At 64.9% G+C, this 55,927-nt stretch carries 56 protein-coding genes and 1 tRNA gene (2 of these 57 only partly in view); 44 read left to right on the top strand and 13 right to left on the bottom strand.

Annotation, left to right across the window (positions count from 1 at the left end; all coding sequences use genetic code 11):
• On the bottom strand, positions 1-671 hold the 5' portion of the coding sequence (locus Q5Z10_RS13405) for an MFS transporter (RefSeq protein ID WP_303635916.1). The gene continues 541 nt to the left of window position 1, outside the view; the window shows 671 of its 1,212 coding nt (coding positions 1-671); its start codon is at positions 669-671; the stop codon falls past the left edge of the window.
• Positions 672-963: 292 nt separating this feature from the next.
• Between Q5Z10_RS13405 and Q5Z10_RS13400 the strand changes: the two genes are divergently transcribed.
• From Q5Z10_RS13400 to Q5Z10_RS13290, 24 genes are all read left to right on the top strand, one after another.
• Positions 964-1,221, top strand: a complete 258-nt coding sequence (locus tag Q5Z10_RS13400; protein ID WP_303635915.1) for a hypothetical protein — start codon at positions 964-966, stop codon at positions 1,219-1,221.
• A 36-nt stretch (positions 1,222-1,257) separates the two neighbouring features.
• Positions 1,258-2,937: a type IV secretory system conjugative DNA transfer family protein gene (locus Q5Z10_RS13395; RefSeq protein WP_303635914.1), complete on the top strand. Its 1,680-nt coding sequence runs from the start codon at positions 1,258-1,260 to the stop codon at positions 2,935-2,937.
• 417 nt (positions 2,938-3,354) lie between these two features.
• A complete protein-coding gene (locus Q5Z10_RS13390) occupies positions 3,355-3,801 on the top strand; it encodes a hypothetical protein (RefSeq protein WP_303635913.1) in 447 nt (148 codons plus the stop codon).
• An 89-nt stretch (positions 3,802-3,890) separates the two neighbouring features.
• Positions 3,891-4,958 (top strand): VirB8 family type IV secretion system protein, encoded by a 1,068-nt coding sequence (locus Q5Z10_RS13385; RefSeq protein WP_303635912.1) that lies wholly within the window; start codon positions 3,891-3,893, stop codon positions 4,956-4,958.
• Positions 4,955-5,734, top strand: coding sequence for a TrbG/VirB9 family P-type conjugative transfer protein (locus Q5Z10_RS13380; RefSeq protein WP_303635911.1), 780 nt, complete (start codon positions 4,955-4,957; stop codon positions 5,732-5,734). Before Q5Z10_RS13385 ends, Q5Z10_RS13380 begins: the two co-directional genes overlap by 4 nt.
• Complete coding sequence (locus Q5Z10_RS13375) at positions 5,731-7,002, top strand: TrbI/VirB10 family protein (RefSeq protein WP_303635910.1); 1,272 nt, start codon at positions 5,731-5,733, stop codon at positions 7,000-7,002. Before Q5Z10_RS13380 ends, Q5Z10_RS13375 begins: the two co-directional genes overlap by 4 nt.
• 14 nt (positions 7,003-7,016) lie before the next feature.
• The gene (gene virB11 / locus Q5Z10_RS13370) at positions 7,017-8,060 is read left to right on the top strand and encodes a P-type DNA transfer ATPase VirB11 (RefSeq protein ID WP_303635909.1); all 1,044 of its coding nucleotides are present in this window, start codon (positions 7,017-7,019) and stop codon (positions 8,058-8,060) included.
• A gap of 3 nt (positions 8,061-8,063) precedes the next feature.
• On the top strand, positions 8,064-9,005 hold the full coding sequence (locus Q5Z10_RS13365; protein WP_303635908.1) for a lytic transglycosylase domain-containing protein: 942 nt from the start codon (positions 8,064-8,066) through the stop codon (positions 9,003-9,005).
• A 73-nt stretch (positions 9,006-9,078) separates the two neighbouring features.
• On the top strand, positions 9,079-9,474 hold the full coding sequence (locus tag Q5Z10_RS13360; RefSeq protein ID WP_303635907.1) for a TrbC/VirB2 family protein: 396 nt from the start codon (positions 9,079-9,081) through the stop codon (positions 9,472-9,474).
• Positions 9,467-9,775 carry a VirB3 family type IV secretion system protein gene (locus tag Q5Z10_RS13355; RefSeq protein ID WP_080353840.1) on the top strand — a complete coding sequence of 103 codons (309 nt, stop codon included), beginning with the start codon at positions 9,467-9,469 and terminating at the stop codon, positions 9,773-9,775. Before Q5Z10_RS13360 ends, Q5Z10_RS13355 begins: the two co-directional genes overlap by 8 nt.
• A gap of 77 nt (positions 9,776-9,852) precedes the next feature.
• The gene (locus Q5Z10_RS13350) at positions 9,853-12,300 is read left to right on the top strand and encodes a VirB4 family type IV secretion/conjugal transfer ATPase (protein ID WP_303635906.1); all 2,448 of its coding nucleotides are present in this window, start codon (positions 9,853-9,855) and stop codon (positions 12,298-12,300) included.
• Positions 12,297-13,121 (top strand): hypothetical protein, encoded by an 825-nt coding sequence (locus tag Q5Z10_RS13345; RefSeq protein WP_303635905.1) that lies wholly within the window; start codon positions 12,297-12,299, stop codon positions 13,119-13,121. The genes Q5Z10_RS13350 and Q5Z10_RS13345 overlap by 4 nt, the downstream gene beginning before the upstream one ends.
• Positions 13,122-13,173: 52 nt before the next feature.
• Positions 13,174-14,322 carry a TrbL/VirB6 family protein gene (locus Q5Z10_RS13340; protein ID WP_442758914.1) on the top strand — a complete coding sequence of 383 codons (1,149 nt, stop codon included), beginning with the start codon at positions 13,174-13,176 and terminating at the stop codon, positions 14,320-14,322.
• Positions 14,323-14,330: 8 nt separating this feature from the next.
• Positions 14,331-14,876: a DUF4189 domain-containing protein gene (locus Q5Z10_RS21440; RefSeq protein WP_080148517.1), complete on the top strand. Its 546-nt coding sequence runs from the start codon at positions 14,331-14,333 to the stop codon at positions 14,874-14,876.
• 799 nt (positions 14,877-15,675) lie between these two features.
• Positions 15,676-16,245 (top strand): DUF4189 domain-containing protein, encoded by a 570-nt coding sequence (locus tag Q5Z10_RS21435; protein WP_442758913.1) that lies wholly within the window; start codon positions 15,676-15,678, stop codon positions 16,243-16,245.
• Between the two features lie 167 nt (positions 16,246-16,412).
• Complete coding sequence (locus Q5Z10_RS13330) at positions 16,413-16,961, top strand: DUF4189 domain-containing protein (protein ID WP_345783967.1); 549 nt, start codon at positions 16,413-16,415, stop codon at positions 16,959-16,961.
• A gap of 573 nt (positions 16,962-17,534) precedes the next feature.
• Complete coding sequence (locus Q5Z10_RS13325) at positions 17,535-18,074, top strand: DUF4189 domain-containing protein (RefSeq protein WP_303635904.1); 540 nt, start codon at positions 17,535-17,537, stop codon at positions 18,072-18,074.
• A 228-nt stretch (positions 18,075-18,302) separates the two neighbouring features.
• Complete coding sequence (locus Q5Z10_RS13320) at positions 18,303-18,626, top strand: type IV secretion system protein (protein ID WP_345783966.1); 324 nt, start codon at positions 18,303-18,305, stop codon at positions 18,624-18,626.
• Positions 18,627-18,720: 94 nt separating this feature from the next.
• Complete coding sequence (locus tag Q5Z10_RS13315) at positions 18,721-19,263, top strand: DUF4189 domain-containing protein (RefSeq protein WP_303635903.1); 543 nt, start codon at positions 18,721-18,723, stop codon at positions 19,261-19,263.
• 415 nt (positions 19,264-19,678) lie between these two features.
• On the top strand, positions 19,679-20,215 hold the full coding sequence (locus Q5Z10_RS13310; RefSeq protein WP_303635902.1) for a DUF4189 domain-containing protein: 537 nt from the start codon (positions 19,679-19,681) through the stop codon (positions 20,213-20,215).
• A gap of 396 nt (positions 20,216-20,611) precedes the next feature.
• Entirely contained in the window at positions 20,612-21,160 is a 549-nt protein-coding gene (locus tag Q5Z10_RS13305) for a DUF4189 domain-containing protein (protein ID WP_303635901.1), read from the top strand.
• 436 nt (positions 21,161-21,596) lie between these two features.
• Positions 21,597-22,133, top strand: coding sequence for a hypothetical protein (locus tag Q5Z10_RS13300; RefSeq protein ID WP_345783995.1), 537 nt, complete (start codon positions 21,597-21,599; stop codon positions 22,131-22,133).
• 57 nt (positions 22,134-22,190) lie between these two features.
• Positions 22,191-23,207, top strand: coding sequence for an XVIPCD domain-containing protein (locus Q5Z10_RS13295; protein ID WP_303635899.1), 1,017 nt, complete (start codon positions 22,191-22,193; stop codon positions 23,205-23,207).
• Between the two features lie 585 nt (positions 23,208-23,792).
• A complete protein-coding gene (locus Q5Z10_RS13290; protein WP_303635898.1) occupies positions 23,793-24,743 on the top strand; it encodes a hypothetical protein in 951 nt (316 codons plus the stop codon).
• 52 nt (positions 24,744-24,795) lie between these two features.
• Here the strand turns inward: Q5Z10_RS13290 and Q5Z10_RS13285 are convergent, their stop codons facing one another.
• Positions 24,796-26,121 carry an XVIPCD domain-containing protein gene (locus tag Q5Z10_RS13285; RefSeq protein WP_303635897.1) on the bottom strand — a complete coding sequence of 442 codons (1,326 nt, stop codon included), beginning with the start codon at positions 26,119-26,121 and terminating at the stop codon, positions 24,796-24,798.
• Positions 26,118-26,774: a hypothetical protein gene (locus tag Q5Z10_RS13280; RefSeq protein ID WP_303635896.1), complete on the bottom strand. Its 657-nt coding sequence runs from the start codon at positions 26,772-26,774 to the stop codon at positions 26,118-26,120. The genes Q5Z10_RS13285 and Q5Z10_RS13280 overlap by 4 nt, the downstream gene beginning before the upstream one ends.
• A 453-nt stretch (positions 26,775-27,227) precedes the next feature.
• On the opposite strand from Q5Z10_RS13280, the gene Q5Z10_RS13275 reads away from it, so the two are divergent.
• A complete protein-coding gene (locus Q5Z10_RS13275) occupies positions 27,228-27,734 on the top strand; it encodes a GNAT family N-acetyltransferase (protein ID WP_303635895.1) in 507 nt (168 codons plus the stop codon).
• A gap of 23 nt (positions 27,735-27,757) precedes the next feature.
• On the opposite strand, the gene Q5Z10_RS13270 is transcribed toward Q5Z10_RS13275, so the two are convergent.
• Together Q5Z10_RS13270 and Q5Z10_RS13265 are read right to left on the bottom strand one after the other, a co-directional pair.
• Positions 27,758-28,195, bottom strand: coding sequence for an acetyltransferase (locus tag Q5Z10_RS13270; RefSeq protein WP_303635894.1), 438 nt, complete (start codon positions 28,193-28,195; stop codon positions 27,758-27,760).
• Positions 28,196-28,300: 105 nt separating this feature from the next.
• Positions 28,301-29,014: an OB-fold protein gene (locus Q5Z10_RS13265; RefSeq protein WP_303635893.1), complete on the bottom strand. Its 714-nt coding sequence runs from the start codon at positions 29,012-29,014 to the stop codon at positions 28,301-28,303.
• Positions 29,015-29,228: 214 nt separating this feature from the next.
• Between Q5Z10_RS13265 and tadA the strand changes: the two genes are divergently transcribed.
• The 4 genes from tadA (at position 29,229) to Q5Z10_RS13245 (ending at position 32,643) form a co-directional block, all read left to right on the top strand.
• Positions 29,229-29,753 (top strand): tRNA adenosine(34) deaminase TadA, encoded by a 525-nt coding sequence (tadA, locus tag Q5Z10_RS13260; protein ID WP_303635892.1) that lies wholly within the window; start codon positions 29,229-29,231, stop codon positions 29,751-29,753.
• 76 nt (positions 29,754-29,829) lie between these two features.
• Positions 29,830-30,402 carry an oligoribonuclease gene (gene orn, locus Q5Z10_RS13255; RefSeq protein WP_303635891.1) on the top strand — a complete coding sequence of 191 codons (573 nt, stop codon included), beginning with the start codon at positions 29,830-29,832 and terminating at the stop codon, positions 30,400-30,402.
• Between the two features lie 112 nt (positions 30,403-30,514).
• Complete coding sequence (locus Q5Z10_RS13250) at positions 30,515-31,387, top strand: EcsC family protein (protein WP_303635890.1); 873 nt, start codon at positions 30,515-30,517, stop codon at positions 31,385-31,387.
• A gap of 140 nt (positions 31,388-31,527) precedes the next feature.
• Positions 31,528-32,643: an alkene reductase gene (locus tag Q5Z10_RS13245; protein WP_303635889.1), complete on the top strand. Its 1,116-nt coding sequence runs from the start codon at positions 31,528-31,530 to the stop codon at positions 32,641-32,643.
• 333 nt (positions 32,644-32,976) lie between these two features.
• Here the strand turns inward: Q5Z10_RS13245 and Q5Z10_RS13240 are convergent, their stop codons facing one another.
• The 3 genes from Q5Z10_RS13240 to ppsA form a co-directional block, all read right to left on the bottom strand.
• Positions 32,977-33,873, bottom strand: coding sequence for a mechanosensitive ion channel family protein (locus Q5Z10_RS13240; protein ID WP_303635888.1), 897 nt, complete (start codon positions 33,871-33,873; stop codon positions 32,977-32,979).
• A gap of 115 nt (positions 33,874-33,988) precedes the next feature.
• Positions 33,989-34,762 carry a hypothetical protein gene (locus Q5Z10_RS13235; protein ID WP_303635887.1) on the bottom strand — a complete coding sequence of 258 codons (774 nt, stop codon included), beginning with the start codon at positions 34,760-34,762 and terminating at the stop codon, positions 33,989-33,991.
• Between the two features lie 159 nt (positions 34,763-34,921).
• Positions 34,922-37,300, bottom strand: a complete 2,379-nt coding sequence (ppsA, locus tag Q5Z10_RS13230; RefSeq protein WP_303635886.1) for a phosphoenolpyruvate synthase — start codon at positions 37,298-37,300, stop codon at positions 34,922-34,924.
• Positions 37,301-37,444: 144 nt separating this feature from the next.
• On the opposite strand from ppsA, the gene ppsR reads away from it, so the two are divergent.
• From ppsR to Q5Z10_RS13215, 3 genes are all read left to right on the top strand, one after another.
• Positions 37,445-38,266, top strand: coding sequence for a posphoenolpyruvate synthetase regulatory kinase/phosphorylase PpsR (gene ppsR / locus Q5Z10_RS13225; RefSeq protein ID WP_303635885.1), 822 nt, complete (start codon positions 37,445-37,447; stop codon positions 38,264-38,266).
• A 133-nt stretch (positions 38,267-38,399) separates the two neighbouring features.
• Positions 38,400-38,918 (top strand): DUF1249 domain-containing protein, encoded by a 519-nt coding sequence (locus Q5Z10_RS13220; RefSeq protein ID WP_303635884.1) that lies wholly within the window; start codon positions 38,400-38,402, stop codon positions 38,916-38,918.
• 40 nt (positions 38,919-38,958) lie between these two features.
• Positions 38,959-39,447, top strand: a complete 489-nt coding sequence (locus Q5Z10_RS13215; protein WP_303635883.1) for an NUDIX hydrolase — start codon at positions 38,959-38,961, stop codon at positions 39,445-39,447.
• A 24-nt stretch (positions 39,448-39,471) separates the two neighbouring features.
• On the opposite strand, the gene Q5Z10_RS13210 is transcribed toward Q5Z10_RS13215, so the two are convergent.
• A complete protein-coding gene (locus tag Q5Z10_RS13210; protein ID WP_303635882.1) occupies positions 39,472-40,122 on the bottom strand; it encodes a class I SAM-dependent methyltransferase in 651 nt (216 codons plus the stop codon).
• A 345-nt stretch (positions 40,123-40,467) separates the two neighbouring features.
• Between Q5Z10_RS13210 and Q5Z10_RS13205 the strand changes: the two genes are divergently transcribed.
• From Q5Z10_RS13205 to Q5Z10_RS13160, 10 genes are all read left to right on the top strand, one after another.
• Positions 40,468-41,082: a CDP-alcohol phosphatidyltransferase family protein gene (locus Q5Z10_RS13205; protein WP_303635881.1), complete on the top strand. Its 615-nt coding sequence runs from the start codon at positions 40,468-40,470 to the stop codon at positions 41,080-41,082.
• Positions 41,083-41,104: 22 nt separating this feature from the next.
• Positions 41,105-42,190, top strand: coding sequence for a class III poly(R)-hydroxyalkanoic acid synthase subunit PhaE (gene phaE, locus Q5Z10_RS13200; RefSeq protein ID WP_303635880.1), 1,086 nt, complete (start codon positions 41,105-41,107; stop codon positions 42,188-42,190).
• Between the two features lie 3 nt (positions 42,191-42,193).
• Positions 42,194-43,261: a class III poly(R)-hydroxyalkanoic acid synthase subunit PhaC gene (locus Q5Z10_RS13195; protein WP_303635879.1), complete on the top strand. Its 1,068-nt coding sequence runs from the start codon at positions 42,194-42,196 to the stop codon at positions 43,259-43,261.
• Between the two features lie 52 nt (positions 43,262-43,313).
• The gene (locus Q5Z10_RS13190; protein ID WP_303635878.1) at positions 43,314-43,685 is read left to right on the top strand and encodes a YfeK family protein; all 372 of its coding nucleotides are present in this window, start codon (positions 43,314-43,316) and stop codon (positions 43,683-43,685) included.
• Positions 43,686-43,735: 50 nt separating this feature from the next.
• The gene (locus Q5Z10_RS13185) at positions 43,736-43,939 is read left to right on the top strand and encodes a PspC domain-containing protein (RefSeq protein WP_303635877.1); all 204 of its coding nucleotides are present in this window, start codon (positions 43,736-43,738) and stop codon (positions 43,937-43,939) included.
• Entirely contained in the window at positions 43,936-44,388 is a 453-nt protein-coding gene (locus Q5Z10_RS13180) for a hypothetical protein (RefSeq protein ID WP_303635876.1), read from the top strand. The genes Q5Z10_RS13185 and Q5Z10_RS13180 overlap by 4 nt, the downstream gene beginning before the upstream one ends.
• A 790-nt stretch (positions 44,389-45,178) precedes the next feature.
• Positions 45,179-45,394, top strand: coding sequence for a hypothetical protein (locus Q5Z10_RS13175; protein WP_025879252.1), 216 nt, complete (start codon positions 45,179-45,181; stop codon positions 45,392-45,394).
• Between the two features lie 204 nt (positions 45,395-45,598).
• Positions 45,599-47,995 carry a Tex family protein gene (locus tag Q5Z10_RS13170; RefSeq protein ID WP_303635875.1) on the top strand — a complete coding sequence of 799 codons (2,397 nt, stop codon included), beginning with the start codon at positions 45,599-45,601 and terminating at the stop codon, positions 47,993-47,995.
• 209 nt (positions 47,996-48,204) lie between these two features.
• Positions 48,205-50,406 carry a PAS domain S-box protein gene (locus tag Q5Z10_RS13165; RefSeq protein ID WP_303635874.1) on the top strand — a complete coding sequence of 734 codons (2,202 nt, stop codon included), beginning with the start codon at positions 48,205-48,207 and terminating at the stop codon, positions 50,404-50,406.
• Between the two features lie 60 nt (positions 50,407-50,466).
• Positions 50,467-50,736, top strand: a complete 270-nt coding sequence (locus tag Q5Z10_RS13160) for a hypothetical protein (protein WP_303635873.1) — start codon at positions 50,467-50,469, stop codon at positions 50,734-50,736.
• Here Q5Z10_RS13160 and Q5Z10_RS13155 read toward each other — a convergent pair.
• Together Q5Z10_RS13155 and Q5Z10_RS13150 are read right to left on the bottom strand one after the other, a co-directional pair.
• On the bottom strand, positions 50,733-51,023 hold the full coding sequence (locus tag Q5Z10_RS13155) for a putative quinol monooxygenase (RefSeq protein ID WP_303635872.1): 291 nt from the start codon (positions 51,021-51,023) through the stop codon (positions 50,733-50,735). The genes Q5Z10_RS13160 and Q5Z10_RS13155 overlap by 4 nt on opposite strands.
• A gap of 37 nt (positions 51,024-51,060) precedes the next feature.
• Positions 51,061-52,149 carry a DUF5694 domain-containing protein gene (locus tag Q5Z10_RS13150; protein ID WP_303635871.1) on the bottom strand — a complete coding sequence of 363 codons (1,089 nt, stop codon included), beginning with the start codon at positions 52,147-52,149 and terminating at the stop codon, positions 51,061-51,063.
• A gap of 426 nt (positions 52,150-52,575) precedes the next feature.
• Between Q5Z10_RS13150 and Q5Z10_RS13145 the strand changes: the two genes are divergently transcribed.
• Positions 52,576-54,417: a methyl-accepting chemotaxis protein gene (locus tag Q5Z10_RS13145; protein ID WP_303635870.1), complete on the top strand. Its 1,842-nt coding sequence runs from the start codon at positions 52,576-52,578 to the stop codon at positions 54,415-54,417.
• A gap of 109 nt (positions 54,418-54,526) precedes the next feature.
• On the opposite strand, the gene Q5Z10_RS13140 is transcribed toward Q5Z10_RS13145, so the two are convergent.
• Positions 54,527-54,612 (bottom strand) — tRNA-Leu (locus Q5Z10_RS13140).
• Positions 54,613-54,748: 136 nt separating this feature from the next.
• Here Q5Z10_RS13140 and Q5Z10_RS13135 point away from each other — a divergent pair.
• On the top strand, positions 54,749-55,132 hold the full coding sequence (locus tag Q5Z10_RS13135; protein WP_303635869.1) for a response regulator: 384 nt from the start codon (positions 54,749-54,751) through the stop codon (positions 55,130-55,132).
• A gap of 65 nt (positions 55,133-55,197) precedes the next feature.
• Here Q5Z10_RS13135 and Q5Z10_RS13130 read toward each other — a convergent pair whose 3' ends face one another.
• A protein-coding gene (locus Q5Z10_RS13130; RefSeq protein ID WP_303635868.1) for an SOS response-associated peptidase family protein crosses the window boundary here: on the bottom strand, positions 55,198-55,927 show its 3' portion. It continues 227 nt past the right edge of the window; the window shows 730 of its 957 coding nt (coding positions 228-957); its start codon lies off the right edge, out of view — the gene reads right to left on this strand; its stop codon occupies positions 55,198-55,200.

Raw genomic sequence — 55,927 nt, 5'->3', positions numbered from 1 at the left:
GCGCCGATCGACAGCGCCAGCCATACCTGCGAGGTGTTGAACGCGCGCAGCTCGCGCATCGGCGAGGTCCGCACTTCGTCCGGGTCGGGCAACAGGAAGCGCGCGATCATCACCACGGTGGCGATGGCCAGCAGGCTGACCAGGGCGAAGGCGGTACGCCAGCTCAACTGCTGGCCCAGCCAGGTGGTCAGCGGGTTGCCGATCAGGATCGCCACCGACAGGCCCAGCAGCACGCGCGACATCGCCTGTCCGCGCTGGCCGGCCGGGCTGATCGCGGCCGCCACCAGCATCGCCACGCCGAAGTAGGCGCCGTGCGGCAGTCCGGCGACGAAACGTGCCACCAGCATCGTGCCGTAGTTGGGCGCCAGCGCACTGGCCAGGTTGCCGATGGCGTAGAAGCCCATCAGTGCCAGCAGCAGCCTGCGGCGCGGAAAGCTGGCACCGACGAAGGCCAGGATCGGCGCCCCGACCACGACGCCGATGGCGTAGGCGCTGATCAGGTGGCCGACCTGGGTCTCGCTGATCGACAGCCCGCGGCTGATTTCGAGCATCAGGCCCATGCTGGCGAACTCGCTGGTGCCGATGGCGAAGCCACCGAGTGACAGGGCGAGGATGATCAGGGTGCGCTGGCGCGGTGTCAGCCGCGCGGCCAGGGGGGAATTGGGGCTCATGCGGGGGCGCAAAGGGGCGAAGGAAGCGCGACATTGTACTGCTGCACCGCAGCAGGGATCAGCCGCATCAGGGGTAAATCAGTGTTTGACAGGTGGTGCTGCCAGGGACAGGTGTCCTGTCTGACCCGCCTGGGGCGCGGTGGCCCGTACGCGTGCAGCTGCGGCCAAGCCATTGCAGTGTCCCCGGTGCAAGCGTGTATTGTCACGGTGGCCTGCATGTGACCACCACGCCCGTGCAGGCACCATCCACTGCTGCAGGAATGGCGCACGGGGTCCACCACGGAGGTGAAGGATGCAGGAATACACCCATCAACTTGAGTTACGCGGCCGCTTCCGTCTGGTAGCGGTGACCCACGAGCCGGTGTACGCTCCCGGCGATGTGGTCGGCCATGCGGTCATTGTCGACGATGGGGAGCGTCTGACCGACCTGATGTCGCTGGCCGAAGCGCGCCGGTACCTCGAGGAACTGGTGCGGGAAGAGGGCATCGAGCCCGGGCTGGAGAATGAAGTCAACCTGCGGAGGAAGGCGTCGCAGCGACGCCGCCGCTAAGCCGTCGCGCCCACGGGCGCATCATGGAGGATTCGGGTGTTGCCCAGTAAGAAGTATCTGCTCATCGCCATCATCACGCTGGCGACCCTGCTGCTCGGGTTCGTGCTTTCCGGTTACCTGACGCTGCTGTTGCTTGGCCTGGACACCAAGCTGTTCACCTGGAACACGTACTACCAGTATGTGCACGCCATCGGCCAGCCGCAGGTCGCCCCGTTCGTGGGCAAGATCAAATGGGCTGGCTACCTGGGCTTCGGGCTGCCGCTGCTGGTGCTGGTCATTGTCGGCCTGGCGCTGCTGCTGAAGAAGGACAAGCGTTCGCTGCATGGCGACGCGCGCTTTGCCACCAGTGCGGACCTGGCCAAGCACGGCATGTTCAAGAAGAGTGGCCAGAGCATCGTGGTCGGCAGCCACGGCGGCAAGCTGGTGCGCCTGGACGGCCAGCAGTTCGTGATCCTGGCCGCGCCGACCCGCTCCGGCAAGGGTGTTGGCGTGGTCATCCCGAACCTGCTGGAGTACGGCGAATCGCTGGTGGTGCTGGACATCAAGCAGGAAAACTTCGATCTGACCAGTGGTTGGCGCGCCAGCCAGGGGCAGGAGATCTACCTGTTCAACCCCTTCGCCGAAGATCGCCGCACCCATCGCTGGAACCCGCTCAGCTACGTGTCCGACGACCCGGCGTTCCGTGTCTCGGACCTGATGAGCATCGGCGCGATGCTGTATCCCGATGGCTCGGAAGACCAGAAGTTCTGGATCAGCCAGGCGCGCAATGCCTTCATCGCCTTCACCCTGTACCTGTTCGAGAACTGGGATGACGAGCGCAGCAGTGGCTTTCCGGGCGGGCAGGGCACGCCGACCCTGGGCGCGGTGTACCGCCTGTCCTCCGGTGATGGCAGCGACCTGAAGAAGTTCCTGAAGGGGCTGTCGGAGCGTCCGTTCCTCAGCAGCAACGCACGCTCGGCGTTCGCCAACATGCTGTCACAGGCCGACGAGACCTTCGCCTCGATCCTGGGTACGTTCAAGGAACCGCTGAACCCCTGGATCAACCCGGTGCTGGACAAGGCCACCAGCACCAACGACTTCCTGCTCACCGACGTGCGCAAGAAGAAGATGACCATCTACATCGGCATCCAGCCCAACAAGCTGGCCGAAAGCCGGTTGATCATCAATCTGTTCTTCAGCCAGCTGATCAACCTCAACACCAAGGAACTGCCCAAGTCCAATCCGGACCTGAAGTACCAGTGCCTGCTGCTGATGGACGAGTTCACCTCGATCGGCAAGGTCGAGATCATCGCCTCGGCGGTGTCCTACATGGCCGGTTACAACGTGCGCCTGCTGCCGATCATCCAGAGCATGTCCCAGCTCGATGCCACCTACGGCCGCGAGGTGTCGCGCACGATCATCACCAACCACGCGCTGCAGATCCTGTACGCCCCGCGCGAGCAGCAGGACGCGAACGACTACTCGGACATGCTGGGCTACACCACCATCCGCAAGAAGAACGTGACCCACGCGCGCGAGAAGACCCACAGCTTCACCGAGGAGCGTCGCGCGCTGATGTTGCCGCAGGAACTGAAGGCGATGGGGCCGGACAAGGAGGTGTTCCTCTACGAAGGCATTCCGCATCCAGTCAAATGCGACAAGATTCGCTATTACAAGGACCGCTATTTCACGTCACGTCTACTTCCGAAAGTTGACGTGCCGATGCTGGATGTCTAACTTGCAGACTTGAAAGTGTGACGAATGCACGCATTCACAGAAGTGAATTAGTGAATTGCGTCAAAGAAGCGCCATACGTTGGTCGAAATTCAGACTTGTCTGACATCGAATTGACGCGGAGTTGTGCGACTCTATGTGTGGCGTGCGGATCTGTGTGGTTCGTCATGCTTTCAAGAGTGGCCAGGAGTTTCAGCCATGGGAACAGGGATGGTTCCGACGTTGGTGAGGGTGTGTGCGAGGGGCCTCGGATGAGGTTGCTCCATGCGACTTGGTTGGCAGCCTCAGGGCTGCAGGGGAACCGTTCCCATGTGCTGTTAAGCAGTGCATTTGCGACGTTTCCGGCGTGCATCGCGCAGCGCCGGACGACCAAGGGACCAACATCGGGACTGCTTTTTCGTACGTCAAAGTGAAGCCCGTATGAATCAGGCGTTTATCGCAAAAATGTCCATCGCCGCAGTGGCGGCGTTGATGGTGGCCGGTTGTGCCACCAAGCCCGCACCCGACTTCGGGGGACGCTGGAAGCCGGTCAACCGTTTTGCGACGGCGCCGACCGAGATTCCGCTGTACACCAGTTACGTCTATCAGGCTTCGCCGATGGATCGCACGCTGAAGGCCATGCTCGAGCGGTGGGCCAAGGATTCCGGCCGCACGCTGGACTATCGCCTCAGTTCGGATTTCACCCTGTACGGTGCGGTGTCCGATATCGATACCACCAATGCACAGCAGGCGGTGATCGATCTCACGGCAGCCTACGCAGCGCAGGGCGTTTCCGTCTCCATCGTCGGCAACCAGATCGTCGTGCAGAGCGCTGGATCGACGCCGACCGCGTCGGCCCAGGATCCCGAAGCCAGCAGCGGCAGCTGAGACCGCGTCGAAATCATCGAACGTGCCGCACCCCGCGCCTGGCGCAGGGGCGCCACGCCCATTGATGTTTCAGCAGTACGGAAGAACCCATGTTCCGCAAGAAGGATGCAGGCAACAGCCCCAAGGTCGAACAGTCGGTCGCCAAGGCGGTCAGCTATGAGATCACCGTGGCCGACATGGCCCGGCGCAGCGAGCGTCGCGCCTGGTGGGTCGCCACCGGCTCGTTGCTGATGTCGCTGGCGCTGGCCGGCGGCTACTACTACATGCTGCCGCTGAAGGAGAAGGTGCCGTTCCTGGTGATGGCTGACGCTTACACCGGTACCGCCACGGTGGCGCGCCTGCGCGGCAATTTCGAAGGGCAGTCGATTACCGCGAGCGATGCCATCAATCGAAGCAACGTGGCCCAGTATGTGATGGCTCGCGAGTCCTACGATTTTGCCGTCATGGGACTGCGCGACTGGGCATTGGTGCACGTCATGTCGGACACACGCACGAGCGCTGCCATCCGGGCCTTCTATTCCCCGAACAACCCCCAGAGTCCGGTCACTCTGTATGGCAAGGATCGTGCCATCCGGGTGAAGATTCTCAGCATTACGCCGTTGGAGGCGCAGGTTAACGGTGGTTTCCGCGGAGCGTCGGTGAGAATCCAGCGCAGCGTCTACGACAAGAACAAGGCGACGACGTCCTACCTGGACAATCAGTTGATCACGTTGCGCTTCCGCTATGACTCAAATCTGGCACTGAACGAGCAACAGCGCATTCTCAATCCCTTGGGTATGCAGGTCTTTGAGTATCGCCGCGACAATGATTACTCGCGCGGTGTGCCCGGTCCGGATGATGCGCAGTTGCAGCAGCAGGCCGAACAGCAGGCCACGCAGGCACAAGGCGTGTACGACCCGAACAACCCGGCAGCGGCCGCCATGATCGATCCGGCGACGGGTCAGCCACTGGCCGTGCCAGGCGATGTCCAGATCGCCCCGCCGACATCCGGCCAGTCGACGCAGGGGCAACCCATGCAGGGGCAGCCCATGCAGCAGCCCATGCAGCAGCCGATGCAGGGGCAAGCAGCGCCTGGGCAGGCCATGCCAGGCCAGCCGGCCATGAGGCCGGTACAGAACAATTCCACCGGAAATGCTGATGGAGCAAGCAACCGATGAGTAGTCGAAAAGTCAGGGGGAGCGCATTGGCGCTGCTGTCGTTGCTGTCGCTGGTGTTTTCCACCGCGGCGACGGCACAGGCGGTAGACCATTACGAGTATGAGAAGGATCGCATCTATCCGGTTCGCACCGGCCTGGGCCTGACCACCCAGATCGAGTTGAGCCCGAACGAGAAAATCCTCGACTACAGCACCGGTTTCAGCAATGGCTGGGAACTGACCCGTCGCGAGAACGTGTTCTACATCAAGCCGAAGAATGTGGACGTGGACACCAACATGATGGTGCGCACCGAGACCCATTCCTACATCTTCGAACTGAAGGTGGTTGCCACTGACTGGCGGCAGCTGGAGCAGGCCCGTCGCGCAGGCGTGCAGTACAAGATCGCGTTCACCTACCCGAACGATACCGTGTTCGGTGTGGCGCAGGAGGCTGTGGAAGAAGAGGCGCAGCCGCTTCTGAGCAGTGAGCTGGCCAAGGATCGCCAGTACAACTTCAACTACTCCTATTCAACCAGCAAGGCGAAGAAGATGGGGTGGCTGATCCCCGTCAATGCCTATGACGATGGCCGTTTCACGTACCTGAAACTGCCCAACTCGCCCGAATACAAGACCGGCATTTTCCCGGCTGTGTTCGGTCGTGAGAAAGAGTACGGCGAGGACTTCGTGGTCAACACCACGGTCGAGGGCAACACCCTGATCGTCCACGGCACCTACCCGTACCTGGTCATCCGCCACGGCGAGTACGTCGTTGGCCTGCGAAGGAACGTGAAGAAATGAGCCAGCAGAACACCCCCGGCAACGACCCGAACAGCACTCGTGACGACGGGCAGTCGCCTTACGGCGGGCAGGGCCCGGCCGAGTCGACCTCCAACCCGTACTTCGGCACGCAGCAGGCCGAAGCCGCACCGAACCTGGATGCGGCGGCCCCGCAGCTGCGCTCGGCCGAAGAGCAGCGGTTGAACCGCAAGGCGCTGATGTTCCTGGGTGGCATCGTGGTACTGCTGGTGGCCATGGGCTTCCTGCTGTTCCGCAAGGGCCAGGACGACAAGAACGACGCGCCCTCCAATCGTCAGGAAGCCCGGGTCTCGACGCCGGACCTGCCGACCGTTGGTCCGGCCCCGAGTGTTGCAGCGCCTGTCGCGCCAGCCGATCCAATCCCGATGCTGCCACCGCCGCCGCAGCAGGACATGCCGATGGTCAGCCTGCAGGAAGCCGACCGTGCGCGCTTGCGCCAGGCACCGGAGCCACAGGGTCCGTCCCTCCTGGATCGCCGCATTGGCAGCAGCAGTGGTTTCGGCTCCGGCGATGGCAACACCAAGCCGCAAGGGCAGGGCACCGATTACAGCCAGGCGATGATTGCGGCCATGCAGGCCGCCAACCCGCAGGCCCAGCAGCAGCAGAAGGTGCGCCGTGGCCCGGATGTGGAAGACGTGTCCAACGCCAGCTTCATCCAGAGCCCGGATGCCCTGCTGGTGCGTGGTACCTACCTGCGCTGCGTGCTGGAAACCCGCATCATCACCGACATCGCCGGCTACACCTCGTGCCTGCTGACCGAGCCGGTCTATTCGATCAATGGCCGCAACCTTCTGCTGCCGAAGGGTTCGAAGATCTACGGCTCCTACGGTGGCGGCCCCAACGGCAAGCGCGTGGAAGTCATCTGGGATCGCGTCACCACGCCGAATGGTATCGACGTGGCGATGTCCAGCCCGGGTGTCGATGGCCTGGGCGGTGCGGGCCATCCTGGCCAGTACAGCGCGCACTGGGGCAGCCGTATTGCGTCGGCGCTGATGATCAGTCTGATCGCCGATGCGTTCAAATACGCCGCGGCAGAGCACGGTCCGGAGTCGACCACCGTGGCCAGCAACGGGTTCGCCGTGCGTTCGCCGTATGAAAGCGCGACCGCCCGCACCATGGAGCGCCTGGCCAACGAAGCACTCAGCGAAGGCCGTCGCCCGCCGACGGTCACCATCAACCAGGGCACTATCGTGAACGTCTACGTCGCAAAGGACGTCGATTTCACCAACGTGCTCAACCCGCGCCGGTAATTCATAGAACGATCATGGACGCCGAAGTGTCTCCCATCGCCCTTGTTTCCAGCGAATTCCTGCGCTATCAGTACGAAGTGCTGGGCATCGCGGAGTACATGAGCTCGCCCGACGTGACGGAAATCTGCATCAACCGTCCGGGCGAGCTGTACCTGGAAACCCGGGCAGGGTGGCAGCGGGTGGACGTGCCGAGCCTGACCTTCGAGCGGGCCCGGCAGTTCTGCACTGCGGTGGTGAACGAGAGCAACACCGGCCAGCGCATCACCGATGCCGACCCGGTGGTCTCGCTCACCTTCCCCACCGGTCAGCGTGCGCAGTTCGTGATCCCGCCTGCGTGCGATGCCGGCAAGGTGTCCATCACGATCCGTCTGCCGTCCAAGCACACCAAGTCGCTCACCCAGTACCACGAAGACGGCTTCTTCAATCAGATCCTGGAGCAGGACGGCAGTCTGAGCGAGCAGGACCGCGAGCTGCTGGAACTGCGTCATTCGCGCGAGTACGCCGAGTTCTTCCGGCGCGCGGTGATGTACCGCAAGAACATCGTGGTGTCTGGCGCCACCGGTAGTGGCAAGACCACCTTCATGAAGGCGCTGGTCAACCACATCCCGGACAACGAGCGTCTGGTCACCATCGAGGACGCCCGCGAGCTGTTCCTGACCCAGCCCAACGTGGTGCACCTGCTGTACTCGAAGGGCGGCCAGAGCACCAGCAACGTCACCGCCAAGACGTGCATGGAAGCCTGCCTGCGCATGAAGCCCGAGCGCATCATCCTGGCCGAGCTGCGTGGCGACGAAGCGTTCTACTTCATCCGCAACTGTGCCTCTGGTCACCCCGGTTCGATCACCAGCTGTCATGCCGGCAGCCCGGAACAGACCTGGGATCAGCTGGCGCTGATGGTGAAAGCGTCCACAGAGGGTTCGGGCCTGGAATTCAACGTCATCAAGCGTCTGCTGATGATGACCATCGATATCGTGGTGCATATCAAGGCGCATGCCGGTTCGCGTTACATCACCGGCATCGATTTCAATCCTGGGCGCGCCCAGGGGCAGGAGGGCTGAACGATGTTGCCAGGCCTGGAAATGATGGCATGCCCGGAAATGGCCGTGTCCATGGACGTCATGCAGCACGTCATCAACGTGGAGTCGTCGCGCAATCCCTTCGCCATCGGCGTGGTGGGCGGTGCACTGGTGCGCCAGCCCAAGGCGCTGGATGAAGCGCTGGCCACGGTGCGCATGCTGGAAGAGAAGGGTTACAACTTCTCGGTGGGCCTGGCCCAGGTGAACCGCTACAACCTGGCCAAGTACGGCCTGGATTCCTACGAAAAGGCCTTCCAGCAGTGCGCCAACCTGCAGGCGGGTTCGCGCATCCTGGCCGAGTGCTACAAGCGTTCCGGCCAGGACTGGGGCAAGTCGTTCAGCTGCTACTACTCGGGTAATTTCGTCACCGGCTTCCGCCATGGCTATGTGCAGAAGATCTACGATTCGATGCGCCGTGGGCAGCAGGTGGCCAGCAATGGCGTACTGCCGATCGATGTGGTCAGCCGCGGTGAGCGTCGTACGGTGAAGGTCGAACACCACCCGCAGACGGTATCGCCGGTGCAGTCGCGCATCGTTGCCCAGGCCGACGCCCCGGTGTACGTGCCCTCCGACGATCCGGCCCGTGCCTACACGGTCTACCCGTCGGCGGGCGCCATGGCGCGCAGCAGTGCCTTGAACCTGGCCGACCAGGCGCTGTCGCGCGTGGTGCTGGGCTCGGTGGACCGCATGATGCAGCCGCAGGCCCAGCCCCAGGTCATGCCACAACAGCTGCCGCAGGCGGGTGCCCACCAGGCCATGCCGCAGCCGCTGCCCGGCGTGGCAACGGGCAACGGCCAGCCGGTCATGCTGCGCCCGTGGAGCGAGCGCAACCAGCCGGTGGCCGCGCCAGAGAATGCATACAACGCGCCAGCGCAGGGAGCGCCGGTGCAACAGATTCCCGCAGGGGATGCGGCCTTCGTGTTCTGACGAAGTCGTGGTACGGCCAGACCCCCGGCTGGCCGATTCAGTTGTGTTAGTCCATCAACAAGGAAATCAATCCATGAAGCGATTCAATCTCGATCTGGCCCAGGCCCAGCGCACGCTGAAGACCATGCTGATGGCCGTTGCCTTTGTCGGCCTGGTGTTTGCCCCGCAGGCCATCGCCGGCGGTACCGACTTCGGCGGCACCGATGAAAAGGTCTGCGGCTTCTTCAACAACATCAATGGTCTGCTGAACATTGCCTCGATCGCCGTGGTCACCATCGCGGTCATCTTCGCTGGCTACCAGATTGCCTTCGCCCACAAGCGCATCGCCGATGTGGCCCCGATCCTGATCGGTGGCGTGCTGATCGGCGCTGCCGGCCAGATCGCCCGCATGCTGCTGGGTGAAGGCAGCGACGGCAACTGCAGCACGGCCGCCATCATCAACAACGCGCTGCAGTACTACAGTGCATAAGAACGTGCTGTTCCGCGGCTGCACGCGCCCGGCGATGTTCCTGGGCGTTCCCTACCTGCCATTCTTCATGGTGGCAGGCGGGTTGCTGCTGCTGAGTGTGTACACGAACTTCTGGTTCCTGCTCACCATTCCTGTCGCGATTTTCATCATGCGACAGATGGCCAAGCGCGACGAGCTGATCTTCCGCCTGCTGGGTCTCCGCCTGCTGTTCAAGTTCAAGGCACGCAACCTGCAGGAACACGATGGAATGTGGGTGTTCAGCCCGAACCACTACCGCAAGAAACCCGCCCGCACGGATTGACGGGCAACGGCCGGGCAGGTGTACGCACCTGTCCGGCCACCTCGTAGTTCCCCGGCTTACCTTTTGGAAGCAGTCGCATGTTCTCTCCAGATACCTCCATCAGCGAATTCATTCCCCTGTCGTCGCATGTGGCGCCGAACGTGGTCAAGACCACGGGCGGTGACTACCTGTTGACCTGGTACCTGGAGGGACTGCCCTTCGTCGGGCGCGAAGAGTGGGAACTGGAGCACCGCCACAACACCTTCAACCGCCTGCTGCAGACCCTGCGTGCGCCGGACTTCGTCAACGTCGCCTTCTGGGTGCACGACATCCGCCGGCGCCGCACGCTGAAGGGCAAGAGTCACTACAAGCAGCGCTTCAACCAGGATGTCGCCGACCAGTACATGGGGATGCTGTCCTCGCAGCGCATCATGCAGAACGAGCTGTTCCTGACCATGATCTACCGCCCGGTCGTGGCCGGTAAGCGCTTCGTGGAAAAGTCGGCCAGCATCGAAAAGCTGCAGGGCGAGCAGGACCAGGCCGTTGAAAAGCTGCTGGAGCTGGCCGGCAACGTCGAAGCGGTGATCCGCGATTACGCGCCGTACCGCCTGGGCATGTACGAGGCCAAGAACGGCGTGGTGTTCTCCGAGACGCTGGAGCTGTTCGGCTACCTGATCAACCGCGTGGACGAACCGGTGCCGGTGCTGCCTGCGCCGGTGAAGGACTATCTGCCGATCAGTCGCCACATGTTCTCGGCCAAGACCGGTGACTACGTCATCAACACGCCCAACGGCGTCAATCACTTCGGCGCCATCCTCAACATCAAGGAGTATGCCGAGGGAACCTATCCGGGCATTCTCAACGGTCTGAAGTACCTGGACTACGAATACGTCATCACCCACTCCTTCAGCCCGATGGGGCGGCAGGACGCACTGAAGGTGCTTGATCGCACCAAGGGCATGATGATTTCCTCGGGCGACAAGGCGGTCAGCCAGATTGCCGAGCTCGACTACGCCATGGACCAGCTGTCCTCGGGCAACTTCGTGCTGGGTGAATACCACTTCATCATGGCGGTCTATGGCGACAGCCAGGCCAAGCTCTCGCAGAACGTGGCGACCACGCGCGCCGAGCTGTCCAATGCGGGCTTTGTCTCGACCAAGGAAGACCTGGCGATCACCTCGTCGTTCTATTCGCAGCTGCCGGGCAACTGGCGCTTCCGCACGCGCCTGGCCAACGTCAGCTCGCTGAACTTCCTGGGCCTGTCGCCGCTGCACAACTTCGCCACCGGCAAGCAGCACAACAACCCCTGGGGCGACTGCGTCACCACGTTGCAGACCACCAACGGCCAGCCGTACTACTTCAACTTCCACGCCACGCATCCCTCCGAGAACTCGCTGGGTGAAAAGGCCATCGCCAACACCATGGTGATCGGCAAGTCCGGTACCGGTAAGACCGCGCTGATCAACTTCCTGCTGAGCCAGGTGCAGAAGTACGAGCCGTCGCCAACCATCTTCTTCTTCGACAAGGATCGCGGTGCCGAGATTTTCGTGCGCGCCTGTGGCGGCAACTATCTGGCCCTGGAAAACGGCGCACCGACCGGATTCAACCCATTCCAGTGCGAGAACAGCGAAGCCAACGTGCAGTTCCTGGCCGACCTGATCAAGGTACTGGCCGGAAAGCGCGAATACAGCGCCCGCGAAGAGGAAGATATCTATCGCGCGGTGGAGAGCATGCTGGACACGCCGATGCACCTGCGCAGCATGACCAATTTCCAGAAGAGCCTGCCCAACATGGGCGACGATGGTCTGTACGCGCGCATGCGCCGCTGGACCTCGGGCAACTCGCTGGGCTGGGTGTTCGACAATCCGGTCGATACGGTGGACCTGAGCAAGGCCAACATCATCGGCTTTGACTACACCGACATCATCGACAATCCCGAAGTGCGTGTGCCGGTCATCAACTACCTGCTGCATCGCCTGGAATCGCTGATCGACGGTCGCCCGCTGATCTACGTGATGGACGAATTCTGGAAGATCCTGGACGGCGAGGGTGGCCTGAAAGAGTTCGCCAAGAACAAGCAGAAAACCATCCGTAAGCAGAACGGCCTGGGCATCTTCGCCACGCAGAGCCCGGAAGATGCGCTGAAGAGCGATATCTCCGCAGCGCTGATCGAACAGACCGCCACCCTGATCCTGCTGCCGAACCCAAATGCCAGCAAGAGCGATTACATGGATGGCCTGAAGTTGACCGAGGCCGAGTTCAAGGTGGTGACCGCGCTGGACGAGCGTTCGCGCTGCTTCCTGGTCAAGCAGGGCCACGCCTCCAGCGTATGCCAGCTGAATCTGCGCGGCATGGATGACATTCTTTCGGTCATCTCAGCATCGACCGACAATATCGAAGTCATGCACCGCGTGCTGCAGACCGCGGCGGTGCGCGCGCGCGTCACCGTGGACGAGCTGACCCCGGACCAGTGGCTGGACGCGTTCTACAAGAATCGAAAGGGCTCGGGCAAGCGAGCTGACAAGGACCAGGAGGAGGCGGCATGAAAACCATCACCGAACTGCAAAAGGAAACTGCCATGGGCATTGAAACCCGAAAGAGCACGCCGCGTCGTCGCCGCTTGGCGCCGCTGTTCGCGGCCATGTTGACCCTGGGCATGAGCTTCAGCACCGGTACGCAGCAGGCGCAGGCCATGACCGTGTATGACCCGGCCAACTGGATCATGAACTTCCTGCAGGAGTACAAGTCTGCGGGCGAATACATAACCGAGGCCGGCCGCTGGAGCGAGACGGCTGGACAGTATATGAAGACGGTGGAGAACTGGGTTTCCAGGCTGCAGAACTGGTACCAGATCATCGCCTCGCCCCTGATGCCCGTAACGCCGGTGCTTACGCGAATTCCCGAGACCTGGAACGTCGCCGAGAAGTGCGGCGGTGGCTCGATGGTCAGCCAGGAAGGCCTGATGTCGTTGCTGGGCGTCAGCCCGGGTGGCGACATCGGTGCGCAGCAGCGCTCCATCTGTGCCTACATTCAGGTGCTTGAGAACAAGAAGTACAACGAAACCGTGGACGTGGTGACCAAGTCGATGCCAGCCATGGAGGAGATGCTGGGCAAGCTGCGCACGATCCGCAATGCTTTCCGTAACGAGGGCGCGCTGCAGGAGGACATCTCCAATAACACTGCAAGCCAGCTTGCGATGGACAAGGCGTTCAAGGAATGGGAGACCAAGATCAAGGTCTATGACCAGCAGATTAGGGCCCTGGAGGGGCGTCAGCGCAACCTGACCGAGCGCGCATTGAAGGGCGAGAGCAACCCGCTTGGCACCGTGGTCAAGGCGGCTGCGCTGAAAGCCGCTCTCTCCAAGTGAACTACGTGCGTAACGCACTCCAGCAGGGCCCCGATACGGGGCGGGTGATGTGATGAGTCAGGGAATGATGCAGGGCATGGTAATCGGGGATCTGCTGCACGGAACGCTGTTCGCCTCAGTGGGCGACTTCGTGTTCTTCAAGCTGATCCTGGAGTACCTGCGAGAGGAAATCGCAAACTTCGGCGAAGGCGTGCTCGGTCGCATGATGACCTGGGTGGGCTCGATCGCGCTGGTTCTGATGACGCTGTGGGTGCTGATCCAGGGCTTCCGTATCGTGACCGGGCGCAGCCGCGATTCGATGGCGGCGCTGGCCACTGACATGGCGCGCGCGGCGCTCATCGTGACCGTGGCCACGTCCATGGCGATGTTCGGCAAGGATCTGCAGTCCTTCCTGACCCAAGACGTCCAGGACGAGATCACCTATGTGGTGACCGGCAAGGACGACACGGCCGAAGAACTGATCGACCGCAACCTGGGCTACATGCAGTTGGCGCTGACGTCGGTGAGCGTGCTGGATGTGGCAGGCGACGTCACGCTGGACAGCGCCAAGACGCGTGCGATGTGGTTCATCGGCCTTGGCACGGGCGGACCTGCGGTCACCGCTGGCGCCATGTTGCTGCTGTACCAGGTCGCGATGGCCATGTTCATTGGCTTCGGTCCGCTGTTCATTCTGTGCCTGCTTTTCGAGCAGACCAAATCGCTGTTCCAGCGCTGGCTGTTCTATGGCATCGGCACCATGTTCTCGATGGCCGTGCTGGCGGCAATGACCGGCATTGCCATGGAAATGGTTGCGCGCGTTGCGGCGTCGTTCTGGGGCGCGTCCGCGTTGGGCGCGCTGCTGAGCACCAACCTGACCGAAGGCATGAGCAGCATGGCACTGCAGCAGGGTGGCATGGGATTGATCCTCACAACGCTGATCCTGACTGCGCCCCCAATGGCCGCGATGTTCTTCCAGGGTACGCTGGGTACCTTCATGGCATATTCGCAGATAGGCGGTAGTCCTGCCCCGGCCTCGCCTGGCCCGCAGGGTCAGCCGCCGGGCTCGCAGGGTGGTGGTGGTGGTATGTTTAAGCCGTCTGCCCCTGCAAACAACCAGAGTCAACAAGCGCCACTTGAAGGCGTAACGCCCAGGTTCCAGAACGCGGTTGACACGCCGGTTCAATCTGGCCAGCGGGGTAATGCTCCGACAATGAATGCTTGATTCGGAATATGGAGTGCGTGATGAGGCGGATCTCTGTACTGGCGGTTTCACTTGTTTCTCTTGCACTTTCAGCTTCGGCTTTCGCTGAAGGGAACTGTCCATCCGGCTACTATCCCATCGGTGGTCAGGGTGTGCAGGGCTGCGCTCCGATTCCGGGGGGCTCTTCGGGTGGAGGGCCGGCCCAGGGTGGCGTGCCACAGCCGCCGAGGCCTTCAGGTGAGTGGTTGACCAGGTGGGGAGCGGTGGTGCAGTCGCCAACGTCCGATCTGATAGGTACGTCGGCGAACAAGACGAGCGAGGCTGCTGCCGAGACCGAGGCGCGGCGCATTTGCGAGTCGGAAGGTGCCAGGGACTGCAAGACATCGCTCACCTATTACAATCAGTGCGTGGCATTCTCCGTGCCGAATTCCGGAAAGGGCAGAGGCTCCGTCAATACGGCGGTGGATCTGGCTACAGCAAAGAAGAATGCACTGGCAAGTTGCAATGATGCGGGCGGGGGGCGTTGCGTAATCTCGCATACCGAGTGCTCTGAGCCAGTTTTCCGGGAGTACTAGTTGCAGATGAGCTGTTGGTTTATGTGAGCCAATGCGTAACGCCAGCATTCTGTAATCCAGCCGCGCAATGCAGTTGACTGACTGTAGCTTCTGGAAGGAACTATGATTCCCGCAATCCTTGCTATCCCGTTGCTGCTGGTTGGAGTGATTTGCTCCAAGATTGCACATGCCCAGGGCGGCTGCCCGCCGGGCATGTACCCCATCGGGGGCTAGGGTGTGCAAGGCTGCGCCCCGATTCCAGGCGCAGGGGGGCGGAGTTTCGCAGCAGAGCCCGTCGCCGCCCCCCGAGACCTTTTTATAAGAACCTGGCGGCGTCGCTGTATCCCCGACTACGTCAGTTGTCTGAGTTTCGACCGGCCAGCTTTCGAAGAAGGTTGCTGGCCCGTGCCCGCGCTGAGTGTGCGGCCGCGTCCAATCCGACCGAAGGCATGCCGCATGACACTGCGGTACGGGGCATAACTTCATTCTAGCTACGCAGGTTCTACCGCGCCCCGATGGCCGCGATGTTCTTCAGAGGTGCCTTCAGCACCTTCATGGCATATTCGCAGATAGGCGGTAGTGCCGTGCCGACGTCGCCAAGCCCGAGTGGTCAGCCTCCGGGTTCGTCAGATTCGGGCGGAGGATTCTTTATGCCCTCTGTTCCTGCCAATTCCAGAGCTCAAGTCAGGTTCCTGTTCGGGACACAATGCCTCAGTTCGCAAGTGCATCAGAATCTCAGGTTCAAACTGGGTAACGTGGAAATGTTGGGTGGAAATGCTGGGGCAGGGAACTCATAGTCCCCCGGAATTTGGAGTGTACGATGCGAAATGATTTTTTAGCTCCGTGGAAGTTGGAGGGTGCCATGCATAGATTCGTTAGCTCGACAGTACTTATTGCGCTGATTCTTTGCATGGGGCCAGCCTTCGCAGAAGGAGGGTGCCCTCCAGGGGCGTATCCTATCGGTGGGCAGGGCGTTCAAGGCTGCGCCCCAATACCCGGGGCGAGTAACGGTGCTCCCGGCCCCGCAGTTTCTGCGCCGCCTCAGCCACTTGGCGAATGGTTGACGCGATGGGGGGCTGTAGCCGAGTCGCCTACTTCAAGTCTCGTCGGCACATCTTCCAATGAATCGAGCGAACGGCGAGCAGTAGCTGCGGCCATCACGAAGTGCGCGGCCGAAGGTGCAAAGGACTGCAAGTCTTCTGTAGCGTACTACAACCAGTGCGTTGCATTTGCGGTGCCATCCTCAGGGAAGGGACAGGGCTCGCTGGATACTGCGGTTGATGCAGAGACTGTGGCCGGAAACGCAATCGAGCATTGCAAGGACACGGGAGGGGGCAAGTGCAACGTAGTCTATTCCGAATGTTCCTTGCCCGTTTTCAGAAAGTTCTAGAGCAGCCTTCGGTGATCCAAAGAGCGACGAGGAAATGTGGGGCAGGCGGCTAGTCCCAAGATTCAGGAAGCTAATGAGACCGGGCATGCTAATTCTGGTCTGATGGACAACGCCCCTACTGCTAATGGCTAGAATTGAGCAGAGATTTTGATTTTTGTTAAGAGGCTATGGCAATGAAGTGGAGTCTGACAGGATCAGTATTTCTCGTTGCCTTTGGGGTGGTTGGAGGTGTCCAATCCGCTTTCGCAGAAGGAAATTGTCCTCCTGGCATGTATCCAATTGGCGGGCAGGGTGTTCAGGGGTGCGCGCCGATTCCTGGTGCCGCTGGGACCTCTGCGAGCCCCTCCGCTCCAGCGCCAGCACGCCCGCTTGGAGAATGGGTGAGAACCTGGGGCGCGATCGCCGTCTCAAAGGCCACTTCCGACGCCGGTGTTTCAACTGGATTGAGATCCAAGCGCTCCGCTGAGAAGGAGGCCCTGTCTAAGTGCAGTATGAGCGGAGCTCGTGATTGCTCGATAAACATGACATATTTCAATCAGTGCGTCTCATGGGCAATTCCAAGTGGTCGTTCGGGAGGAGGGCAGTCTGGCATAGGAGCGGGCCCCACGCCCGAGGCTGCACTCGAGACCGCACGGTCGTTGTGCAAGAATGATCGGCAGGGGGCCTGTGATGAAGTGTATGCGGATTGTACGAAGCCCGTATTTGATCGCTACTGAATATTGTCGAGCAAGATTGATGAGGCACGAACAACGAATGTTAAGGGCGATATTTTGAGAACTACTTTTTCGTAGTGCCTGCTTTTTGATCTGAACAAGAAATTCAGGTGGTGATGACCGGTGCTGCGATGAAGGTGGTAACGCGCATGCATGTTTAGTCGTCGCCCGTGCCCGAGTTGAGTGTGCGTCCGTGTCCAATCTGACCGAGGGCATGCCGCATAGCGCTACGGTACGGGGCATGACTGACTACGCAGGTGCTACTGGGCCCCGATGGCCGCGATGTTCTTCCGGGGTGTCTTCAGCACCTTCATGGCATATTCGCAGATAGGCGGTAGTGCTGGGTCAGCTTCGCCTGGCCCGCAGGGTCAGCCGCCGGGTTCGCAGGGTGGTGGTGGTGGCGGTGGTGCGCACATGCCTCCGCAGCATTCGGTGAACAGGGCCGATAGTGCTACCGGGCAGGTTGCCATGCCAAAGATCAACGATGTTACGCCCGCCTCTCCTGGCCAAAGAGGTAATGCTGTACCCAATGGCACTTGATTGATCGTGCCGCTCGAGATTTGAAGAGGGTTTCTTATGATTGGTTTGCGGTCCATACGCCTTTGCACTCTTGGATTCGCTTTTCTGGGGATACATGTCGCCTACGCGGAAGGCGGCTGTCCCCCCGGCTCGTATCCTATCGGGGGCCAGGGTGTGCAAGGCTGCGCCCCGATTCCAGGTGCAGGGGGCGGAGTTTCGCAGCAGAGCCCGACGCCGCCCCCGAGACCTTTGGGTGAATGGATAAGAACTTGGGGCGGCGTCGCTGTATCCCCGACTACGTCAGACGCCGGTGTTTCAACCGGCCAGCTTTCGAAGAAGGCTGCTGAGCGCGATGCCATGGCAAAGTGTGCAGGTAGCGGAGCACGAGACTGCAAGGTAAGCGTTACTTACTTTAATCAATGTATGTCTTGGGTCGTGCCCAGCGGCCGCACAGGGAATGGCAGGTCTGGAATTGGTACCGGCCCAACGCTCGAGCGTGCGGGGGAAATGGCGCAGGGAATCTGCCAGAACGATCAGCCAGGGGCATGCACTGTGATCCACGAGAACTGCACGGAGCAGATCTTTAAGAAGTACTAGCCGATCTTTAGTTGCGGTGTAGGTCTGGCCCTCGCGAGTGTATATCCACTCGTTCGGAAGTGACGAGGATCTCTAGTCGAAATGCCATGGTTTGACGTTGGTTGAGCTGGCCATTCGACCGAGAGACTGGAAGTTGCCCTCGCCGAGGACGCTCAGGAAGAGATGGCCTGATGTAGTGACCGGAAAGATGACGCGGCGGAAGAGCTGTTCGACTGCAACCGGGACTACATGCAGTTGGCGCTGATGTCGGTGAGCGTGCTGGACGTGGCCGGCGGCGTCAGCCTGAAGAGCGCGAAGACACGTGCGATGTGGTTCATCGGCCTGGGCACGGTCGGTCCTGAAGTCACTGCCGGTGCCCTGTTGCTGCTGTACCAGGTCGCGATGGACATATTCAGCGGCTTTGGCCCACCATTCATCCTGTGCCTGCTGTTCGAGCACACCAAATCGCTGTTCCAGCACTGGTTGTTCTATGGAATCGGTACCATGTTCTTGATGGCAGAGCGGCAAAGGAATGGGCTCTGCACTCTCTCCGAGATTGCAGGGTGCCCTTGACTCTCCGCCACCATCGTCTGGGCTTAGAGGGAATGCGAATGGCAGCGTTGCATAGCGAGTTCGAAATGCATGATGTAGATGGAGGCGACGGGCGATGAGAATTCTTGTATCGCAAGCGATTCTTGCCAGTTCCTTGATCTTGGGTGTGGCGTATCAATCCTTTGCCGAAGGTAATTGTCCTGCTGGTTACTACCCGATTGGGGGGCAGGGGGCACGCGGGTGTGCACCGATACCAGGCGCCACTAGTGGAGGCGGTACCACCACGGGGGAGATTCGGCTTAGCAGCCCTACCGGCAGGTGGGTGCGAACCTGGGGGGCAATAGCGTCTTCCAAGAATACTCAAGATGCAGGAGTGTCGACGGGAAAGAGAGCCAAAGAGCTGGCAGAGCAGGAAGCCCTTTCCAAGTGTGCATCGGGAGGCGCGGGTGACTGTAAGGTCGATTTGGCCTACTTCAATCAGTGCGCTTCTTGGGTCGTACCGAGTGGGCGTTCTGGGGGCGGGCAGTCGGGAGTGGGTGGTGGGCCCACGCCGGAGCGAGCGCTATTTGTGGCGCAGTTGATGTGCAAGAATGATCAGCCAGGAAAATGCGTGGAGTTCTACGCTAACTGCACGAAACCGATTTTCGAGGAATTCTAGTTCTCATCGATAGCTGATTGATGGCCTTGGAAATTGCAGTGCCAACTAGCCGGTAGTGGCCACTATCGGCGGTTCGACTTGAAAGAGCCATACCAGGCGAGGGATGGCGCTACGTGCGGCGCTGTACAGCGTTATGGCTTTCCCGCAACTCAGGCGCCAGCGCCGTGTCTGCGTCATCAATCGACTGGAGTCGCGGGCCTCTTCGGGTTCAATTGGGGGCATTCAGGCCTCTGAGCCGGAGCCGGATTCGTGCGGTGGGTGTTTTTTGTGGCCCACATGCAGGAGATCCGCATCGATCTCATTGAGCGCAATGTAAAATAATCTGCTCGGCCTGTTCTGAGCCGGTCTATGAGGCGGGGGAACGCCAATCGCCGTACCGTCTAGCTGGTCCAATGAGAGGGGGGAGAACGGTTTTATGAATCGATCAAAGCAATGGGTGATTCTTTTCTTCCTTCTTCTTGTCTCATTGACCGAAGTTGCGCTGGCTGAAGGCAACTGTCCGCCAGGGTATTACCCGATTGGAGGTCAGGGCGTTCAAGGATGCGCCCCTATTCCGAGTAGTGGTGCAGCCTCGTCATCCCCAGAAGTTCAGTTGAATAGGCCCACTGGGCGATGGACCAAGACCTGGGGAGCGATTGCTGAATCGAAAACAACTCAGGACGCGGGCACCTCTGTTGGTAAGCGATCCAAGGAGGAAGCTTCTCGTGAGGCAATTTCAAAATGCAGATCCGTTGGCGCTGCTGATTGTTCGGTTAGCTTCACGTACCAAAATCAGTGTGTCTCGTGGGTCATCCCAAGGGGGCGTTCCGGCTCAGGTCGTGCTGGGATTGGAGCTGGACCCACCCCCGAGAGGGCGAAATTCAACGCACAAGCCATGTGCAAAAACGATCAGCCGGGAGAGTGTGAAGAGATCTATTCGGACTGCAGTAAGCCGATATTTGATGAATTCTAACTCGCAGGCGTATGCCGCGATGAGCTCGCTAGCCCCGAGAGGGAGTTGGCATCTGCAGCCGCAGTTGCGACCTGTGCGGAGGCGTTGTACGTCGAATTCCGAATGCGCTCTGCGAAGTGGCCGGGCTGCTTGGGACAGGGGCGACCCCCGAGTTGGCGGAGGTCGCTGCGCGAGTCATGTGCCGCAATGATCGTGCAGGGAAATGTGAAGTGTTCTACTCGAACTGTACCAAGCCAGTGTTTGATGAGTTCTGACAGGAGGCGTGCGGCAAGAAGTGCCGGCGCAATGACGCACTCGAGTCGGTGGCCAGGCAGGTCTCAGGCGCGGGAGCCGACACTGGTACGATCGTGGCCTGTATTGGATGATGGCGGTCGATAGATTGGAGGATGTTGGAGAATGAAGCCTGGACGCCGCGTAGTTTCCTTGTCGCTCCTCGCACTTCTGGGGGCGGTAGCAACGGCCGCGGCCGAGGGAAACTGTCCTCCGGGCTACTACCCCATCGGAGGCCAAGGCGCCCGGGGCTGCGCGCCCATTCCAGGCGGCGCACCGAGTAGCGCATCAAGCGGCGGGATTGCCGAAGTTCCCGCAAACTCGCCAACCGGGCGGTGGATAAAGACGTGGGGAGCGATCGCCGAGTCTCGCTCTACTCAGGACGCAGGTGCCTCCACTGGACTTCGATCGCAGCTGGAGGCGGAGCAGGAGGCCTTGCGGAAGTGCAGCTCGACCGGTGCCGCCGATTGCGCTGTCAGTTTGGCGTATCGGAATCAGTGTGTGGCGTGGGTCATTCCGACCGGGAAGACGGGTCGAGGCATGTCGGCAGTGGGGCGGGGTGGTACGCCGGAAATGGCGCTGATAATGGCGCATTCCCAGTGCAGGAATGACGTGAGCGGAAAGTGTTCCGTGTTGTATGAAAACTGCACCCAGCCTGTTTTTGAAGCGTTCTGACGCAGGTGAGCTGGTGGGGTCGTCGGGGCCGGCTCGAAGAAGGTCATCCCCACCACGTCGAGGCCAGAAGGTCCGCAGGTGTGGAGCGCGGACGTCGCAGGCAGCGGCCGGACCTCGCTGCGATCTGTGCTGAAACGTCGTCTTCTGTGATCAAGCGCGCTTTTTGCTCCTTCCTCCCTTCGACGCAACCGGCCTCCTCGCGGTAAGCTCTCCGCGCGTCAGAAAAATGACGCGCCGGCGCTATCGATTGCAGGAGCTTTTGCGTCCATGAGGACCCAGTCTGCCCGTCCGACGGGTGACGCTTGCCACCATCGCTGTCACCGGGTTCCCGGCGCTATCATCCGCCATCGCGGAACGTCCGGTGAGAACGGGCCATGGGTCCGTGCCCCGCACCGCAGCGGGCATCGGCAAGACGACATTGAAGGAGTGGGAGGCGATGGACGACAGGCATGGCGCACACATGGACGATGCCCTGGCATTCGTTCCGTCGGGCGCGAACCTGCTGGAAGCCGTCAGGGGCGAGCTCAACGGCGAGGGCGTCGAGTACCAGCTGCTGGTGATCGATCAACCCACGCCGGAAGGGCTGGTGCCCGGCCAGCACGGACCGAACCGGGTGCTGCTGTTGCTGCGCGGTGATGGCGGCGGGCGCTGGCAGCTGGCCGCCCGCAACGACAAGCTGGTGCCGTGCTCCACCCGGGGTGGCCTGGCCGGCGACCCGTTTGCGTATGCAATGGTGGAGGAAGACACCTTCAGCGTGATTACCAATGGCGGCAGCCGCCAGCGCTGGAGCAGTACCTACACGTTCCGCTATGCGGCTGCGGACCGGGTCTGCTGGGTGGACGGAGTCAGGCGCAAGGTCGTGGATATCGAGACCGAAGCGATGAACATCCGGGATTTCTCGGTGGCGGAACTGGGCCGGGTGCGGTTCGAGGATTTTGATCCGTCCAGCGTTGCCGAGGTGTTGCTTCCATGAGTCATGTTCCAACCGGCGGAACGGAATCCGCGCTGAAGATCATCCAGGAGTGGCGCTGTGTCGACCGATAGAGAGTCGCACCTGCTGCGGCAGGCGACGGATGCCGGTATCGAATCCCCCCGTGAACTGGCCAATTTCATGGCCCAGGCCGGGCACGAATCGCGTGGGCTCAGCCGGCTCAACGAAAGCTTCAACTTCACCCGGGGCATCTCGCAGATCCCGGTGGAAGCCGCATGGCGCAATGGCAGTGACGCGCTGGAATCGGCACGCCAGGAAGCCCTGCGTGGACGCCCTGGTGATCTTGCCGAGCTGATGTATGGCGGCCGCATGGGCAACGATCTGCCCGGCGACGCGCTGAAGTACCACGGACGCGGCTATCTGCCGCTGACCGGCAAGGAGAACTACGAGCGCGCCGGCAGGGATCTGGACCTGGACCTGGTCAACCAGCCCGATCTCGCCGCGCAGCCTGAGCACGCCGGACGCATCGCGGTCTGGCAGTGGCAGAACCGCGTGCCGGAGCATGCACGGCAAGACGTGCGTGAAGCGACGTATGCGATCAACGGCGCTCTCAACGGGGTGGAGGATCGCCTCAAGCGTTTCGAGGCATGGCAGCAGAAACTCACGCCGGAGGTCATGGAGCGGCTTGCGCGCGGCGAGGTGGGTGAAAGGGCGCAGATGCCCGAACGCGTGCGCGACATGAGCGATCCAGGCCATGCCGGCAACCGCCTGTTCACCGACGCACGCGGCCACCTGCAGCAGTTGGGTCCGCAGGGCGGCCTGCACAGTGCGCAGGAACTGGACAATGCGGCGGGCGCCCTGGCGCTGAGCGCCCAGAAGGCCGGAATGAGCCGCATCGATCACGTGGTGGCGAGTGCCGACGGCCGGGCACTGTTCGCCGTGCAGGGCGCCATCGGCGACCCGGCCATGCAGCGTTCGATGGTCGAGCGTGAGGCGGCGGTGCAGCAGCCGCTGGCGCAGAGCAGCCAGCAGGTGGCTGCCGATGCATCGGCGCGGCAGGAGCAGGCGGCCTCCGTCAGCCGTGAGCAGGAACAGAATCGATCGCGTTCCATGTAATCTGGGCACCGCCTGCAGGTCGGGGGACCGGCGGGCCCATCGCACGATGCCGGGCACCTTCGGGTGCGGATATGGATCTCTCTGTAAGGACACAACATGCGAAATGCTTCCCTGACTCCCCAGGTGCGATCAGGCGCACGCTTGCCCGCACTGTGGCTGCTGCCGCTGGGTCTGGCCGCCGCAGTGGCACAGGCGCAGGAACCGCCAGCGGCAACCCAGCCCTCTGTGGCTGCTCAGACTGTCGTCGCGGAGACTGCCCCGACAGAACCGGCCGTGCCGGTCACCGAGGCGCCCGCAGCGGCGCCTGACGCAACAGATGTCGTGGCCGGCCTGCCGCAGGAAACCGCGCCTGCAACTGCACCGGCCGAGGCCGTTACGCCACCGACCGCGATGGACGCCGCGCCCGCGACACAGCCGGCAACGCCTGCAGCGATCGTTGCTGCGGCTGCCGGACCGACCGCGCCGGCTCCATCCCCGGCGTCGGTGCCGGAGCCGGCACCCGCACCCGCACCAGTGGCTGCCGCCGCTGCGCCCACCGCAGCCCCTGAGCCGGTCTCTGCGCCAGCCGCGCAAGCACCTGTGCCCATGCCGGCACCGGAACCCGCCCCGACGCCCACACCGGTGGCGGCTGCGCCTGATGCCGTTTCCGCATCAGCTGCCCCCGCTGCGACGGCCCCCGTCGCACTCCCCATCATCCCGCTGGCACCGGACCAGGCCGTCGAGCGCCAGCTGGGTGCGCGCTGTCCGGTTGATCTGGCCGGGCGGCTGGCGCCGCAGGGGGATCTGATGATCGGTGCGTGCCAAGGCACGTTGCCGCCCCATCTGGCCGCGCTGCTGGTCGCATTGCCCGAGCAGGACATCCACCTGCCGCGTAGCTGGCGCGAGCGCGAGGTGCGCCAGAAGGCATGGTTCAAGGCCGTGGCTGGGGTGGGTCAGCGGCCGGACTTCATCGCTCGCCTCGGCGACATCTGGGTGCGTTCGTTTGAAGGCGCCGATGCGTCGGTCACGACGTACCTGGTGTCAGCGCCGTTCGATTGCGCCGATGGTGCCTTGCCCAGCGAAAGCTCGCCCGAGCCGGTGCGTGTCGCGGCAGGCAGCTGTGGCCAGGCCTACGTCCGCCAGCGGGTGTACCAGCTGGGCGGCGATGGTGTGCCGGTGGATGTGACGGCGAAGCTGATGCCGGCTGCCCCGGCGATTACCGAGGCGGACCGTGCACGCCATCGCAGCCGCGAAGGCAAGCTCAGTCTTGACCACAGCAAGCTGCAGTACGGGCCGGCCATGCGCTGGTTCGTGCAGTACCCGGAATCGCCGCAGAAGACCGGCCCGCACAGTTTCAGTGACTGGAACCGCGAGCACCTGGCCTTCGTGGTCTGGAACGGCCGGAGCTTCGACCTGCGCGATACGGTGACCCGCCGGCAGTGGCCGTGCGATCCGGTTGCACCGGGTGACACGGCCTGTGGTGGTTTCCCGGATTCCGGGCCGGATGCCTACGTGAGGGCAGACACGGCAACGGCCTCCGCCGTATCGAGCCCTTGAGACAGCGCAACGGCAACAGCGGGAGCCGATCAACCGGCTCCCGCTGTCTCCATCAGGCCTGCATGCTGCGGGACGTGTTCTGCTGCTGTTCCAGCTGCTGATCGCGGTTCTGCGCAAGGCGCTGCTCCGCAGCCTGCTGGTCGATGCGCTGGCTGCTCTGCTCCAGCGGTGTGTTCATCGCCAGTGCGGTATCCACCGACACCCGCAGATGGCTGGGGTCGCCGCCCTGGCCCTGTACGGCGAAGCTGCGGGACGCATCGGCGTTCATCATCACCTCGTCGATGCGCTTGCCACCGGCAGCATGCATTTCAGCGGCCAGCGAGCCGGCCAGCTGCGTACTCATCACGTCCGGCGCGCGGCCCGCGCGTACGTCCTGCGCGTGCACGCCGCGGATCGCGTCGTTGAACAATGGATTGCCGGCATGGTTGGCGTCGTCCATGCGCAGCATGCTGGTGTGCTGGCCGTTCTTCTCTGCCTCACGACGCGCAGGCTCGCCAGGCTGGAGAGGGCCACGGACATGGTCGTACAGATCGATCGCGCCACCTGGAATGCCACGTGCAGTGCGGGTCACGCCACGGCGCAGCGATTCCACGTCGTCGCGGTACTCCTCGATCATCTTGGCGTTGTCCTTCGCCAGTTGCTGCGTTTCCGGGTGTTTCAGCACCGAGCCGTCGTCGAGGAAGTTGCCGAGTTTGTGTGCGCTGAACGAGCTGCCTGCCGCAAGGATGGGTCGATCCGGGATCAGGTCGCGCAGCGGGTGATTGCTGAAGCCGGCTGCTGACAATCGCTTGATCTCGTCCGGGTTGGCATAGAGGCGGACCTGCCCGAAGTGCGGCGACGCGGCGCTGACCGGGTCGGATGCCATGACATGGTTGACCAGGGTGCTGCCGCCTTCGGGGATGCGGTAGCTGAGGCTGACCGCGCCATAGGCGTTGAAGGTCTCGCCCTTGACGTTGAAGTGGTGCGAGGTGATCTGGGCCAGGGTGCCGCCAAGGGAGTGGCCGGTGACCGTGACCTGGGGAGCCCTGCCACCAAATGCGGCGTCCTGCTTGGCGAAATCAAGAGCGCTTCGGGTCAGGGCAATGGCATCGGGCGCCTGTACGTTGGTGCGTGCGACGACCATGCCTCCGTCAGTCAGGATCGCGTCGCGTGCAATCTGCTCAGTCCCGCGGTGGGCGACGACGATCTCGTCGGTGTCAGTTCGCTGGTAGACCGTCCCTTGGTAACCATTGAGCCGATTGTTGACGTGCTCGAGGATCTTGTACTCGTGTCCGTTGAGCGTGACTTTCTCTTCCTGGCCCGGGGCGCGCCGCCCAACCGCACGGTCCTTGTAGGCATCATTGGAAAGCGCGGCATAGTCCTCGGATGTGATGGTCATTGTGTGACCTCACTGGCGCTGAGGCTCATCGTGAACAGCTTGCCCTGCAGCTCGGCGACGTAGTCAGCAGGGTTGGCCTTGCCCGTCGCTGGATAGTTGGCCGCAAGGGGCGCGCGTGGATAGGCTGCGTCCGGATAGAACAGCGTATGCGCGCTGCCTTCAGTCAATGGCTTGGCGTCGACGAAGGTCAGGAAGCGGGTCTCGCCTTCAGCGCCTGTGGCCTTCAGCATCGCACCCGCACCGGTGAATTCCCACGTGCAGACTCCGCGACCGTAGTAATCCTCATCCAGCATGCGATCGACGTACAACGTGCCGCGGTACTCGCCATCAGCCACCTTGCGCAGCTCCACCGGCTCCTGGCTGGTGATGCGTGCGGCGGTGCCGGTGGCCGGCTCGATGTGGCCGCACTGGGCTTCGTTGCTGACGTCGTACTGCGCAACACCTTCGACCACGGCAAAATCGCCCGGGGCGTCCTTCAGGCGCAGGACCAGTTCATAGGCTTTGCGCGGGTTGGGGTTGAGTTTGGCGAGGCCGCGGCCACCCTGGGCGACATCGGCTTCAGCAGCGGCACGTTCTTGGTTCATGGCGGTCTCCGGATGGCAGGCGGTCAACAGAAGCAGAGCAACGCACGGAATGATCTTGCTGTGGCGCAATGTCGGCCTCCTTGAGGGGAACATGGGGCAGGGATAGAGGGCGCGGGAGTCGCCGGCCGGCCATGCGTTTGCACTTGAGAAACGCGTGAGCCTGCTGTGGCGCCGGGTCCCTGCTGCCAGCGCAGGCGGAAGGCGTGCCGGCCGCGCGCGGTGGGCGGCGCGTCCCAGCATCGCTGGGCCGATGGCGTGGCAGTGCATGGTGCATCCATGTCCCTATATCCATCCCTGGCGGCAGGTCCAGCGATTATGCGGGGGCCGGGAAACCCCGCGCCACTCGTTGCCGGACGAAAGTGCCGGTATTTTGACGCATCTGGCGCGTCGCGATACCGTTTGAACGGCTGCGGCACAAGGGCTCCGGCCGATTGAGGGTGGGCGAATGTCGCCATCTCCTCCTTCTGCAGATCTGTGACCTAAATCAACAATTCACGCCATCTCACTGGAATCGGCTTCCCCATGATCCTCACCATCCGCCAGGAATCGCCCGGCGACCATGTCGCCATCCACACGATTACCGAAGCCGCTTTCCGCGACGCGCCGCACAGCAGCCATACCGAGCACTACATCGTTGACGCGCTGCGCAGGCGCGACGAGCTGTGCGTCTCGCTGGTCGCGGAAGCCGACGGTGAGCTCAGGGGGCATGTGGCGATGTCGCCGGTGACGGTGTCGGACGGGAGCACGGGCTGGTACGGCCTCGGTCCGATCTCGGTGCTGCCGCAGCGGCAGGGGCAGGGCATTGGCACTGCGCTGATGCGCGCCGCGCTGGAGGCACTGCGCACGCGCGGGGCACGCGGCTGCGTGGTGCTCGGTGAACCCGACTACTACGGACGGTTCGGGTTTCGTGCCGAGCCGGGCCTGGTGCTGCCCGGTGTGCCGGCCGGCTACTTCCAGGCATTGCTCATGCAACCGCCGCTGCCGCGCGGAGAGGTCGCTTACTCGCCTGCATTCGAAGCGGTTGCCTGATCGGCGCGTCCATCGCGCGCCGATCAGCCGGGATGGCGCAGATGGATGAGGGGGTACGGGCGGCCCTGCGCGTCGACCGCTGAGCGCCCGGTCTCCATGAATCCCATGCGCTGGTAGAAGCCGACGGCCTGAGTGTTTTGTGCGTTGACGTCGGTGCTCAGCTGCGGGTGGGTCGCCAGCGCATGCTGCAGCAGTTGCCGGCCGATGCCGGTGCCGCGCACCTCGGGATCGATGAACAGCGCTTCCATGTGGGTGCCCTCGACCAGCATGAAGCCCAGCGGTCTGTCGTCGGCATCGACCGCCACGGTCAGTGCAGCCTGCGGCAGGAAGCCGGCCACTTCGGCATCGATGGCCTGGCGGTCCTCGGCGCTGAGGAAGTGATGGGTGGCATCGACGGCGCGTCGCCAGAGGTCGACCAGACAGTCGCCGTCGCTGGCACGGGAAGGGCGCAGGGTGGTCATTGCGTTGTCCAGGAGGCCTCGGGCAGGGCGCTATTGTAGAGAAGCGTCTGCTGCAGACAAAAAAGCCCCGCCGAAGCGGGGCTCTGGGTGTCACCGCGTTGTGTCTTACTGCACGGTGCAGGCGGACAGCGCCGGGAAGCCGATGACTTCGCCATTGCCGGTGCAGGCCAGCGTGACCTGCTGCCCCTTCTTCATGCCGGCAGCCACGTCCATGGGCAGGTCGCTGGCCTGTACGAAGCCGAACGGCTTGGCGCTCAGCTGCACGACCGGCTTGTCCATGAAGTCCGAGCTGATCGAATCGACCGTGCCGGAAACCAGCAGCGCCTTGCCCTTGTACTTGCCGTCAGCGGCGATCTCGTTGTCCTGGTAATCCTGGAACAGCGTCGAGGTGCTGACTTCAATAGCAGAGGCGGCCTGCACGTCGCTGGCCACTTCAGGGGCGGCGTTGCCGGCGGCGGTTTCCGCCTCGGCAGCAGCGGTGCTGGCGTCAGCCTGGGCCGCGGCGGCGGCAGCGGTGTACTCGGCACGGCTCTTTTCGGTGATGCCGCTCAGGGTGCCGGCAAAGACCGCCAGACCCACGAAGTACACGATCGGCGACACGATGATCGAGCCCAGCAGCTGGAACAGGCCCTTCATGGCGCCGCCCTTGGCCATGGCAACGATGGCGAGGATGAAGGCCACCAGGTTCAGCGGCCAACCCAGGAACAGGCCCAGGCCCGGGAACGGAATGAGGAAGCACAACCAAGCGATCGCCAGCGTGATCCATGCGGCTTTTCCGGCAGGGCTGGCCTGCACGGTGGTGTCTGCAACTGCGTTCAAAACTACCCCCTGTAGAGATCGAAAGGTGATTTCACTGCCAGGTATCGACAGCACGCCGACGTCGAAAATGCCGAAAGCGCGGGCGCAGCGTGAAGGAGTCTTCACGCAAGATCAAGCGGCATTGCCGCGCCTGGCCGGCGGCGATCTCTGCCGAAGGTCCGGGAGGCCTGCGCTACACTGAGCGGGCGCTGGACCCTTGAACCCGAGAAACACGATGACTGATGCCCTGGGCGTGCCGGTGCACGACGTCGACGAACACTGGATGCGCCACGCGCTGGCACTGGCCGAGCGCGCGCAGCGCGAGTTCGATGAGATCCCGGTGGGCGCGGTGCTGGTCGGCGCCGATGGCCAGCTGCTGGGGGAAGGCTGGAACCTCAACATCGCCTCGCACGACCCCAGCGCGCATGCCGAGATCGTGGCCATGCGCGAGGGTGGGCGGGCGCTGGCCAACCATCGCCTGGTCGGCAGCACCCTGTACGTCACGCTGGAACCGTGTGCGATGTGCGCGATGGCGATCGTGCACGCCCGCGTGGCGCGCCTGGTCTACGGCGCCAGTGACCCCAAGACCGGGGCCTGCGGCAGTGTGTTCGATCTGCTGGGCGATGCCCGGCACAACCACCGGGTGGAGGTTCACGCGGGCGTGCTGGCCAAGGAGGCGAGCAATCGCCTGACCAATTATTTCCGCGCCAAGCGCGGCAAACCGCCGCTGTTGCTGGAAGATCACGGCGGCGAGGGCTGAGCAGCGAAAGGGTATGATGAGCGCCTCTTTCCCTTAACCGGCCGGCCTCGCGCCTGCCCAGCAACGAGGCGACACGATGGCGGAGAACGGCGCGGCCAACGAACGACTGATCTGGATCGACCTGGAAATGACCGGGCTGGATACCGACAACGATTCGATCATCGAGATCGCCACCGTGGTCACCGATGCCCAGCTCAACGTGCTGGCCGAGGGCCCGGAGTTCGCCATCCACCATCCGCTGGAAACGCTGGAAGCGATGGACGAATGGAACCGCAACCAGCACCGCCGCTCGGGCCTGTGGCAGCGCGTGGTGGACAGCACCGTGACCCTGGGCCAGGCCGAAGCGCAGACGGTGAATTTCCTGGCGCAATGGATTCCGGCCGGCCTCTCGCCGATGTGCGGCAACTCCATCTGCCAGGACCGGCGTTTTCTGCACCGGCAGATGCCGCGCCTGGAGAAGTACTTCCACTACCGCAACCTGGACGTGTCCACGGTGAAGGAACTGGCCAAGCGCTGGGCACCCACGGTGGCGGCCGGGGTGGGCAAGAACAGCAGCCATACGGCGCTGAGCGATGTGCACGATTCGATCAACGAGCTGCGCCACTACCGCCAGTTCATGGGCGCGCTGTCAGGCCTGCCGACCGCCTGAGGGTGAGGGTAGCGCCGGGGCGTTCAGGACGCGCCGGCGTCCCGCAACTTGATGCCCTGCGGGCAGCGCCGTCACTACCTTCCGTTCAACTCGGCGGCGCTAAGATCGCCCCATGAACGACCCCATCCTGCTGCCCCGCGATATCGCCCATGACGCCCGCGACTGGTCCGACCTGCAGCGGGCGGTCGCACTGCTGGAGGCGCCGACCCTGACCGCGCGCATGGCCAACGTGGTCGGCACGCCACTGGAGTTCGCGGTGAAGGCGCTGCCGGCGTCGGTGTCCAACCGCATCCACGGTGCGGTGCAGGCGGCGTTGTCCAAGTCCGCGCAGGCGGCGCTGTGGAGCATGGACAATGCGCCGGGCAAGCGTGCCTCCACGCGCTGGCACAAGCTGGCGGCCGCCACCTCGGGAGCCGTGGGCGGCGCCTTCGGCTTCGCCGCACTGTTCATCGAACTGCCGGTGTCGACCACGATCATGATGCGTGCCGTGGCCGACGTGGCCCGCAGTGAAGGCTTCGACCTGTCCCAGTTCAGCACCCGCCAGGCCTGCCTGGAAGTATTCGCGCTGGGCGGCAATTCGCCGCGCGATGACGCCAGCGAGACCGGCTACTACCTGGCCCGCGGTTTCACCACCGACGTCATGCGCCACCTGTCGGCCGAACTGGCCGGGCGCGTGGTGACCGGGCGCGATCTGACCTTGGGTGTCGCACCAAAGGAAGCCGGCAAGCTGCTGGCCAAGCTGGTGGAAAAGGTGGCAGCGCGCTTCGGCGTGGTGGTCACCGAGAAGTTCGCTGCACAGGCGGTGCCGATCGTCGGTGCGGCGGCGGGCGCGACGTTGAATACCATGTTCACCGACTATTACCAGGACATGGCGCGTGGCCATTTCATCGTGCGCCGGCTGGAGCTGAAGTACGGCGAAGAGGTGGTGCGCACCTGCTATGACCGGGTGGCGCATGGCGGGGCGTTGATCGAGCCCACGCTGTAGACCCACGCCGCGCGGGAGGCTGTGGCACGGCCCATCGCCATCCTTGCCTCGCGGGCACAACTGTTTTGCCAGCGCACGCCTGTTGCGCTGCGGCCGGCATCCCCATCCTCTGCGGCAGTCCCCCGCAAGAGAATGCCGCCATGCTGTTCACCCCCCACCGTCTGGGCGCGCTGCTGCTGCCCAACCGTATCGTGATGCCGCCGATGACCCGCTCGCGTGCGGCCGAAGGCAACATCGCCACCCCCCGCATGGCCGAGTACTACGCCCAGCGCGCCGGCGCCGGCCTGATCGTCAGTGAAGGCACCCAGATCAGCCCGCAGGGCCAGGGCTATGCCTGGACGCCGGGCATCCACAGTCCCGAGCAGGTAGAGGGATGGCGTCAGGTGACCGCTGCGGTGCACGCGGCAGGCGGCCGCATCTTTGCCCAGTTGTGGCATGTCGGTCGCGTCTCGCACGTGGCGCTGCAGCCTGGAGGCGCGGCGCCGGTTTCGTCGTCGGCGCTGTTGGCGGAGGGAGTGAAGGTGTTTGTCGACCCGACCGGCGCCGGCCCGGAGGCCGGCGTGGGCGAGATGATCCAGCACTCGATGCCGCGCGCGCTGGCCGAGGAGGAGATTGCAGGCATCGTCGCCGACTATGCGCAGGCGACCCGCAACGCGCTCGCCGCCGGTTTCGATGGCGTCGAACTGCACGGTGCCAACGGCTATCTGATCAACCAGTTCATCGACTCGCAGGCCAACCAGCGTACCGATGGCTATGGTGGCGCGCTGCAGAACCGCCTGCGCTTCCTGCGTGAGGTGGTGCAGGCGGTGGTGGCGGTGGCTGGCGGTGAGCGCGTCGGCGTGCGCCTGGCGCCGCTGACCACCCTGCAGGGCGCGGTGGACGACACGCCGCAGGCGACCTATCTGGCCGCCGCGCACCTGCTGGGCGAGCTGGGGGTTGGCTATGTGCACATTGCCGAGGCCGACTGGGAAGACGCGCCGGTGATGCCGGTGGCCTTCAAGCAGGCGCTGCGGATGGTCTATCCGGGCACGCTGATCTACGCCGGCAAGTACAGCGCCGGGCGCGCCGAGCAGGCGCTGGCCGAGGGCTGGGCCGATCTGATCGGGTTCGGCAGGCCGTTCATCGCCAACCCGGACCTGCCCGAGCGTCTGCGTACCGGCGCAGCCTTGAACGCACCGGATCGCGCGACCTACTTCGGTGGCAGTGAGGCCGGGTACACCGATTACCCGGTGCTGGAAGAGGCCGTCGAAGCCTGATGCCGCATCCGCCGGGCATGGCCCGGCGCTACCCCTTCCCGGTAGCGCCGCGATGCCCGGCGGGATGTCGCGACGCATCGGGTAGCGCCGGGCCATGCCCGGCGGAAAGATCGCAACGCACGGGTAGCGCCGGGCCATGCCCGGCGTAAAGATCGCGACGCATCGGGTAGCGCCGGGCCATGCCCGGCGAAGAGGTCGCGACGCAGCGGTAGCGCCAAGCCATGCCCGGCGGAAAGATCGCAACGCAGCGGGTAGCGCCGGGCCATGCCCGGCGAGCGCCCAGCGCGGCATCGGTGTGCGCCGTCCGGCAGGGCACGACGCACGCCAACAGAATCAGGGCTTGTCGCGCACCAGCGCCTCGGCCTCGACCACGCCGCCATCCTTGCCATGCAGGTACAGATGCATGTCCTGCTGCGGGTATGGAATGTTGATGCCGGCCTTGTCGTAGCCCAGCTTGATCTGTTCGAGCAGGGTGACCTTGGTGCCGAACCAATCGGCGGACTTCACGTAGCAGCGGATGCCGAGATTGATCGCATGTGCGCCCAGCTCGTACACCACCACGTCCGGCGCCGGGGTCTGCAGTACGCGCGGATCGGCCTTCATCAGCGCCAGCGCGGTGTCTCGCGCCAGCTGGATGTTGTCCTCGTAGCCGATGCCCACCACCAGTTCGACGCGGCGGGTCGGTTCGGCGGTCAGGTTGATGATCGGTGCGGCGGTGATCAGCGTGTTCGGAATGGTGGTGTGCTGGTTGTCCGCGCCGGTGATGACGGTCTGGAAGATGCGCACCTCACGCACCGTGCCGGTCTGCCCGGCCACGGTGACCACATCGCCGACGCGGAACGGACGCAGGGTCACCAGCATCACCCCGGAGGCGATGTTGGACAGCGAATCCTTCAGGGCCAGGCCAACGGCCAGGCCGGCGGTGCCGAGCACGGCCAGCAGCGGGGTGATCTGCACGCCGAGCGTGCCGATCGCCAGCACCACCACGATCACCAGTGACGCGGCATAGACCACGTTGCGCAGGAAGCTGCCCAGCATCGGGTCCACGCCCAGACGGGCGGTAGCGCGTGGCATCGCATTAGACAGGCGGCGTGCCACCCACAGGCCCACCAGCAGCACCACGATGGCGGCCAGCAACGGCACGCCGTAGGTTTCCAGCAGGCGCTCCCAGTCGAGTGAGTGGAGCCAGGGGGTTGCGGCGGGGGCGGGTGGGGCAGCGACGGCGATCATGCGGACTCCTTTGCAGCGGTGGTCTTGGCGTGCGCGGACGCCAGAAACACGCACGCCCCGCAGAGGCGGGGAGTGCATGCAGCCGCAGTATGGTTGGACGCCAATGAAAGTGACGTCAGCCTTCTTCGATCAGCACGCCTGTTCCCTTGAGTAGAAAGCGCAGTTCTTGAATCAGATGCGGCTCAACCGTGCTGAGCCAGAGGCGACCAGGTACCAGTTCGTCCAGCGCGCAACCCGGGGTGCCCTGAAGCAGTGCGGCCAGTGTCTTGCCGGGAGCGACGGACGCACCCAGCTGCGCCGGATTCAGCAGGCTGAGCGGGAAGATGTTGCGCGCCTTGCGCAGGCGTGTTTCCGGCGGTGTGTCATACCAGACCTGGTTGCGGTCTTCTTCATCCTGCGGCTGCGTGCCATCAGAATAGCCAGCAATATAGGCCTCTGGGCTGCGCTCGAAGGGTGGGTGGGTGAGGTAGCCGAAATCCCAGTCATGCAGGTGAGTCAGCTCGACCAGAAGCTCCCGGAGCGGGAGCGATGCAAAGGGAAAGCGAACGTCCTCGGAAAACAGGTGCAGTTCGGTTCCAAACTCGGGACAAGAGGCGAAGTCCACCGATGCCGTCAGATCGAAGGCGGGCGAGTCACTTCCTTGGGGTACAGCGACAACACTGAGGAGAGTCAAGTCGTTGAAATCACTGCCCAGAAGTCGTCGATGCGCTGCGTTGCCCAGCTTCGCCATCTTGCCGCTGTGCCCTTTGCCCGAAGCTGCGAAGTAGGTCGGCTGTATTCCACGTGCTTCGAGCGTTGAGATTGAAAGGTCGTGAAAGCGCTTGAATGTCAGTGACGCTGCAGGCGGGTCGGAATGATTGAACAGTCCCAGCGCGAAGGGGATGGTCATGGTGAGAGTGCGGATTGGAAGTGAATTCAGCCTTCCAGTGTGTGTAGTTCAATTCGAGGTAGCTACGGGAATAGTTGCAAATGTCGTATTGGCCCATCTGTGGCCCCAAACGCAGAAACCCCGCGGAGGCGGGGTTTCTGTTTACTGCATGCGGCTGGATCAGCCGTTGGCCTTCAGCTTGGCCAGGCGCAGCCAGGTATCAACCACGGTGTCCGGATTCAGCGACACCGACTCGATGCCTTCCTGCATCAGCCATTCGGCCAGATCCGGGTGGTCGGACGGGCCCTGGCCGCAGATGCCGACGTACTTGCCCTTGGCGCGCGCGGACTTGATCGCCATCGACAGCAGCTTCTTCACCGCCGGATTCCGCTCGTCGAACAGGTGCGCGACGATCGACGAGTCGCGGTCCAGGCCCAGGGTCAGCTGGGTCAGGTCGTTGGAGCCGATCGAGAAGCCGTCGAAGATCTCCAGGAACTCGTCGGCGAGCAGCGCGTTGGACGGCACCTCGCACATCATGATGATCTTCAGGCCGTTCTCGCCCTGCTTCAGGCCGTTCTGGGCCAGCACCTCGACCACCTTGCGGCCTTCTTCCAGGGTGCGCACGAACGGGATCATGACCCACAGGTTGTCCAGGCCCATCTCGTTGCGCACGCGCAGCACGGCCTTGCACTCCAGTGCGAAGGCCGCAGAGAAGCTCGGATCGACGTAGCGGCTGGCGCCGCGGAAACCGATCATCGGGTTCTCTTCGTGCGGCTCGAAGTTGCTGCCGCCGATCAGGTTGGCGTACTCGTTGGACTTGAAGTCCGACAGCCGCACGATCACCGGGTTCGGCGCGACCGAGGCGGTGAGGGTGGCGATGCCTTCGGCCAGGCGGTCCACGTAGAAGCCGACCGGGTCGGAATAACCGGCGATCTTCTCGTCGATCTTCTTCTTCGTCGCCGCATCCTGGCGGTCATACTCCAGCAGCGCGTTGGGGTGGATGCCGATATGGCTGGCGATGATCATTTCCAGGCGTGCCAGGCCGATGCCCGCGTTCGGCAGCTGGCCGAAGTCGAAGGCACGTTCCGGGTTGGCCACGTTCATCATGATCTTCAACGGTGCCGGCGGCATGTTGCCCAGATCGGTGGTGGTGCGCTCGAAGCCGAGCTTGCCTTCGTAGATGAAGCCGGTATCGCCTTCCGCGCAGCTGACGGTGACCAGCTGGCCATCTTCGATGACCTTGGTGGCGTTGCCCGAACCGACCACGGCCGGCACGCCCAGCTCGCGCGCGATGATCGCGGCGTGGCAGGTACGGCCACCGCGGTTGGTGACGATCGCCGATGCACGCTTCATCACCGGTTCCCAATCGGGGTCGGTCATGTCGGCGATCAGCACGTCGCCCGGCTGCACGCGGTTCATGTCATCCAGCGTCTTCACCACGCGGGCCACGCCCGAGCCGATCTTGGCGCCCACGGCGCGGCCTTCGGCCAGCACGTTGCCACCGTTCTCGGTCAGCGCGAAGCGCTCGATCTGGGTGGCATGGCTGCGCGACTTCACCGTTTCCGGGCGCGCCTGCACGATGAACAGCTTGCCGCTGACACCGTCCTTGGCCCACTCGATATCCATCGGGCGACCGTAGTGCTTCTCGATGGTCAGCGCCTGGCGCGACAGTTCGGCCACGTCCTCATCGTTGATCGAGAACGTGGTGCGCAGCTCGGCCGGGGTGTCTTCGATCTTGACGCGCTCACCCGGAACATCCGAGTACACCATGCGGATCGCCTTGCTGCCGAGCGAGCGGCGCAGGATCGCCGGCTTGCCGGCCTGCAGGGTGGGCTTGTAGACGTAGAACTCGTCCGGGTTGACCGCACCCTGCACGACCATTTCGCCGAGGCCGAACGACGAGGTGACGAACACCACGTCGCGGAAGCCGGACTCGGTGTCCAGGGTGAACAGCACGCCGGAGGAGCCGACGCCCGAACGCACCATCAGCTGCACGCCGGCGGACAGGAACACGTCTTCGTGCTTGAAGCCGTGGTGCACGCGGTAGGCGATGGCGCGGTCGTTGTACAGCGAGGCGAACACTTCCTTGACCTTGTGCACGACATCGTCGGCGCCGGTGACGTTGAGGAAGGTTTCCTGCTGGCCGGCGAAGGACGCATCGGGCAGGTCTTCGGCGGTGGCCGAAGAGCGCACCGCCACCGCGACGTCGCCACCGCCGTTGTCGGCGCTCAGCTTGGCGTAGGCGCTGCGGATGTCCTGGTCCAGCTGCGGCTGCAGCGGCGCATCGATCACCCAGCTGCGGATCTCCTTGCCGGCCGCGGTCAGCGCGTTGACGTCCTCGACGTCCAGCGTGGCCAGCTTGTCGTAGATGCGCTTGGACAGGTCGTTGTGCGCAATGAAGTCCTTGAAGGCTTCAGAGGTGGTCGCATAGCCTCCGGGAACGGAGACGCCCAGACCGGCCAGGTTGCCGATCATCTCGCCCAGCGACGAATTCTTGCCGCCTACGCGGGCCAGATCGGCCAGACGCAGTTCGTGCAACCACAGGATGTTCTCGTTCAAGCGCGATGCTCCGTTTGGCCATCGCCCGAGGCGGGCTGAATGGCCGCGTCCGTAGGAAGAAGCCGATATGATGCCGGGCAGACCGCTGTCGGCACAAGCTTGTGCTGGCGGCCCTTTTAGGCTTCGTAGGGGGTAAAAGCGCGCATGTCGACCATCCGTCCGGTGTTCTACGTTTCCGATGGAACCGGTATCACCGCTGAAACCATTGGGCATAGCCTGCTGACCCAGTTCTCCGGGTTCAGCTTCATTACCGACCGGATGTCCTTTGTCGATGACCCCGAAAAAGCCCGGGAAGCCTGTTCCCGGATCCAGGCGGCGGGGGAGCGCTACCAGGTCCGGCCGATCGTGGTGAACTCCTGCGTGGACCAGAGCCTGAGCCTGATCCTGGCCGAGAGCGGGGCGCTGATGCTGGATGTGTTCGCTCCGTTCATCGAGCCGCTGGAGCGCGAGCTGTCCAGTTCGCGCCTGAACCGGGTCGGCCAGGCCCACGGCATGGTTGATTTCGACACCTACCACCGCCGCATCAATGCGATGAATTTCGCGCTGACCCATGACGACGGGATCGCCGTGAACTACGACGATGCCGATGTGATCCTGGTCGCGGTGTCGCGGGCCGGCAAGACCCCCACCTGCATCTATCTGGCCCTGCACTACGGGGTGCGCGCGGCCAACTACCCGTTGACCGATGAGGACCTGGAGAGCGATCGCCTGCCGCCGCGCCTGCGCAATTACCGGCGCAAGCTGTTCGGCCTGACCATCGATCCGGATCGGCTGCAGCAGATCCGCCAGGAGCGCCGCCCGAACTCGCGCTATGCCAACCTGGAGACCTGCAAGCGCGAGGTGGCTGCGGCCGAGGCGATGTTCCAGATGGAACGCATCCCGACCCTGAGCACCACCCACACCTCGATCGAGGAGATCTCCAGCAAGGTGCTGGCGACCCTGGGCCTGCAGCGCGAGCTGTATTGACCGCATCCGCCGGGCATGGCCCGGCGCTACCGGGCCGGAAAACGGGTGCCCATGCCCGGCGACGGTTGAATGCCGCCCTTTGGCCGGGGCCCATCCGTCCCCACGTTGAAGGGCCAACGTGTAGGATCGACCCATGGCCCGAGCCTTGCCCCGTACCGAACGTATTCCCCGCCTGAGCCGGCTGAGCTGGCTCATGGGCCTGTACGCGGAGAACTACCGCCATCTGGTGCGTCTGTTCGCCCCGGCCGAGCTGGTTGCCGGAAGCTATGTGTCCTCGGTGGGGGACGGCCTGGACGTGCGCCTGGACGTGATCGAGTGCCACCGCTACACGGTGGAGCTGCGGCTGACCTACGATCTGGCCGACCCGGTCACCGGCGAGCCCGATCCGTCGGCCTATGTGCGCCTGTACCGGGACGCGCGGCAGGCCGAAACCACCCACTGCTATGTCGGTCGTCGCTGGCAGGACACCATGGGCCTGTACCCGCCACCGGCGGAACTGATCAGCCATCGCATGCGCATGAACACCTTCCTCGGCAAATGGCTGGAGTACCTGGCCGAACGCGGGCATGGCGTGGCGACCCTGCGGCGCGACCCGGACGGCATCGCCGGCGCCGGCGCCGGCGGCGACCGGCGCCTGTCGCTGGTGCGGTGATCGTCCATAATCGGGGGCTGACCCGCCGCCGGACCCGCTCATGCCGTATACGCCGATCATCGCCACCCTGGGCTACGTGCTCTCGCCCGACCGCCGACAGGTACTGATGATCCACCGCAACACCCGGCCCGGCGACCACCATCTGGGCAAGTACAACGGCCTGGGCGGCAAGGTCGAACCGAGCGAAGACGTGGCCGCCGGCATGCGCCGCGAGATCGCCGAAGAAGCCGGAATCGACTGTACTGCCATGCGCCTGCGCGGCACCCTCAGCTGGCCTGGCTTCGGAAAGCACGGCGAGGACTGGTTCGGTTTCGTGTTCGTCATCGACAGCTTCGAAGGTACCCCGCATGGCGGCAATCACGAAGGCACCCTGGAATGGGTGGACGTGGACAAGCTCGACCAGCTGCCGATGTGGGAGGGCGACCGCAACTTCCTGCCGCTGGTGTTCGACGCGGACCCGCGCCCGTTCCACGGGGTGATGCCCTACCGGGATGGGCGCATGCAGAGCTGGTCGTACAGCCGGCTCTGACCGGGCCACACCCGGCCGAGCGGTTCAGCGCCGGTGCGCCAGCAGCAGGTGGAAATGCTTCTCGCGAGCCTGGCCATCGTTGCCCTCGGCCATTTCGCGGTGCGCGCGCCAGGCCGAGACGGTGAAGCCGGATACCCGCAGCGCCCGTTCAACGGCATCCAGATCATGCAGGTGGAAGCCGGCGGCAAACGGCAGGCTGCGCATGAAGCCGGCATCGCCGAAGGCCAGGCACAGGCGGCCGCCGTGGCGCAGCACCCGTGCCACCTCGTCCAGCACCGGAGACAGGTTGGGCCAGAAGTACAGGGTGTTGACCGCCAGCGCGGCGTCGACGCTGGCCTCGGGCAGGGGCAGGGCATGGGCGTCGCCGGCGTGCACGCTGGCGCGGTCCGCCAGCCCGGCATCCCGCAGCCGCCGGTTGCCGGCATCGACCATCGCCGCTGACCATTCGATGCCCTGATAGCGGCTGCCGCTGGCCTGCAGCAACAGCGGGGCGAAGGCGGCATTGCCGGGGCCGATCTCCAGCACCTGCTCGCCGGTCGAGACTGCCAGCAGCGTGATCGCCGCCTGGTTGAGCGCGCCATTGCTGCGGTTCATCGACTCGCCGACCGCCAGCGCGGCCTCGCCATGGGGCTGCCGCAGCTGCGCGGCCAGGGTGTGTGCATCCAGCATCGACATCGTCCGTCGGTAGGAAATCGGACGTGGCGGCGGCGGGTCCGCCGGTGACCATAGCGCCGCTCGAGTGGCTTGGGAAGTAGGAAAACCCCGGCATAGGGTGATGAGGAAATGGCCAGCGTCGCAGTCGGTGAGATCTGGTTGTCCACAGGGGGTGTGGATTACGCGTGGGCAACTTTGTGGATAAGCGGCGGCAGGCTCCACCCCCCTAGGCTGTCAAGATGGGTGGCTAAAAATTCACCGCTGGTGACGACCGGTGAGCGATGGGTGAAGGCGACGGGCCGCGCCTGCTGTTGCCTGCGGCGGTGCACGCGGTACCCTGTGGGCCTTGATGGCCCGTGAGACCCCATGAAACGTCACTTCTCGATGCTGCGCGAGTTCCAGCTGGCAGACTGGTTCACCCTGGCCAACGCCTTCTGCGGCACGGGTGCGGTGTTCGCGGCGATGCGCTTCCTGCAGGATGGCGAGCGCGGCTACCTGCTGTTTGGCATGGCGTTGATCCCGCTGGCGTTCATCTTCGATGCGCTCGATGGCCGCATCGCGCGCTGGCGCAAATCCAGCTCCACCCTTGGGCGTGAACTGGACTCGCTGTCCGACGTGATCTCGTTCGGCGTGGCACCGGCCGCGCTGGCCTATGCCTGTGGCATGCAGGGTGGCTGGGACTGGCTGGTGCTGAGCTATTTCGTCTGCTGCGGCGTCAGCCGCCTGGCCCGCTACAACGTCACCGCCGAAGCGATGTCCGGCGACGAGGGCAAGGTGAAGTACTTCGAGGGCACGCCGATTCCGACCAGCCTGGCGCTGGTGATCGTGCTGGCCATCGCGGCAGGTACCGACGCCATCGGCCACGATCTGTGGCTGGGGCAGTGGCAGCTGGGTCCGTGGCAGCTGCATCCGCTGGTGCTGCTGTTTGCCCTGTCCGGGTCGCTGATGATCAGCAAGACCCTGCGTATTCCCAAGCCATGATCCCGCACTGCGGAGACGCGCCATGACCGGCTCGAGCCACGATGCAGGCAGCAGCGATTTCGAGAACCTGGCCCGGCAGTACTTCGGCGCCTGGGGGGATGCGCTGCGCCATGCTGCGGTTCCCGGCGCGCCCGCCGGCGCTGATCCGGGCAGCTGGCAGCACCTGTTCGACTGGTGGGGTCAGCTGCTTCCCGAGCACGGCAGCGGCGCGCCGGAAGACGCCGTGCGGCGGTTCCGCGAACAGGCCGGCAGCTGGTACGGCACCATGCAGGAAGTGGCTGCGCGCTTCGCCGGCCGCGACGCCAGCAGTGCCGAGGTTGCCCAGGCGTGGCGCGAGGCAGTGAAGGGGCAGGGCGACGGCATGTTGCAGTGGATGCTGCAGGGCGCCCGTGGCAGCACCCATGCCGGCGCCGCCGTGCCTGAGTTCGCCGCGTGGCTGCAGCAGTTCCAGCTGCAGGCCGGCCCGTGGCTGCAGAGCCCGGCCTTCGGCCCCGGGCGTGAGCACCAGGCGCGCTGGCAGGCCCTGCTGCGCGCGCAGGAAGAGTACCAGCGCCATTCGCGGGCCTACGTCGAGCAGATCCAGCAGGCGCTGGACGAAGCGTTCGACCTGTTCGAGCAGCGTCTGGCCCAGCACGAGCAGCCGGGCAGCCAGCTGACCAGTGCGCGGGCGATGTTCGACCTGTGGATCGAAGTGGCCGAAGAGGCCTACGCCAAGGTCGCCATGTCCGAACCATTCCAGCAGGTGTATGCCTCGCTGGGCAATGCACAGATGCGCCTGCGCGCCGGCCTGCAGCGTGAGGTGGAACAGATGAGCGAACGCATCGGTCTGCCGACCCGCACCGAAATGGATGCCGCGCACCGCCGCATCGCCGAGCTGGAGCGCAGCCTGCGCCGGCTGCAGGCCCAGGTCGCGATGCTGGCTGCCAGCCCTGCGGTGGATCCGGTGGCGCAACCGGCACCGGCGAACGTGAAGCCGGCCGCGCGCAAGGCGTCGACCCGCGCGGCGGCGAAGAAGGCGGCGAAGAAGGCTGAACCGGCAACGCGTGCCAGCGCGCGCAAGGCGCCGGCCGGCAAGGCTGCGCCGCGCAGCACCCCGCGGAAGTCCTGAGCCATGAAAGGACCGCTGGGTTTCAACGCCGATGACCTGATGCAGGAGACCCTGGCCATGCAGCGCAAGCTGATGGAAGGGCTGAAGCTGCTGCCGCAGGTGGAGGACGTCGACTACGGCGTGACCGCCCGCGAGGAAGTGTGGCGCGATGGCAAGGTGGTGCTGTACCGCTTCGTCGGCGAACAGGCGCCGACCCGGCGCACGCCCCTGCTGATCGTCTATGCCCTGGTCAACCGGCCGTACATGGTCGACCTGCAGGCCGACCGTTCGCTGGTGCAGAAGCTGCTGGCCCTGGGCCAGGACGTCTACGTGCTGGACTGGGGCTACCCGGACCGCTCCGAGCGTTTCCAGACCCTGGAGGACTACCTGCTGCGCTACATCGACGGCGCGGTGGATGCGCTGCGTGCGCGCAGCGGTGTTCCGGTCGATCTGCTCGGGATCTGCCAGGGCGGCGTGTTTGCCCTGTGCTATGCGGCGCTGCGCCGGCGCAAGCTGGGCAATCTGATCACCATGGTCACGCCGGTCGACTTCCACACCGCCGACAACATGCTCTCGCACTGGGCGCGGCAGGTGGACGTGGACCTGCTGGTGGACACGCTGGGCAACATCCCGGCCGACCTGATGAACGCCAGCTACCTGATGCTCAAGCCGTTCCGCCTGAACGTGCAGAAGTACGTCGGCCTGCTGGACATCCTCGATGACCGGGCCGCGCTGGAGGATTTCCTGCGCATGGAAAAGTGGATCTTCGATTCGCCGGACCTGGCGGGCGAGGCCTTCCGTGAGTTCATCAAGCAGTTCTACCAGGGCAACGGGCTGATCAACGGCACGGTGCGGATCGGCGAGGAAGCGGTGGACCTGTCACAGGTGACGTTGCCGGTACTGAACCTCTACGCCGAGCAGGACCATCTGGTCCCGCCGGATGCGTCGCGCGCGATGCGCGGGCGCCTGGGCACCGAGGACTACACCGAATCCAGTTTCCGCGGCGGGCACATCGGCATCTATGTGTCCGGGCGTGCGCAGCGCGAAGTGCCGGCCACCATCGATGGCTGGCTGAAGGCCCGCGAGGCGTGAGGATCGATCCGCTGCGGTAAGATCCCGCCTGCCCGACGGCCTGGAGGCCACGATGTCGCAACGGATTCTGATGGTATCTGCCGCGCTGCTGCTGGCCGCGCCGTTCGCCCACGCGGCCCCCAGTGCCGAGGCGCGTAGTGAGATCGCGCAGTTGATCTCCAGCCTGGACGGCTCCCCATGCCGTTTCCAGCGCAATGGCACCTGGCACGACGGCAGCGATGCGCGCGCGCACCTGCAGCGCAAGTACGATTACCTGCTGAAGAAGAACAGGGTGGACAGCGCTGAGCAGTTCATCGAGCGTGCGGCCAGCCAGAGCAGCATGAGTGGCAAGCCCTACCGCATCCAATGCCCGGGGCAGCCGGAGCAGACCGCAGCGGCCTGGTTCGGCGCGCGCCTGAAGGCGCTGCGGCAACGCACGCCGTAGACATGGCCGGCGCTACAGTAGGCGCAACCTGTCCAGCGGGAGCTGCCGCCATGAGTACCGTGCCACGCACGCTGTCGCGTTCACTGAATGACCGCATGATCGCCGGGGTGATGGGCGGTATCGCCCATCGGTTCGGCTGGAACCCGACCCTGGTGCGGGTGCTGTATGTGGTGATTTCGCTGGCCTCGGCCGCGTTCCCCGGCATCCTGGTCTATCTGCTGCTGTGGCTGCTGATCCCCAACGAGGCCGATTGAACGCCGTACCAGGCCCCGCGCCGTTCTGGCTGCGCGCGCTGCAGGTGCTGGGCGCGGCATGGACGCTGCCCAATTCCCTGATCGGCCTGCTCGGCGGGCTGGCGGGTGTGCTGGCGGGCGCCCGGATGCGCTGGAGCGCCCGCGATTGTGCGGTGGTGTTCGACCATTGGCCGTGGGGACCGGGCGGGGCGATCACGCTGGGCAATGTGATCCTGCATACCGGGCACGACCTGGGAATGTCCTGCCGCACCTATGCGCACCAGGCCGGGTGGTGCGTGGAGCCACTGATCCGGCTGGATGACCACGAACGCGCCCACGTCTACCAGTACCTGGTGCTGGGTCCGCTGTACCTGCCGGTGTACCTGCTGTGCGGCGGGGTGAGTGCGCGCAACCCGTTCGAGCGCGCGGCCGATCATTACGCCCGGTTCGGGCATGGCTGGTGGCCGTAGGTTCCAGCCAACGGCGCAGCCCCTCGTGGCTTGGTCGTTGAATGCCTGCTTCCTGGGGGCTGGCCGGGTGGGTGGGGCTGGCGGGGACGCCGTGAACCCGTCCATGGGGGCTTAGCCGCGGCATCCATGCCGCGGATACCCCGCCAGCCCCACCCACCCGGCCGCTGACAATTTCCGTGCGCGCCAAGCCACTGAAGAGAATAAAGAACAGCAAAAGCGGGTCGCGCGCTGCGCTTGCTCATGAGCCGAGCATGGCTTGGCTCTACAGGAAGCAACAAAGCAGCCGGCCAGGCTGCTTTTGCTTTTGATCTTCTTTTTCTTTTCCGTGGCTGGACGTGCCCGAAAACCGTCGGGGGTCGGTCGGGGTGGGTTCGCGGGACCGTTGGCGCCATGGATGGCGCCATCGATCCCCCATGGGTGAGGGGGCTTTGGTTGCGAAGCACTGCTTCGCAAGCGCCCGAACGCACAGCCGCCAGCGGCTGGGCCGGACCCCGGAGGGGGGTTTACGGCGTGTCCCGCGAACCCACCCCGACCGACCCAATCACATGAAGCGCATTTCGCGACCAAGCCACGAGGGGCTGGCCGTTGGCTGGAAACCCCCGATTCGTTAGCCGCAAGTTAAAGATCCGTAAGCATTCTGCTGCGATTCCGCCGTCATCTGCATGCAACCGATCGTCATTAGCCTTCGTGACGTTCCAGTCAGGTTCGACGCGGTAAGCTCTCCCTCGATGAGCTCGCAGCATCGCTCATCGTGTGCAGTACGCAGTAGCAATTTGGAGGAAGACATCACATGGCAATCGTTCTTTATGTCGGTGGTAGCAAGGATGGCGAGAAGGGCGTGGTGCCCTACGGCTTCAGCAAATCCCGCGCCGATACCGCGCTGGGGCCGGAGTTCTACACGGAGCGGTTCATGGAACTGCAGGGTGTCGGCAAGGTCCGCCTGATGGCGCTGGAGAGCCTGCGTGACGACATCGTCATGCAGCGTGCCGCCCGCCACTACCGCTGACCTTCGCAATACGCGGCAGGGCGCGCCCACCATCGCGCGCCCGCGCCGGCATCCCAGCCCGGGGCCCGTCCGAGCCCCCCTGCCAGGATGCCGGCGTCCACTCCGGACCTGCCCGCTGAACCGTCCCCCTGTCAACGCCTTGTCCCTGCCGGCTGCGCATTGCAAGAATGGGCCTTTCCCGTAATGCGGCCCAGGCCGGAAGCAATGCACGACGCCAAGCACGCCCAGCGCACGCTCGCCCAGCAGATCGCCCAGACCATCGCCGACGAGATCGGTGCCCAGCCCACCCAGGTCAGTGCCGCCGTCGGCCTGCTCGACGAGGGCGCCAGCGTTCCGTTCATCGCCCGCTACCGCAAGGAAGTCACCGGCGGCCTGGACGATACCCAGCTGCGCAACCTGGAGACCCGCCTGACCTACCTGCGGGAACTGGAAGACCGCCGCGCCGCCGTGCTGGCCAGCATCGGCGAACAGGGCAAGCTCAGTGATGCGCTGCGCGGCGAGATCCTCGCCGCCGACACCAAGAGCCGGCTGGAAGACCTGTACCTGCCGTACAAGCCCAAGCGCCGTACCCGTGCCCAGATCGCCCGCGAGGCGGGTCTGGAACCGCTGGCCGATGGCCTGCTCGGTGATCCGACCCGGGACCCGCAGGTGTTCGCCGCCGGCTTCATCGATGCCGACAAGGGCGTGGCCGATGCCAAGGCTGCGCTGGAAGGTGCACGTGCCATCCTGATGGAGCGCTGGGGTGAAGATGCCACGCTGGTCGGTGAGCTGCGTGGCTGGCTGGGCGAGCAGGGGGTGATCCGCGCCCGCGTCGCCGAAGGCAAGGAAACCGAAGGCGCCAAGTACCGCGACTATTTCGAGCATGCCGAACTGCTGGCCAGGATTCCGTCGCATCGGTTGCTGGCCCTGTTCCGCGCGCGCCGCGAAGAGATCCTGTTCCTGGAACTGGACCCGGGCAAGGACGCCGAGGCCGGCCACCAGTACGCCGAAGGACGCGTGGCCTACCATGCCGGCGTCCGTGACGCGGGCCGTCCGGGTGATCGCTGGCTGCTGGATGCCTGCCGCCTGACCTGGCGCGCCAAGCTGCACATGCACCTGCTGCTGGACCTGTTCAACCAGGCCCGCGAGAAGGCCGAGGCCGAGGCCATCACCGTGTTCGGTGACAACCTCAAGGACCTGTTGCTGGCGGCACCGGCCGGTCCCAGGAACGTGCTGGGGCTGGATCCGGGCATCCGTACCGGCTGCAAGATCGCCGTGGTCGATGCCACCGGCAAGCTGGTCGCCACCGATACCATCTACCCGCACGAACCCCGCCGGCAGTGGGAGCAATCGCTGCAGACGATCCGGCAGCTGTGCGTCCGGCACAACGTGCAACTGATCGCGATCGGCAACGGTACCGCCAGCCGCGAGACCGACAAGCTGGCCGGCGAAGTCATCAAGGCCCTGGGCGACAACGCGCCGCAGAAGATCGTGGTCAGTGAAGCCGGCGCATCGGTGTATTCGGCGTCGGAAGTGGCGGCCCGGGAGTTCCCGGACCTGGACGTGTCGATCCGCGGCGCGGTATCGATCGCACGCCGCCTGCAGGATCCGCTGGCCGAGCTGGTCAAGATCGAGCCCAAGGCGATCGGCGTTGGCCAGTACCAGCACGACGTGGACCAGTACCGGCTGGCGCGCGCGCTGGATGCGCGCGTGGAGGACTGCGTGAACGCGGTCGGCGTGTACGTCAATACTGCTTCGGCTGCGCTGCTGTCGCGCGTGTCGGGCCTGTCCTCGACCGTGGCGGAGAACATCGTGCGCCACCGCGACGACAACGGCCCGTTCAAACGGCGCAAGGACCTGCTGAAGGTGTCGCGGCTGGGCGAGAAGACGTTCGAGCAGTGCGCCGGCTTCCTGCGCATCGCCGATGGTGACGAGCCGCTGGACGCCTCCTCGGTGCACCCCGAAGCCTATCCGGTGGTGGAGCGCATCGTGGCCAGCACCGCCCGCCCGATCAAGGCGCTGATCGGCGACGGCAGCTTCCTGCGCAGCCTGAAGGCCGAGCAGTTCACCGATGCCACCTTCGGTGTGCCGACCGTGCGCGACATCCTCAGGGAGCTGGAAAAACCCGGCCGCGATCCCCGGCCGGAGTTCAAGGCGGCGCGGTTCGCAGAGGGCGTGGAAGACATCAAGGACCTGCGTGAAGGCATGGTGCTGGAAGGCGTGGTCAGCAACGTGGCCGCGTTCGGTGCGTTCGTCGATATCGGTGTGCACCAGGATGGCCTGATCCACATCTCGGCGTTGTCCGATACCTACGTGAAGGATCCGCGTGACGTGGTCAAGGCCGGCGATATCGTCAAGGTGAAGGTGCTGGAGGTGGACGTCGCGCGCAAGCGCATCGCCCTGACCCGGCGGCTGGACGACACCCCGGGCCAGGCCACCAGCCGGCCGGGCGGCCGCGAGGAGCGCGGCCCGGCACAGGGTGCACGCCGCGACGGCGGCGCCCCGGGCCAGGGGCGCGGCGGGCAGGGTCGGGGGCCGGGCAGCGGCGGTCGTCCGGCAACGTCCGCGCCGCCGGCCAACAACGCCCTGGCCGAAGCCTTCGCCCGCGCCAAGCGCAGCTGAGGCAGCCTTCCCCCCTTTCGGCCACGCCGCAAGGGGGGACTTGTCGTTGTTCCCCGGCAATGCGCACACTTGCGCTGGAAGGGGGAGCCACTGGGCCACCCCGCTGTCGCCGGGGAGGCCATGACGCCAGCACCATCCGCTCGGATCGGACACGGTTGCGGCAGCTTGCCGCCGGCCGCGCCCCCCTGTGCCCGCAGGGGGAACCGCTGATGGCCGGCCACGACACCGCGCACGATCCGCTGCTGGAGCACCGCCTGCAGGAACTGGCCGAGGAGCGTCGGCGGCTGGCGATGATCATCGAGGGAACGGCGGCGGGTACCTGGGAATGGAATGTCCAGAGCGGGCAGATGCGGGTCAATGCCCGCTGGGCTGAAATCGTCGGCTACCGGCTGGACGAACTGGAGCCGATCTGCCAGAAGACCTTCATCGCGCTGGTGCATCCGGACGACCTGGCGCTCTCCGATGCGGCGCTGCAGGAGCACTTCGACGGCCGCTCCGACAACTACGCGTGCCTGCTGCGGATGCGCCACAAGAACGGCCGCTGGATCTGGATCCATGATCGTGGCCGGGTGTTCGAATGGGATGGCCAGGGGCGGCCGCTGTGGATGGCCGGCGCCCATGCCGATGTCACCGAGCTGCAGCAGGCGCGCCAGGATGCCGCGGAGATGCGGCAGCGCCTGCAGGCGGTGGTCGATGCGTCCGACGAAGTGGCGGTGATCGCCACCGGCAACGACGGCATCATCACGCTGTTCAATACCGGGGCGCAGCGTCTGCTCGGTTACAGCGCAGCCGAAGTGGTTGGAGTGCGCAGGCTCGATGCGTTCCACGATCCGGACGAGCTGGCTGCCTGGCTGCAGCCGCTTGCTGCGGCCGATGGGCAGCTGCCCGACGTGTTCGAAGCGCTCAGTGCCCGTGCCGAAGGGCAGACCTATTCGCGGCAATGGACGCTGTTGCGCAAGGATGGGCAGCGTCGCCAGGTACGCCTGTCGATCAGTCGCATGGACGGTACCGAGGGCGAGCGCATCGGCTATGTGGGCATGGCCATCGATATCACCGAGATCCTGCAGGCCCGTGCAGAAGCGCGGTTGTCCGCAGAGAAATTCGCGGGCGCGTTCACCTCGGCGGCACTGGGCATGGCGCTGGTGTCGCTGGAAGGGCGTTGGCTGGACGTCAATGAAGCCCTGTGCCGCATTCTCGGTTACCCGCGCGAGGAACTGCTGCAGGTCGACTTCCAGCGGCTGACCCACCCGGCCGACCTGCAGACCGACCTGGCGCTGGTGGAGGACCTGCTGGCGGGCCGGCGCAGTCACTACCACCTGGAGAAGCGCTATATCGGCCGCGACGGCAACGTCATCTGGGCGCGCCTGTCGGTGTCGCTGGTGCGCAACGAGTGTGGCGAGCCGCTGCATTTCGTGTCACAGATCCAGGACGTCAGCGCCCAGCGCAGCAGCGAGCAGCGCCTGTATGAAAGCGAACAGCGCAGCCGCATCACCCTGGATGCGGTGACCGACCTGGTGCTCAGTGTCGCGCTTGACGGCCGTATCGAATATGCCAACGCCGCTGCCGTGCGCCTGCTTGCCGGCGACGGCGCGCTGTCGCTGGCGGGTCACCATGTCCAGGACGTGCTGGCGCTGACCACCGAATACGCGCCGCAGTCGCAGCTGGATGTGGACGTGCTGCTGGACCCGGACGGCAACGCGGTGGACCTGCATGCGGACCTGCTGCTGCGGATGGGCGCAGCGACCGTGCCGGTGGACCTCACACGTGCATGGCTGCGCGATGATGAAGGGCACGTGCGCGGCGCGGTCTGGGTGTTGCGCGATGACACCCAGCAGCGTGCCCGCCAGCGCGAGGCGCGGCATCTGGCGGAAATGGATCCGCTGACCGAGCTGAGCAACCGCCGTGGCTTCGAGGCGCACCTGCAGCAGGCGATCACCCGCGTCGAACGTACCGGCCAGGCGGCGTCCCTGATGTACATCGACCTGGACCGGTTCAAGCCGGTCAACGACACCTGGGGCCACCTCGCCGGGGACGCAGTGCTGTGGGCCGTGGCCAGCGTACTGCGGCATGGCGTGCGCGATTCGGACGTGGTTGCGCGCCTCGGTGGCGACGAGTTCGCGGTGATCCTGTCCGGCTGCACGCCGCGGCGCGCGGCCCGCATCGGCGGAGAACTGCTGCATACCCTGTCCAGCCTGTCCATTCCCTGGGACCAGCACCGTCTGCGGATCGGCGCGAGCATCGGCATCGCAGCACTGGCTGCAGGCATGAGCGTCGACCAGGCCGTCGCCGCCGCGGACGCGCAGTGCTACCGGGCAAAAGCCATGGGCCGCAACAACGTGCAGGTGCAGGGCGAGAGCGGAGAGCTGCCCGGCGACGCCGCCGCGGACGGCAGCGACGTTGGTACCGGCTGATCTCAGCCTGTGAGAGCGGGGCGGCGAATACTGCGGCCGTGCCCACTACAGGAGAATGCGATGACCTACTGGAATGCGGAAGCCATTCGCGCCTATGCGCCGGCTGCGGTGGGCTGGTGCCTGGCCGCCTGCGGCTGGCTGCGATGGGAGCAGCTGCGTACCGATCAGCAGGCGCAGTCGCTGCTGCCGGTGCTGCAGTGGGGCGTGACGGTGATGCTGCTGGCCACGCTGGGCGGCATCGTTGCCATCAGCGTGATGCGGTGGCGCGCCGGGCGGCAGGCCACCCGGGAGCACCGACCGCACCCGCCAAGATCGCCACCGCGCCGCTAAAGCGCGGCCGGGTCCATCAGCAGGAACGTGCCGGGCCTGCGCTGGTGTGCATCGATCAGCGGCACCAGACGACGGAAGTGCTCGGTGGCACAGTGCGCATCCAGCGCCGCACGGTCCGGCCAGTGTTCGATGAAGATGAAGTGGCCGGGATCCTTCTGGTCGACGAACAGATCGTAGGCGATGCACAACGGCTCGCGACGGGTCTGCGCCACCAGCTCGCGGTACAGCGGCATCACCGCGTCCACGGCGTCAGGATGGATGAAGTCCTCGGCGATCACCTTGAGCATGACGGTCCCTGCTGCGGAAACGCACATGGTAGCGGCGTCAGCGCAGTACCTGTTCGGCATCCACCAGCTGCACGTCGTGCATCTGGTTGAGGTAGGCCTCGTAGTAGCCCTTGTGCGAAGCGCCGACGATGGCAAGCAGGCGCGTGCCCGGACGCAGCCCCAGCACGTCGCGGATGTTGGCAACCATGCGCAGGTTGCGGGTTTCCCAGTAGGCAACGTAGTTGCGGCCGAAGGCCTTCTGCGAAGGCTCGACCAGCGCTGCGCCGAAGTCCGCCCGGTAGGACTGCAGCCCGACGTCCGGGCGGTTGTAGTCCCGATACAGGGCCATCAGCCCATCCGGCTCGCCGAGCCTGGCGAGCAGCTGTTCGTCCGTGTGCCGGCGCGCGTTCGCATGGGGGTTGTCCCAGGCCTTCTTCATCACGGCGGCGATCGCCTGCTCATCCTCCGCAGGGGTAGGTGAATCGGCGGTGTGGTCGTCGACGGACCACAGCCGTTCCAGGCCCAGGCGGGCGGCGAGCACTGCGGCCAGCAGGGTGGTTTCATTGCGACGGGTCAGGCCCTTGTCGAGGATGCCGACCAGTGCCTCATCCAGGCCGTCACCGGCGATGCGGGCATCGGCGGGCAGGCGCAGCCATTGCACCTGCGCCGAGCCGCGCTCGCCGGCCGCGAGGAACACCGCCGCCAGATGGCGCCGCTGCGCGGCCGTGGGCGCTGCCGGCCAGGTGGCCAGCAACCGTTCCATTTCGACGCTGGCGGCGGCGACGTCCAGGCCGGTCGCTGCGCGGGCCGCATCGGTGTTGAAGCAGTACGAGGCAATGCTGTCGGCATAGCGCGCCGGATGACGGCGCATGAAGTCGCACTGCACGCCGGACACGTCCTCGGTGGCGATCGCTTCAGGACGCCAGCGTGCCAGGCGTTGCAGCAGGGGTTCCAGCAGCGCTGGCTGGAAGGTGTCCGGCAGCCCCGACAGATGCATCGTTCCCAGCACCAGCACCTCGTTGGCGCGGCCGGCGGGCGGGCCCTTCAACTGGTCAGGCTGGAAACTGGGCCGGAATCCGCTGTCACTGGCCAGCGCCGCAGCGCTGAACAGGCCGAGGATGAGGATGGTGCCCGCGCGACGAAGCATGCTGCCTCCTGGGGTTGGGGTTGTGCTGCAGCGTCGGATGCTGCAGCGCCGGGAGCGCCGACGGATGTCCCGTTGGTCATTGCAACCTTCCGCGTGCCTGTTGCATCCCGGCCAGGCAACCCGGACCGGGCCGCCGGGGTTGGCGCTGGCGCCGATGAGGCGCCGCGCTAAAGGTGGCGCCAGGCAGGCCGATAGCTGATCAGGATCCGCACCCGCACCACCGACGGACCTCGAGGCTGCCCCCGATGGGCGGCCCGTGCTGTGTGCTCCGCCGCTGTTGGATGACGATCGCAGCTGCCTCAATGCTTCCTGCCAGTCGCTCGAGTGACGCCGCCCCCGGGCGTCTGTACGTCCAGGCAATTGATGTTGCCGCCGGGCATCCCGCCCGTCGGGTCGCAACCACTACCGGACACCGAGGATCAGACGATGCTTATTCCCGGCTTCACGGCAGGCGCACAGGCGCCGGCCGACGTGCTCACCCGTTGGTCGCCCTGGCGCGCGCTGCTGGGCGCGCTGGGCTCGCCGCGCAGTGCGGTGGCGCTGGCCGCCGACACCCGCCGCCATGCCGAGCTGGAGGCGCAGGTCGCCGCCCTGCACCGCGTGCAGGCGGTCATCGAATTCGCCCTGGATGGCACCATCCTGCAGGCCAACGACAATTTCCTGCAGGCGCTGGGATATCGCCTGGATGAGATCCAGGGCAAGCACCATTCGCTGTTCGTCGATCCCGAGCAGGCGCGCAGCGCCGACTACCGCGAGTTCTGGGCGCGGCTGGGCCGGGGTGAATTCGATGCCGGGCAGTACCGCCGGTTCGGCAAGGGCGGCCGCGAGATCTGGATCCAGGCGTCCTACAACCCGGTGCTGGACCCGCAGGGACGGCCCTACAAGGTCGTCAAGTTCGCCACCGACATCACCGCGCAGAGGCAGCAGGCTGCGGAGTCGGCCGGCCAGCTGGCTGCCATCGACAAGTCGCAGGCGGTGATCGAATTCAGCATGGACGGGCGCATCCTCGCCGCCAATGCCAACTTCCTCGCCGTCACCGGGTACACGCTGGACGAGGTGCGTGGTCAGCATCATTCGCTGTTCGTGGAGCCCGAGTACCGGAGCAGTGCGGGGTATCGGCAGTTCTGGGAAAAGCTTGGCCGCGGCGAGTACGACGCCGGCCAGTATCGGCGGCTGGGCAAAGCGGGCCGCGAGGTGTGGATCCAGGCCTCGTACAACCCGATCCTGGACGCCAATGGACGGCCGTTCAAGGTGGTCAAGTACGCCACCGACATCACCGCACAGGTGCATGCAAGCCAGGCCATGCAGCAGGCGGTGGCGCAGACCCGCGAAGTGGTGGCGGCGGCGAAGGAGGGCGACCTGACCCACCGCATCGCGATGACCGACAAGAGCGGGCCGATCGCCGAGCTGTGTGGCGGGGTCAACGCACTGGTCGAAGCGATGGCCGGCATCATCGGCCAGATCAAGTTCGCCGCCGACACGATTGCGGTGGGAGCGACCGAGATTGCCCAGGGCAACAGCGACCTGTCGCAGCGTACCGAGCAGCAGGCCGCTTCACTGGAAGAGACCGCCGTGTCGATGAAGGGGCTGGCCGAGACCGTGCAGCGCACCGCGACCAATGCGCGCCAGGCCAGTCAACTGGCGGGGGGAGCTGCCGAGGTGGCCGCGCGCGGTGGCCAGGTGGTGCACGAAGTGGTCGCCACGATGGCGGTGATCAATGCCTCCTCGCGGCGCATCGTCGACATCATCGGCGTGATCGATGGCATCGCCTTCCAGACCAACATCCTGGCGTTGAACGCGGCGGTGGAAGCCGCACGCGCCGGTGAGCACGGGCGTGGCTTTGCCGTGGTCGCCACCGAGATCCGCGAACTGTCGCAGCGCTCGGCCGGCGCGGCCAAGGAAATCAAGCAGCTGATCGACGCGTCGGTGGCCAATGTCGGGGCGGGTACCGCGCAGGTCGAAAGCGCTGGCCGGACCATGGACGAGATCGTGGTCGATGTGCGCCGCGTCAGCGACCTGGTGACCGAGATCAGCACCGCGGCCCAGCAGCAGAGCGATGACATCCAGCAGATGAACCAGGCCGTGGACCTGATCGACCAGGGGACGCAGCAGAATGCCGCGCTGGTGGAGGAAGCGTCGGCCGCGGCCCGCAGCATGGAGGAACAGTCCTCGGAGCTGCTGCGGACCGTCGCCGGATTCCGCGTGCAGGCCGGGGCCGGGGCAGGGCACGGCTCCGGCAGTCACGCGCCGGCGTTGCGGGTGGTGTAGCAGCCCGGGGAACGCGCGCCGGCCGGGCTGGCCAGTGGCGATGGCATCGGTTGCGCCAAGGCCAGCGTGAAAACGACAAAGGCCAGGTCGGGGACCTGGCCTTGATCGATGGTGCCGGTGAAAGGACTCGAACCTTCATGGGGTTGCCCCCGGCTGATTTTGAGTCAGCTGCGTATACCATTCCGCCACACCGGCAGCAGCGGGCTAGTGTACCCGACGCTGCACGGCGTTGATAGAGGCCCAGGCTGCCTGCGGCGGGTAGGGGCGCTGTCGGTATCAGCCTGGCGCTGGCTATACTGGAAGGGCTTAACAGGCGCGGGAGCGAAAGCCGATGTCAGCGTTGCAGGACCTGCGGGTGCTGGTAGTTGAAAACGACGAGATGAGCGCGGCGCTGCTGCAGATGCAGCTGGTGCACTCCGGTGCCCGGGTCGTGGGGCTGGCGGCGTCGGTCGCCGAGGCGCTGCGCCTGCTCGAACAGACGACGCCGGACGTTGCCCTGCTGGACTATCGCTTGGCCCGCAATGAAACCAGCGAGCCGGTTGCGGCGGCGCTCGGTGCGCGCAAGGTGCCGTTCGTGCTGGCCACGGGCATGACCGCCGATCAGTTGCCGCTGGCGATGCAGTCGGGCGTGCTGCTGGTCAAGCCGTACCTGTCCGCGGACCTGAGCAGGGCGCTGGTTCGCGCGGTCGGTCGTTCCAGGGCCGATGTGACCTGATCCGGGGCCGGGCCCGGCGCGCTGCGATCGCGTCATGGCGGCAGGCCAGCCAGGGCCAGCGCGACTCAGGCGGCCTCTTCATGGACGTAGCGGATATCCTCGCGATCGTCGAGGATGGCGTACTGCGCCGCCAGGTTGTCCGGGTCCGGGTTCAGCCATGCATCCAGATGCTCGGCGCGGATCGGCAGCACGCCGCGGTCATGCCCGGCGGCGGCGACATCGGCCGGCGGTGTGTCGGTGATGGTCGCAAACGAGAGCAGGTGTCCTTCGGGGCCCTCCCATTCGGCCCACAGGCAGGCCAGCAGCAGGTCGCGCGGCGGATCGGGACGGAACTCCAGCACCCTGTCCTGCGCCTTTTCCCCGGGCTCCAACGTGCGCCCGGCACTGGCGTGGCGCGGTACATGCTCGTAGAAGGCGCGCACCACCACCACGCCATGGTGCAGCCCGAACGCCCCGCGCCAATAGCCTTCCAGGCTGTCGCGGCGTGCGTTGTAGGTGCCTGGATAGAGCACATCGTTGCGGGCCGGTGCGTCCGGCAGGCGGCACTGGTAGCGCATCGGCCGGATCACCCGCTGCCCGTTCTCGCTGACCATCACCGGCGCGTAGGTCCCGGGGAAAATGCGGTTGTCGCGGGGCAGCAGCTGCTCGCGGTGCAGATCGTCCAGCCGTGCCTGGGCGCGTTCGATCCGGTTGCCGGCAATGCGCAGGTCGTTGCGCGCCTTCTGTGTGGGGCGGGTGGCCAGGGTGGCGCTGGCGATATCGCGCCGCTCCACCTGGCGGGCCAGTTCGGCCTGC

This window comes from Stenotrophomonas sp. 704A1 (assembly GCF_030549525.1).
In the GTDB taxonomy this organism is placed as follows: domain Bacteria; phylum Pseudomonadota; class Gammaproteobacteria; order Xanthomonadales; family Xanthomonadaceae; genus Stenotrophomonas; species Stenotrophomonas tuberculopleuritidis.
Note: the sequence above shows the minus strand (reverse complement) of the source record. Positions and strands in the feature narration are given on the sequence as shown.

Coding starts and splice junctions, on each gene's coding strand:
- Q5Z10_RS13400 (WP_303635915.1), top strand. CDS start 964: ATGCAGGAATACACCCATCAACTTGAGTTACGCGGCCGCTTCCGTCTG.
- Q5Z10_RS13390 (WP_303635913.1), top strand. CDS start 3,355: ATGAATCAGGCGTTTATCGCAAAAATGTCCATCGCCGCAGTGGCGGCG.
- Q5Z10_RS13385 (WP_303635912.1), top strand. CDS start 3,891: ATGTTCCGCAAGAAGGATGCAGGCAACAGCCCCAAGGTCGAACAGTCG.
- Q5Z10_RS13380 (WP_303635911.1), top strand. CDS start 4,955: ATGAGTAGTCGAAAAGTCAGGGGGAGCGCATTGGCGCTGCTGTCGTTG.
- Q5Z10_RS13375 (WP_303635910.1), top strand. CDS start 5,731: ATGAGCCAGCAGAACACCCCCGGCAACGACCCGAACAGCACTCGTGAC.
- virB11 (WP_303635909.1), top strand. CDS start 7,017: ATGGACGCCGAAGTGTCTCCCATCGCCCTTGTTTCCAGCGAATTCCTG.
- Q5Z10_RS13365 (WP_303635908.1), top strand. CDS start 8,064: ATGTTGCCAGGCCTGGAAATGATGGCATGCCCGGAAATGGCCGTGTCC.
- Q5Z10_RS13360 (WP_303635907.1), top strand. CDS start 9,079: ATGAAGCGATTCAATCTCGATCTGGCCCAGGCCCAGCGCACGCTGAAG.
- Q5Z10_RS13350 (WP_303635906.1), top strand. CDS start 9,853: ATGTTCTCTCCAGATACCTCCATCAGCGAATTCATTCCCCTGTCGTCG.
- Q5Z10_RS13345 (WP_303635905.1), top strand. CDS start 12,297: ATGAAAACCATCACCGAACTGCAAAAGGAAACTGCCATGGGCATTGAA.
- Q5Z10_RS13340 (WP_442758914.1), top strand. CDS start 13,174: ATGAGTCAGGGAATGATGCAGGGCATGGTAATCGGGGATCTGCTGCAC.
- Q5Z10_RS21440 (WP_080148517.1), top strand. CDS start 14,331: ATGGAGTGCGTGATGAGGCGGATCTCTGTACTGGCGGTTTCACTTGTT.
- Q5Z10_RS21435 (WP_442758913.1), top strand. CDS start 15,676: ATGCGAAATGATTTTTTAGCTCCGTGGAAGTTGGAGGGTGCCATGCAT.
- Q5Z10_RS13330 (WP_345783967.1), top strand. CDS start 16,413: ATGGCAATGAAGTGGAGTCTGACAGGATCAGTATTTCTCGTTGCCTTT.
- Q5Z10_RS13325 (WP_303635904.1), top strand. CDS start 17,535: ATGATTGGTTTGCGGTCCATACGCCTTTGCACTCTTGGATTCGCTTTT.
- Q5Z10_RS13320 (WP_345783966.1), top strand. CDS start 18,303: ATGCAGTTGGCGCTGATGTCGGTGAGCGTGCTGGACGTGGCCGGCGGC.
- Q5Z10_RS13315 (WP_303635903.1), top strand. CDS start 18,721: ATGAGAATTCTTGTATCGCAAGCGATTCTTGCCAGTTCCTTGATCTTG.
- Q5Z10_RS13310 (WP_303635902.1), top strand. CDS start 19,679: ATGAATCGATCAAAGCAATGGGTGATTCTTTTCTTCCTTCTTCTTGTC.
- Q5Z10_RS13305 (WP_303635901.1), top strand. CDS start 20,612: ATGAAGCCTGGACGCCGCGTAGTTTCCTTGTCGCTCCTCGCACTTCTG.
- Q5Z10_RS13300 (WP_345783995.1), top strand. CDS start 21,597: ATGGACGACAGGCATGGCGCACACATGGACGATGCCCTGGCATTCGTT.
- Q5Z10_RS13290 (WP_303635898.1), top strand. CDS start 23,793: ATGCCGGCACCGGAACCCGCCCCGACGCCCACACCGGTGGCGGCTGCG.
- Q5Z10_RS13285 (WP_303635897.1), bottom strand. CDS start 26,121: ATGACCATCACATCCGAGGACTATGCCGCGCTTTCCAATGATGCCTAC.
- Q5Z10_RS13275 (WP_303635895.1), top strand. CDS start 27,228: ATGATCCTCACCATCCGCCAGGAATCGCCCGGCGACCATGTCGCCATC.
- Q5Z10_RS13270 (WP_303635894.1), bottom strand. CDS start 28,195: ATGACCACCCTGCGCCCTTCCCGTGCCAGCGACGGCGACTGTCTGGTC.
- tadA (WP_303635892.1), top strand. CDS start 29,229: ATGACTGATGCCCTGGGCGTGCCGGTGCACGACGTCGACGAACACTGG.
- orn (WP_303635891.1), top strand. CDS start 29,830: ATGGCGGAGAACGGCGCGGCCAACGAACGACTGATCTGGATCGACCTG.
- Q5Z10_RS13250 (WP_303635890.1), top strand. CDS start 30,515: ATGAACGACCCCATCCTGCTGCCCCGCGATATCGCCCATGACGCCCGC.
- Q5Z10_RS13245 (WP_303635889.1), top strand. CDS start 31,528: ATGCTGTTCACCCCCCACCGTCTGGGCGCGCTGCTGCTGCCCAACCGT.
- Q5Z10_RS13240 (WP_303635888.1), bottom strand. CDS start 33,873: ATGATCGCCGTCGCTGCCCCACCCGCCCCCGCCGCAACCCCCTGGCTC.
- Q5Z10_RS13235 (WP_303635887.1), bottom strand. CDS start 34,762: ATGACCATCCCCTTCGCGCTGGGACTGTTCAATCATTCCGACCCGCCT.
- ppsR (WP_303635885.1), top strand. CDS start 37,445: ATGTCGACCATCCGTCCGGTGTTCTACGTTTCCGATGGAACCGGTATC.
- Q5Z10_RS13220 (WP_303635884.1), top strand. CDS start 38,400: ATGGCCCGAGCCTTGCCCCGTACCGAACGTATTCCCCGCCTGAGCCGG.
- Q5Z10_RS13215 (WP_303635883.1), top strand. CDS start 38,959: ATGCCGTATACGCCGATCATCGCCACCCTGGGCTACGTGCTCTCGCCC.
- Q5Z10_RS13210 (WP_303635882.1), bottom strand. CDS start 40,122: ATGTCGATGCTGGATGCACACACCCTGGCCGCGCAGCTGCGGCAGCCC.
- Q5Z10_RS13205 (WP_303635881.1), top strand. CDS start 40,468: ATGAAACGTCACTTCTCGATGCTGCGCGAGTTCCAGCTGGCAGACTGG.
- phaE (WP_303635880.1), top strand. CDS start 41,105: ATGACCGGCTCGAGCCACGATGCAGGCAGCAGCGATTTCGAGAACCTG.
- Q5Z10_RS13195 (WP_303635879.1), top strand. CDS start 42,194: ATGAAAGGACCGCTGGGTTTCAACGCCGATGACCTGATGCAGGAGACC.
- Q5Z10_RS13190 (WP_303635878.1), top strand. CDS start 43,314: ATGTCGCAACGGATTCTGATGGTATCTGCCGCGCTGCTGCTGGCCGCG.
- Q5Z10_RS13185 (WP_303635877.1), top strand. CDS start 43,736: ATGAGTACCGTGCCACGCACGCTGTCGCGTTCACTGAATGACCGCATG.
- Q5Z10_RS13175 (WP_025879252.1), top strand. CDS start 45,179: ATGGCAATCGTTCTTTATGTCGGTGGTAGCAAGGATGGCGAGAAGGGC.
- Q5Z10_RS13170 (WP_303635875.1), top strand. CDS start 45,599: ATGCACGACGCCAAGCACGCCCAGCGCACGCTCGCCCAGCAGATCGCC.
- Q5Z10_RS13165 (WP_303635874.1), top strand. CDS start 48,205: ATGGCCGGCCACGACACCGCGCACGATCCGCTGCTGGAGCACCGCCTG.
- Q5Z10_RS13160 (WP_303635873.1), top strand. CDS start 50,467: ATGACCTACTGGAATGCGGAAGCCATTCGCGCCTATGCGCCGGCTGCG.
- Q5Z10_RS13155 (WP_303635872.1), bottom strand. CDS start 51,023: ATGCTCAAGGTGATCGCCGAGGACTTCATCCATCCTGACGCCGTGGAC.
- Q5Z10_RS13150 (WP_303635871.1), bottom strand. CDS start 52,149: ATGCTTCGTCGCGCGGGCACCATCCTCATCCTCGGCCTGTTCAGCGCT.
- Q5Z10_RS13145 (WP_303635870.1), top strand. CDS start 52,576: ATGCTTATTCCCGGCTTCACGGCAGGCGCACAGGCGCCGGCCGACGTG.
- Q5Z10_RS13135 (WP_303635869.1), top strand. CDS start 54,749: ATGTCAGCGTTGCAGGACCTGCGGGTGCTGGTAGTTGAAAACGACGAG.